44 protein-coding genes and 1 riboswitch are annotated in these 50,892 nt (G+C 66.6%); of the genes, 24 read left to right on the forward strand and 20 right to left on the reverse strand.

The window, feature by feature from the left end; all coding sequences use genetic code 11:
- Positions 1-88 precede the first annotated feature (88 nt).
- The 3 genes from V9K93_RS20005 to pdxH all read right to left on the reverse strand — a co-directional run bounded on the left by V9K93_RS20005 (position 89) and on the right by pdxH (position 1,680).
- The gene (locus V9K93_RS20005; protein ID WP_295379770.1) at positions 89-550 is read right to left on the reverse strand and encodes a DoxX family protein; all 462 of its coding nucleotides are present in this window, start codon (positions 548-550) and stop codon (positions 89-91) included.
- Positions 551-711: 161 nt separating this feature from the next.
- A complete protein-coding gene (locus V9K93_RS20010) occupies positions 712-1,071 on the reverse strand; it encodes a YqfO family protein (RefSeq protein WP_046985078.1) in 360 nt (119 codons plus the stop codon).
- 9 nt (positions 1,072-1,080) lie between these two features.
- Positions 1,081-1,680, reverse strand: a complete 600-nt coding sequence (gene pdxH / locus V9K93_RS20015) for a pyridoxamine 5'-phosphate oxidase (RefSeq protein WP_046985077.1) — start codon at positions 1,678-1,680, stop codon at positions 1,081-1,083.
- Positions 1,681-1,720: 40 nt separating this feature from the next.
- Here pdxH and V9K93_RS20020 point away from each other — a divergent pair, with 40 nt between their 5' ends.
- Positions 1,721-2,548, forward strand: a complete 828-nt coding sequence (locus V9K93_RS20020; protein WP_046985076.1) for a kinase — start codon at positions 1,721-1,723, stop codon at positions 2,546-2,548.
- 6 nt (positions 2,549-2,554) lie between these two features.
- Here V9K93_RS20020 and V9K93_RS20025 read toward each other — a convergent pair whose 3' ends face one another.
- Positions 2,555-2,758, reverse strand: a complete 204-nt coding sequence (locus tag V9K93_RS20025) for a dodecin family protein (protein ID WP_012511846.1) — start codon at positions 2,756-2,758, stop codon at positions 2,555-2,557.
- A 99-nt stretch (positions 2,759-2,857) separates the two neighbouring features.
- Here V9K93_RS20025 and V9K93_RS20030 point away from each other — a divergent pair, with 99 nt between their 5' ends.
- From V9K93_RS20030 to mdtD, 5 genes are all read left to right on the forward strand, one after another.
- Entirely contained in the window at positions 2,858-3,400 is a 543-nt protein-coding gene (locus V9K93_RS20030; protein ID WP_046985075.1) for a shikimate kinase, read from the forward strand.
- Positions 3,397-4,509 (forward strand): 3-dehydroquinate synthase, encoded by a 1,113-nt coding sequence (gene aroB / locus V9K93_RS20035; protein ID WP_337303105.1) that lies wholly within the window; start codon positions 3,397-3,399, stop codon positions 4,507-4,509. Before V9K93_RS20030 ends, aroB begins: the two co-directional genes overlap by 4 nt.
- A gap of 121 nt (positions 4,510-4,630) precedes the next feature.
- Complete coding sequence (locus tag V9K93_RS20040) at positions 4,631-4,870, forward strand: WGR domain-containing protein (protein WP_046985073.1); 240 nt, start codon at positions 4,631-4,633, stop codon at positions 4,868-4,870.
- Positions 4,871-4,896: 26 nt separating this feature from the next.
- On the forward strand, positions 4,897-5,979 hold the full coding sequence (hemE, locus tag V9K93_RS20045) for a uroporphyrinogen decarboxylase (RefSeq protein WP_337303106.1): 1,083 nt from the start codon (positions 4,897-4,899) through the stop codon (positions 5,977-5,979).
- Between the two features lie 92 nt (positions 5,980-6,071).
- Positions 6,072-7,481, forward strand: a complete 1,410-nt coding sequence (mdtD, locus tag V9K93_RS20050; protein ID WP_010482759.1) for a multidrug transporter subunit MdtD — start codon at positions 6,072-6,074, stop codon at positions 7,479-7,481.
- Positions 7,482-7,884: 403 nt separating this feature from the next.
- On the opposite strand, the gene V9K93_RS20055 is transcribed toward mdtD, so the two are convergent.
- Complete coding sequence (locus V9K93_RS20055) at positions 7,885-11,412, reverse strand: hybrid sensor histidine kinase/response regulator (protein ID WP_046985070.1); 3,528 nt, start codon at positions 11,410-11,412, stop codon at positions 7,885-7,887.
- Between the two features lie 97 nt (positions 11,413-11,509).
- Complete coding sequence (locus V9K93_RS20060) at positions 11,510-15,055, reverse strand: hybrid sensor histidine kinase/response regulator (protein ID WP_136639083.1); 3,546 nt, start codon at positions 15,053-15,055, stop codon at positions 11,510-11,512.
- Between the two features lie 166 nt (positions 15,056-15,221).
- Between V9K93_RS20060 and V9K93_RS20065 the strand changes: the two genes are divergently transcribed.
- The 3 genes from V9K93_RS20065 to V9K93_RS20075 are packed head-to-tail and all read left to right on the forward strand — an operon-like array spanning position 15,222 to position 17,013.
- A complete protein-coding gene (locus V9K93_RS20065) occupies positions 15,222-15,854 on the forward strand; it encodes a YceI family protein (protein WP_046985068.1) in 633 nt (210 codons plus the stop codon).
- Between the two features lie 10 nt (positions 15,855-15,864).
- Positions 15,865-16,437, forward strand: a complete 573-nt coding sequence (locus V9K93_RS20070) for a cytochrome b (RefSeq protein WP_006384699.1) — start codon at positions 15,865-15,867, stop codon at positions 16,435-16,437.
- Positions 16,438-16,440: 3 nt separating this feature from the next.
- Complete coding sequence (locus V9K93_RS20075) at positions 16,441-17,013, forward strand: YceI family protein (protein WP_046985067.1); 573 nt, start codon at positions 16,441-16,443, stop codon at positions 17,011-17,013.
- A gap of 59 nt (positions 17,014-17,072) precedes the next feature.
- Here the strand turns inward: V9K93_RS20075 and V9K93_RS20080 are convergent, their stop codons facing one another.
- On the reverse strand, positions 17,073-17,303 hold the full coding sequence (locus tag V9K93_RS20080) for a glutaredoxin family protein (RefSeq protein WP_136639085.1): 231 nt from the start codon (positions 17,301-17,303) through the stop codon (positions 17,073-17,075).
- A 100-nt stretch (positions 17,304-17,403) separates the two neighbouring features.
- On the opposite strand from V9K93_RS20080, the gene V9K93_RS20085 reads away from it, so the two are divergent.
- Together V9K93_RS20085 and V9K93_RS20090 are read left to right on the forward strand one after the other, a co-directional pair.
- Positions 17,404-18,786, forward strand: a complete 1,383-nt coding sequence (locus V9K93_RS20085) for an L-serine ammonia-lyase (protein ID WP_046985065.1) — start codon at positions 17,404-17,406, stop codon at positions 18,784-18,786.
- A 189-nt stretch (positions 18,787-18,975) separates the two neighbouring features.
- A complete protein-coding gene (locus V9K93_RS20090) occupies positions 18,976-19,971 on the forward strand; it encodes an alpha/beta fold hydrolase (RefSeq protein WP_295379737.1) in 996 nt (331 codons plus the stop codon).
- A gap of 90 nt (positions 19,972-20,061) precedes the next feature.
- Here the strand turns inward: V9K93_RS20090 and V9K93_RS20095 are convergent, their stop codons facing one another.
- From V9K93_RS20095 to metX, 3 genes are read right to left on the reverse strand one after another with little or no spacing between them, the layout of a single operon-like run.
- A complete protein-coding gene (locus V9K93_RS20095; protein ID WP_046985063.1) occupies positions 20,062-21,129 on the reverse strand; it encodes a homoserine dehydrogenase family protein in 1,068 nt (355 codons plus the stop codon).
- The gene (locus V9K93_RS20100) at positions 21,126-22,361 is read right to left on the reverse strand and encodes an O-succinylhomoserine (thiol)-lyase (protein ID WP_337303107.1); all 1,236 of its coding nucleotides are present in this window, start codon (positions 22,359-22,361) and stop codon (positions 21,126-21,128) included. Before V9K93_RS20100 ends, V9K93_RS20095 begins: the two co-directional genes overlap by 4 nt.
- Entirely contained in the window at positions 22,358-23,389 is a 1,032-nt protein-coding gene (gene metX, locus V9K93_RS20105; RefSeq protein WP_100473625.1) for a homoserine O-succinyltransferase MetX, read from the reverse strand. Before metX ends, V9K93_RS20100 begins: the two co-directional genes overlap by 4 nt.
- 77 nt (positions 23,390-23,466) lie before the next feature.
- Positions 23,467-23,585, reverse strand: a riboswitch (SAM riboswitch).
- 149 nt (positions 23,586-23,734) lie between these two features.
- On the opposite strand from metX, the gene V9K93_RS20110 reads away from it, so the two are divergent.
- The 4 genes from V9K93_RS20110 (at position 23,735) to V9K93_RS20125 (ending at position 29,170) form a co-directional block, all read left to right on the forward strand.
- Positions 23,735-24,628 carry a M23 family metallopeptidase gene (locus V9K93_RS20110; RefSeq protein ID WP_337303108.1) on the forward strand — a complete coding sequence of 298 codons (894 nt, stop codon included), beginning with the start codon at positions 23,735-23,737 and terminating at the stop codon, positions 24,626-24,628.
- A gap of 66 nt (positions 24,629-24,694) precedes the next feature.
- Complete coding sequence (locus V9K93_RS20115) at positions 24,695-26,299, forward strand: peptide chain release factor 3 (protein ID WP_006384729.1); 1,605 nt, start codon at positions 24,695-24,697, stop codon at positions 26,297-26,299.
- Positions 26,300-26,476: 177 nt separating this feature from the next.
- The gene (trhA, locus tag V9K93_RS20120; RefSeq protein WP_032972214.1) at positions 26,477-27,115 is read left to right on the forward strand and encodes a PAQR family membrane homeostasis protein TrhA; all 639 of its coding nucleotides are present in this window, start codon (positions 26,477-26,479) and stop codon (positions 27,113-27,115) included.
- An 81-nt stretch (positions 27,116-27,196) separates the two neighbouring features.
- On the forward strand, positions 27,197-29,170 hold the full coding sequence (locus V9K93_RS20125; RefSeq protein WP_295379723.1) for an AsmA family protein: 1,974 nt from the start codon (positions 27,197-27,199) through the stop codon (positions 29,168-29,170).
- A 254-nt stretch (positions 29,171-29,424) separates the two neighbouring features.
- Here the strand turns inward: V9K93_RS20125 and V9K93_RS20130 are convergent, their stop codons facing one another.
- From V9K93_RS20130 to mtgA, 3 genes are read right to left on the reverse strand one after another with little or no spacing between them, the layout of a single operon-like run.
- The gene (locus V9K93_RS20130) at positions 29,425-29,856 is read right to left on the reverse strand and encodes a CBS domain-containing protein (RefSeq protein ID WP_046985058.1); all 432 of its coding nucleotides are present in this window, start codon (positions 29,854-29,856) and stop codon (positions 29,425-29,427) included.
- Positions 29,816-30,835 (reverse strand): glycosyltransferase family 2 protein, encoded by a 1,020-nt coding sequence (locus tag V9K93_RS20135; protein WP_046985057.1) that lies wholly within the window; start codon positions 30,833-30,835, stop codon positions 29,816-29,818. The genes V9K93_RS20130 and V9K93_RS20135 overlap by 41 nt, the downstream gene beginning before the upstream one ends.
- Before the next feature lie 56 nt (positions 30,836-30,891).
- Complete coding sequence (mtgA, locus tag V9K93_RS20140; protein ID WP_136639089.1) at positions 30,892-31,641, reverse strand: monofunctional biosynthetic peptidoglycan transglycosylase; 750 nt, start codon at positions 31,639-31,641, stop codon at positions 30,892-30,894.
- A gap of 77 nt (positions 31,642-31,718) precedes the next feature.
- Between mtgA and hslO the strand changes: the two genes are divergently transcribed.
- From hslO to V9K93_RS20155, 3 genes are all read left to right on the forward strand, one after another.
- A complete protein-coding gene (hslO, locus tag V9K93_RS20145) occupies positions 31,719-32,612 on the forward strand; it encodes an Hsp33 family molecular chaperone HslO (protein WP_136639090.1) in 894 nt (297 codons plus the stop codon).
- Between the two features lie 116 nt (positions 32,613-32,728).
- Positions 32,729-33,577 carry an XOO1806 family protein gene (locus tag V9K93_RS20150; RefSeq protein ID WP_046987070.1) on the forward strand — a complete coding sequence of 283 codons (849 nt, stop codon included), beginning with the start codon at positions 32,729-32,731 and terminating at the stop codon, positions 33,575-33,577.
- 381 nt (positions 33,578-33,958) lie between these two features.
- Positions 33,959-36,829 carry a TonB-dependent receptor plug domain-containing protein gene (locus V9K93_RS20155; protein WP_337303109.1) on the forward strand — a complete coding sequence of 957 codons (2,871 nt, stop codon included), beginning with the start codon at positions 33,959-33,961 and terminating at the stop codon, positions 36,827-36,829.
- Positions 36,830-36,970: 141 nt separating this feature from the next.
- Here the strand turns inward: V9K93_RS20155 and V9K93_RS20160 are convergent, their stop codons facing one another.
- Positions 36,971-37,573, reverse strand: a complete 603-nt coding sequence (locus V9K93_RS20160; RefSeq protein WP_046987072.1) for a TetR/AcrR family transcriptional regulator — start codon at positions 37,571-37,573, stop codon at positions 36,971-36,973.
- 141 nt (positions 37,574-37,714) lie between these two features.
- Here V9K93_RS20160 and V9K93_RS20165 point away from each other — a divergent pair, with 141 nt between their 5' ends.
- From V9K93_RS20165 to V9K93_RS20175, 3 genes are all read left to right on the forward strand, one after another.
- Positions 37,715-38,632 carry an alpha/beta fold hydrolase gene (locus V9K93_RS20165; protein WP_295379712.1) on the forward strand — a complete coding sequence of 306 codons (918 nt, stop codon included), beginning with the start codon at positions 37,715-37,717 and terminating at the stop codon, positions 38,630-38,632.
- Positions 38,629-41,106 carry an acyl-CoA dehydrogenase gene (locus V9K93_RS20170; RefSeq protein WP_136639092.1) on the forward strand — a complete coding sequence of 826 codons (2,478 nt, stop codon included), beginning with the start codon at positions 38,629-38,631 and terminating at the stop codon, positions 41,104-41,106. Before V9K93_RS20165 ends, V9K93_RS20170 begins: the two co-directional genes overlap by 4 nt.
- A gap of 76 nt (positions 41,107-41,182) precedes the next feature.
- Complete coding sequence (locus tag V9K93_RS20175) at positions 41,183-41,650, forward strand: hotdog fold domain-containing protein (protein ID WP_295379708.1); 468 nt, start codon at positions 41,183-41,185, stop codon at positions 41,648-41,650.
- Positions 41,651-42,148: 498 nt separating this feature from the next.
- Here V9K93_RS20175 and V9K93_RS20180 read toward each other — a convergent pair whose 3' ends face one another.
- The gene (locus tag V9K93_RS20180) at positions 42,149-42,499 is read right to left on the reverse strand and encodes a DUF1304 domain-containing protein (protein ID WP_253079647.1); all 351 of its coding nucleotides are present in this window, start codon (positions 42,497-42,499) and stop codon (positions 42,149-42,151) included.
- Positions 42,500-42,577: 78 nt separating this feature from the next.
- Complete coding sequence (locus V9K93_RS20185) at positions 42,578-43,906, reverse strand: NTP/NDP exchange transporter (protein WP_136639828.1); 1,329 nt, start codon at positions 43,904-43,906, stop codon at positions 42,578-42,580.
- A gap of 285 nt (positions 43,907-44,191) precedes the next feature.
- Here V9K93_RS20185 and V9K93_RS20190 point away from each other — a divergent pair, with 285 nt between their 5' ends.
- Positions 44,192-45,592: a serine hydrolase domain-containing protein gene (locus V9K93_RS20190; protein WP_136639829.1), complete on the forward strand. Its 1,401-nt coding sequence runs from the start codon at positions 44,192-44,194 to the stop codon at positions 45,590-45,592.
- 169 nt (positions 45,593-45,761) lie between these two features.
- Here V9K93_RS20190 and V9K93_RS20195 read toward each other — a convergent pair whose 3' ends face one another.
- Positions 45,762-46,520, reverse strand: a complete 759-nt coding sequence (locus tag V9K93_RS20195) for an SDR family NAD(P)-dependent oxidoreductase (protein WP_046987798.1) — start codon at positions 46,518-46,520, stop codon at positions 45,762-45,764.
- Between the two features lie 114 nt (positions 46,521-46,634).
- Here V9K93_RS20195 and V9K93_RS20200 point away from each other — a divergent pair, with 114 nt between their 5' ends.
- Positions 46,635-47,549, forward strand: a complete 915-nt coding sequence (locus V9K93_RS20200; protein ID WP_295382170.1) for a LysR family transcriptional regulator — start codon at positions 46,635-46,637, stop codon at positions 47,547-47,549.
- A gap of 62 nt (positions 47,550-47,611) precedes the next feature.
- Here the strand turns inward: V9K93_RS20200 and V9K93_RS20205 are convergent, their stop codons facing one another.
- Positions 47,612-48,151 carry a hypothetical protein gene (locus V9K93_RS20205; RefSeq protein WP_046987800.1) on the reverse strand — a complete coding sequence of 180 codons (540 nt, stop codon included), beginning with the start codon at positions 48,149-48,151 and terminating at the stop codon, positions 47,612-47,614.
- 183 nt (positions 48,152-48,334) lie between these two features.
- On the opposite strand from V9K93_RS20205, the gene V9K93_RS20210 reads away from it, so the two are divergent.
- Positions 48,335-48,922 (forward strand): hypothetical protein, encoded by a 588-nt coding sequence (locus V9K93_RS20210; RefSeq protein WP_136639830.1) that lies wholly within the window; start codon positions 48,335-48,337, stop codon positions 48,920-48,922.
- Positions 48,923-48,926: 4 nt separating this feature from the next.
- On the opposite strand, the gene gcvH is transcribed toward V9K93_RS20210, so the two are convergent.
- Positions 48,927-49,322 carry a glycine cleavage system protein GcvH gene (gene gcvH, locus V9K93_RS20215; protein ID WP_046987801.1) on the reverse strand — a complete coding sequence of 132 codons (396 nt, stop codon included), beginning with the start codon at positions 49,320-49,322 and terminating at the stop codon, positions 48,927-48,929.
- A gap of 93 nt (positions 49,323-49,415) precedes the next feature.
- Entirely contained in the window at positions 49,416-50,528 is a 1,113-nt protein-coding gene (gcvT, locus tag V9K93_RS20220; RefSeq protein ID WP_136639831.1) for a glycine cleavage system aminomethyltransferase GcvT, read from the reverse strand.
- Positions 50,529-50,892 lie beyond the last annotated feature (364 nt).

Here is a 50,892-nt window from a genome sequence, read left to right on the forward strand (position 1 = left end):
ATGCTGGTGATCCTCAACGCCCGCAAACGGGATGCGGAGGCCCAGATGGCCTCCGCCTGACAAGACAGTTGCTACAGGGTGCGTGCCGTCAGCGTGCCCAGCGCGCCTCTATCGCAAACCGGCCGCTGCCCACTGCCGCAACCCATAACAGCAGCACCCCAAGCGGCACTTCACTCAGATAGAAGAACCAGCTCAACCAATCCAGCACGCTCAATCCTGCAGGAATGCGTGCGATGCCATCGGTCAATGCAGCCACCGCGCAGATGCCCGCCAGCAGCAACGCAGAGGGGCGGCTGAGCAGCCCCAATACCAACAGGCCGCCCGCGATCCATTCGATCGCCCCGAGCACCGGCGCACTGAACACCGGGAACGGAATGCCCGCATCAACCAACGTATGCACCATGCGCTCGCGCCCCGCGTCGGTGAACACCTTGTTCCAGCCGGACACGCAGAACATCACACCGGCGACGATACGGGCGAGCAGCAGCAGGTACGCTTCCACGCCGCGGCGGGGGGGAGGTACGGCGAACAGGCAGCGCCAGGAAGGCATGGCGACTCCGGAAATCGAGGAAACTCTTCGGAGTGTGCCGGTTGCTGACCTGCTCGCAGATGAAGCTGACCAGTCCGTTCGCGACAACGAGCTTTTGTGGAGTCGAGCCATGCTCGACTGCCTTACGCGCCAGAGCAACAGCAGCCGAGCATGGCTCGGCTCTACAAGGAGCTTGCATCAGTAAGCAGCAGCTCGATTTCCTCCACCTGCACCACCGGCACCTGCCACGGGTGATGCGGCGCAATGCCCTGTTCGAAGATGCGCTGAAGCCGCTGCGGATCACGCGGCAGGCAGAATTCCAGACGCACGCTGTCGACCACTTCGGTGCGACCCGCCTCACCCCGTACGGGCGTCGCACCCACGCGTGGACGGAACTGTTCAAACCCCGGCGCCGACCACCACATACCGTGTTCGTAGTCGCCGGCCGCCAGCGCGTCCACCGCCAGGATGCCCTGCTTCACCGCGTCCAGTGCTGCCGATGGCACGAACACCACCACGCGGTACAGCGGCAGGCGTTGCATCGGGCAGCCTTACGGATACAGCAGACGCTTGCTCCAGCGCCCTTCGGCACCGGCTTCATAGCACCAGCGTTCATGCAGGCGGAACTGCGCGCCGTACCAGAACTCCATGCGGTCGGGTACCACACGCAGGCCGCTCCAACCCTCCGGGCGCGGCACGTCCTTGCCTTCGAAGCGGGCTTCGATCTCGGCCACGCGCGCGTCGAACTCTTCGCGCGTCGCCAGCGTCTTCGACTGCTGCGAGGCCCACGCGCCGATCTGGCTCATGCGCGGGCGGCTGGCGAAATAGGCATCGGCCTCGGCGTCTGCCACCTGTTCGACACGGCCTTCGATGCGCACCTGGATGCCAGCCTCGCGCAGGCTGCGCCACAGGAACAGCAGTGCGGCCTGCGGATTGGCCTGAAGTTCCTGGCCCTTGTGGCTGTCCAGATGGGTGTAGAAGACAAAGCCACGCTCGTCGAAGGCCTTCAGCAGCACGGTGCGCGCCGAGGGACGGCCCTGCGTATCAGCAGTGGCCACGGTCATCGCATTCGGCTCGACCTCGCGACTCTGTTTGGCCTCTTCGAACAGGCCGGCAAACGTGGACAGGGCTTCGGCGTACAGGTCGCTCATGATTGCGTTCTTCTCACACGGATTGGGCTATTGTGGCTGCATGGTCGCTGCTGCGTATATGCCCCAGGTGAAAGGATTCCCCGAAACATTGGCCGAACAGGCGCTGGACGATGCGCTGGCCAGCGGTGCAGCAGTTCCAGTATTGGCGATCAGCGGCCTGCAGGGGAGCGGCAAATCGACGCTGGCGGCGCAGGTGGTGGCGCGCGCGCAAGCACGTGGCCTGAACGCGGCCACGCTGTCGATCGATGATGTCTACCTGACCCGCGCGCAGCGCCAGCGGCTGGCCCGCCAGGTGCATCCGCTGCTGATCACCCGCGGGCCGCCCGGCACCCACGACCTGCCGCTGGCCCACGCCGTGCTGGACGCGGTGGCCGCACGCCAGCCCTTTGCGATGCCACGATTCGACAAGCTGGCCGACGAGCGCCTGCCTGAGGCTCAGTGGCCGCAGCTGCAGCAGCCATTGGACCTGCTGGTGTTCGAAGGCTGGTTCCTCGGCACACCAGCGCAGGATGACAACGCACTGGACAGCCCGTTGAACGCGCTGGAACGCGAGGCCGACGCCGATGGCCGTTGGCGCCGCTGGTGCAATCAGGCACTAGCCCGCGACTACCCGGCGTTGTGGCAGCGCTGCAACCGCCTGTGGTTCCTGCAGCCGCCGGATTTTTCGGTGGTGCCGCGCTGGCGCTGGCAGCAGGAGCAGAACCTGCAGGCGGCGCAGCCGGGCCGGCATGGCATGAGCCGGCCGCAGCTGGAGCGCTTCGTACAGTATTACGAGCGGGTCAGCCGGCAGGCACTGCATGCCCTGCCCGGCCTGGCCGACCACGTGGTGGTGCTGGACGGCCAGCGCCAGGTGCAGGCGGTGCGCTGAGGGCGCCTATTCCACCAGGAACGTCACCCGCAGATTGACCCGCCATTCGGTGATTTCGCCGTTGCCATCGGTCACCACCTTGGTTTCGTTGATCCAGGCGCCCTGGATGCCCTTGACCGTCCCGGACACCTTCTTCAAGCCACTGCGCACGGCATCCTCCACGCTCTTGGGCGAGGACGCATTGATTTCGATGACCTTGGCGACCGTCATGGCTGCTACTCCGTCAGGCGCGGGAAACCCCGCAGGGACCCCCACCGTGACGTGAAGAACGTAAAGGCCAAGGCACGGAGGTGTTAGGATCAGAGGGGCATGAACCCTGCTCCGAACCTGATCCTGATCGGCCCGATGGGCGCCGGTAAAACCTGCATCGGCCGCCGCCTGGCCGAGCGCTTCACGCTGGACTTCGTCGATGTCGACCAGGCCATCGTCGATGCCGCCGGCGCCAGCATCCCGACCATTTTCGAGCACTCGGGCGAAACCGGCTTCCGCAGCCATGAGCGCGAGGCGCTTGCGCGCGTACTGGAAGGCCGTGGCCAGCTGGTCTCCACCGGTGGCGGCGCCGTACTGGATCCGGGCAACCGTGCGCTGATCGCCCAGCGCGGATTCGTGGTCTATCTGCGGGTCAGCGTGGCCGAACAGCTGGAGCGCCTGGCCCGCGACAAGGGCCGGCCGCTGCTGCAGCGCCCTGACCGCGAGCAGGTGCTGCACGATCTGGCCGCACATCGCGACCCACTGTACCGTGAGCTGGCCGACCTCACCCTCGATACCGACCCGTATACCGCTGCCGACGCGACCGCCCACCTGGTGGTCAAGCTGGCTACGCAATGGCAGCGCCAGGACCTGACCGCATGACTTCCCCCGCCCTGCTGCAGGTCGCCGTTGGCGGCGACCGCCCCTACTCCATCACCATCGGCGCCGGTGCCCAGGCCGACGGCGCTGCGCTGGCCTCGCACGTTCGCGGCCGCCACGTGCTGCTGCTCAGCGACAGCCAAGTGGCCCCGCGCTACCTGGCCGCCGTGAAGCAGGCGCTGCTGGCCGCACGCCCCGACCTGATCGTCGGCGAGCACGTGCTGGCCGCCGGCGAAGCCTCCAAGACCCTGGCCGAATTCGGCCGCGCGATCGAAGCGCTGGCCGCACTCGGCGCCACCCGCGATGCCTGCGTGTTCGCCCTCGGCGGCGGCGTGGTCGGTGACCTCGCCGGTTTCGCCGCCGCCTGCTGGATGCGCGGCGTGGACTGCGTGCAATTGCCGACCACCCTGCTGGCGATGGTCGATTCGTCGGTGGGCGGCAAGACCGCGGTCGACATCCCGGCCGGCAAGAACCTGGTCGGCGCGTTCCATCCGCCGCGCGCGGTGATCGCCGATACCCGCGTGCTGGCCACCCTGCCGCCGCGCGAACTGCGCGCTGGCCTGGCCGAAGTGGTGAAGTACGGTGCACTGGGCGACGCGGTGTTCTTCGAATGGCTGCAGCAGCATGCCGATGCGCTGCTGGCCAGCGAAGACGCAGTGCTGGCCGAAGCCATCGCGCGCAGCTGCCGGCACAAGGCCGCCATCGTCGAACGCGATCCGTTCGAGAAGGGCGAGCGTGCCCTGCTCAACCTGGGCCATACCTTCGGCCATGCCATCGAGACCGAACAGGGCTATTCGGCCCCGGGCCGCGATGCGTTGAACCACGGCGAAGCGGTGGCGGTGGGCATGGTGCTGGCGGCAAAGCTGTCCACCGACCTGGGTCTGGCCGACGATGCCGACCGTGCGCGCCTGCAGGCGCTGCTGGAACGCCTCGGCCTGCCGGTGGCGATCCCGGCCGGACTGGACCCGCAGGCCCTGCTCGGCCGCATGCGGCTGGACAAGAAGAACGTGGCCGGCCGCCTGCGCCTGGTGCTGTGGCGTGGCATGGGCCGTGCCGAAGTGGTGCCGGACGTGGATGAGGCCGCGGTGCTGAAGGTGCTGGGCGCGGCCTGACCATCCCCTGGTCCGGTAGTGCTGGCCGCTGGCCGGCTGCTGCGCTCATGAAGTTGCCGGCCAGCGGCCGGCACTACCGCGTTGCGGCCGGGGTCACCCGGGCCCCGCTACAATCGGTGCCATGCACGTTTACCTGCAACATCCCGACGCCGGTGCCCAGGCACCACGCTTCCTGCGCCTGAGCCTGCAGACGGACCTGTTCGGCGGCTGGGAGCTGCTGCGCGAGAGCGGTCGCGTCGGTGGTCGCTCGCAGCTGCGGCGTGAGCTGTTCCTGCAGGCCGACGAAGCCCGCCATGCCTTCGAGAAGGCCCGCGATGCCGAACTGCATCGCGGCTTCCAGATTCTTCCGCACGGCGACTGACGCCGCTGCCAACTTTCGCCCAAGGAATGCTCATCGTGACCAGCCCTCTCCGCAACGATCGCCTGCTGCGCGCCCTGCGCCGCGAACCGGTGGACTGCACCCCCGTCTGGCTGATGCGCCAGGCCGGCCGCTACCTGCCGGAGTACCGCGCGACCCGGGCCAAGGCCGGCAGCTTCCTGGCCATGGCCAAGAACCCGGAGATCGCCTGCGAAGTGACCCTGCAGCCGCTGCGCCGCTTCCCGCTGGACGCTGCGATCCTGTTCTCGGACATCCTCACCATTCCCGATGCGATGGGCCTGGAGCTGTACTTCGTCGAAGGCGAAGGCCCGAAGTTCCGCCACCCGGTGCGTGATGAAGCGGCCATCGCCAAGCTGGCCGTGCCGGACATGGAACATGACCTGGGTTACGTGATGGACGCGGTGCGCCTGATCCGCCGCGAGCTGGATGGCCAGGTGCCGCTGATCGGTTTCTCCGGCAGCCCCTGGACGCTGGCCTGCTACATGGTGGAAGGCGGCGGCAGCAAGGACTTCGCGCGCATCAAGGCGATGGCACTGAACCATCCGCAGGCGCTGCACCGTCTGCTGGAAGTCACCACCGAGGCGGTCATCGCCTACCTCGGCGCGCAGCGCGCAGCCGGTGCGCAGGCGCTGCAGGTGTTCGACACCTGGGGTGGCGTGCTGTCGCCGTCGATGTACCGCGAGTTCTCGCTGCGCTACCTGCAGCGCATCGCCGAGGGCCTGGAGCGTGGCGAAGGCAGCGAGCGCACGCCGCTGATCCTGTTCGGCAAGGGCACCGGCCTGCACTTGGAGGCGCTGTCACGGACCGGTGCCGATGCGCTGGGCCTCGACTGGACGCTGGACCTGGACGAGGCGATGCGCCGCACCGGTGGTCGCGTTGCCCTGCAGGGCAATCTCGACCCGACCACGCTGTATGCCTCGCCGGATGCAATCGCCGCCGCCGCCGCGCGCGTGCTCGACACCTATGCCGCCGGCAATGGCGGCTCGCGCGAGGGACATGTATTCAACCTCGGCCACGGCATGTCGCCGGACATGGACCCGGCGCACGTGCAGGTGCTGGTCGACACGGTGCACGCGCACAGCCAGCGCTGAGCATCCGGCATGCCGTCACGGCGCGACCTTGATCGCGCCGTGACCCGCAGTGCGCGATCATGGCATCCCCCACGTCGCACCGGCCACACCCCATGTCCACATCGCCATCGACCTACAACCGCCAGCGCCCCCTGCTCTGGCTGGTTTCGCTGGCGATCTTCATGCAGATGCTGGACTCGACCATCGTCAACACGGCCTTGCCGGCGATGGCGGCCAGCCTGGGCGAAAGCCCGCTGCAGATGCAGTCGGTGGTGTTCAGCTACGCGCTGGCGGTAGCCACCTTCATTCCCGCTTCCGGATGGATCGCCGACCGCTACGGCACCCGACGCACCTTCCTGGTGGCGATCATCCTGTTCACCCTCGGCTCGCTGGCCTGCGCGCTGGCCCAGCACCTGCACCAGCTGGTCGGTGCGCGCGTGCTGCAGGGTATCGGCGGTGCGATGCTGCTACCGGTCGGCCGCCTGGCAGTGATGCGTTCGGTACCACGCGAGGATTTCCTGCGCGCGATGAGCTTCATCGCCATCCCGGCCCTGGTCGGCCCGTTGATCGGCCCCACGTTGGGTGGCTGGCTGGTCGAGATCGCATCGTGGCACTGGGTGTTCCTGATCAACCTGCCGATTGGCGTGATCGGTTTCATCGCCGCGATGAAGATCATGCCCGACCACTACGCCAGCCATCGCACCCGTTTCGACCTGCGCGGCTACATCATGCTGGCCTTTGCGATGGTGGTGCTGTCGCTGGCGCTGGATGGCATCTCCGGGCTCGGTACGCCACACGCGCTGGTGATGCTGATGACCGTGGCCGGCCTGGCGGCGCTGGTGGGTTACTGGCTGCACGCCGCCAACTCCACTGCACCGTTGTTCTCGCTGGCACTGTTCCGCGTACCCAGCTACCGCATCGGCATCCTTGGCAACCTGTTCTCGCGCATCGGCAGCAGCGCCATGCCGATGCTGATCCCGTTGCTGCTGCAGGTCGGCCTGGGCTTGGGCCCAATGAACGCCGGCCTGATGATGGTTCCGGTGGCGGCCGCCGGCATGGTGTCCAAGAAGCTGGCGGTGAAGCTGGTCGAGCGCTACGGCTACCGCCGCGTGCTGATGGTCAACACCGTGCTGGTGGGCCTGGCGATGGCCAGCTTCATCCTGATGACGCCCGGCCAGCATCTGGCCTGGCGCCTGCTGCAGCTGGCGTTCTTCGGTGCGGTCAATTCGCTGCAGTTCACTGTGATGAACACCGTGACCCTGCGTGATCTGGACCGCGAGTTCGCCAGCTCCGGCAACAGCCTGCTATCGATGGTGATGATGCTCGCAGCCGGTTTCGGTGCCGCCGCCGCCGGCAGCCTGCTGGCGGCGTTCGGCAACCACCTTGACAGCAACAGCGCCACCGCCGCGCTGCACGCCACCTTCCTGTGCGTGGGTGCGATCACCCTGACCTCGACGATGATCTTCTGGCAGCTGCCCGACACCAAGCCCGAACCGCGGCAGGTCGAGCACGTCGCGGAGTGAGGGGTTCGGCAGGGCCTGCGGCCCTGCACCCGCAGAGGCCGAAGCAACAGCAACAGCAACAGCGAGCATTCCGTGGGTTGGCGGGATGGTGTGGGCTTGCAGGACACGCCGTAAACCCATCCATGGGGGCTCGATGGCGCCATCCATGGCGCCAACGGTCCTGCAAGCCCACACCGCCCCACCTCTGACAGGTTCACGCGGCTGCGGGTAACGGCGGCTGTTGGAACACGCGGTTGTTGGTAGGTGTCGACCTTGGTCGACACATCTGTCAGATATCGAATTCCAGATTGGGGTCGGAGCCTGTTGCGCAGCAACCGGATCCACACCGCCATCCCACGGAATGCAGGCTTTTGACGTTGACGTTGATTCTGCAGGTGCAGGGCTGCAAGCCCTGCAATAAACCCTACCTGCCCATGACCCGGGCGATCGCTTCCACCAGCAGTTCGCCGGTCACCGGCTTGCGCAGGAAGCCACCGATGCCGGCCGCTTCCACCTGCTGCTGCAGATCCGGGTCGGTACGCGCGGTCACCGCCAGCAGCGGCAGCATGTAGCCCTGGTTGCGCAGGTGCTGGGCCAGCTCGAAGCCACTCAGGCCCGGCAGGTCAAGGTCCAGCAGGCCGACGTCGAAGTCACCGGCACTGATCTCGCGCAACGCCGCCAGCGCGTGGCCGGCATGTACCACGTCATGCCCACGCGCGCTCAACAGTCCGCGCACCACGTCAGCCACGGTGGCGTCGTCCTCCACCAGCAGCACCCGCAACGGTGGCATGTTCGCCGCCTCCTCACGGTGCGCTTCGCCAGCGGCTTCGGCGCCGGCGTCGACCACCAGCGGCAACGGCAAGGTCACGCCGAAACAGGTGCCCCGCCCCAGCTGACTCTCAACCTGGATCCGGCCCTGCATGGCCTGCGCCAGCTCGCGGCAGATCGCCAGGCCCAGGCCGCTGCCGCCGTACTGCGCGGCGGTGCGCGCACCGTCTGCCTGCTCGAAGCGGCGGAACAGGCGTTGCTGTTGTTCCTGGCTGATGCCCGGACCGGTATCGCGCACCTCGAAGTGCAGCGCGCGCAGTTCGCCATCACTGCGCGCGTGCAGGGTGATGGTCCCGCGGCTGGTGAACTTCACCGCGTTCGACAGCAGGTTGAGCAGGATCTGGCGTACCCGCATCGCATCACCGGTCGCCTGCAGCCCCGGCGGCAACTGGTTGTCCAGGGTGAAACGCAGGCCCTTCTGCGCGGCCAGCGGTCCCATCAACGCGGCCAGGTCCTGCAGCAGGCGACTCAACGCGAACGGCTTGGACTGCAGTTCCAGCCTGCCCGATTCGATCCGCGCCAGGTCCAAGGCGTCATTGACCAGATGCAGCAGGTGTTCGCCGGCATGGCGGATCGACTGCGTATAGCCGCGCTGCTGCGGATCCAGCGGCGAGGCCAGCAGCAGTTCGCTCATGCCCAGCACACCGGTCATCGGCGTGCGGATCTCATGGCCGAGGTTGGCCAGGAAACGGGTCTTGGCGGCGGAGGCCTGTTCGGCCAGCTCCTGCTTGTGCAGCGCCAGCTGGTAGGCATGGCGACGCTGCAGGCGGCGGCGATACAGCCAGGCGAACCAGCTGGTCAGCAGCAGTGCGATCGACGCCAGCACCAGCAACCCGGACAGGCTGCGCCACCATGGCGGCTGCACGCGGAATTCGAGGCTCTGCACGCGCGACCAGACATGGTCGGCCGAGCGCGCCTGCACTTCCAGGCGATAGCTGCCCGGCGGCAGCCGCGAGAACAGGCGCTCACCGGCCGGCCCCACTTCAACCCAGTCCGGGTCGTAGCCGGCCAGCCGGTAGCGATAGGTGTTGGAGGCCGAATCCGCAAACGACAGCAGGCGCGCGACGATGCGCAGGTCACGGTCGCCATCGGCAATCTGCAACGGCGTGTCATGGGTCAGGTCCAGCACCTGCTCGTTGCGGCGCACCTCGACACGCTCGATCACCAGCGGTGCACGCCGCACCGACGGTCGCACCTGTTCCGGGTCGAACACCACCACGCCGGCCGGCGTGCCCGCCACCAGGTGCCCGTCGCCCGAGGTCGTCAGTGTGTGCTCGCGGAACTCCTGGCTGGGCAGGCCGTCATGCACGCCATACAGACGCACGCTCTGGCCGTCGGCACCCACCCGCACCAGCCCGCGTGCGCTGGTCGCCCAGGCCACGCCCTGCGCGTCGACCACCAGGCCAGAGGCAGAGATTGCCGGATAGCCCTGCTCGGCACCGATCACGGCCTGCCGTTCCAGGCGCCCCTGGCTCCAGCGGTAACGCGACAGGCGCCCGTCTTCGGACAGCCAGACCTGGCCATCGCGGCCCACGTGCAGTGCGTGGATCGCCGTGGCAGGTGCACCGGGCACCGGCTGGAATCGTTCGCTCTCCGGCAACCACTGCAGCAGGCCACGGCTGCTGGCCAGCCAGATGTGGTCCTGCGGGCCACATTCCACGTCAAGGTTGAGCTGGCCCTGCTGCAATCCACGCTGGCCATTGTCCAGCTGCCGGCGCAGGCGCCCATCCAGATCACGCTGCTGCAGGCCGGCCGGCAGCATCAGCCAGAGGCTGTCGCCATCGCAGGTCATCATCGATTCGATGACCCCTTCCATGGTCGCGTCGGCGCCAGCGTCACGGCCCCACCGGCGCAGGTCGCGACGCTTGGGGTCGTAGCGCATCAGCGCGTCGGTCGAGCCGATCCAGACCTGGCCACGCCGGTCCTCGCGCACCGAGGTCAGCCAGTACATGCCATTGACCCAGGTCCGGTGCTGCTCGATCCTGCCGGTCTTCGGGTCGAAACGGTCCAGCGCGCCGTGGCTGCCCACCGTCCAGATACCGCCATTGCTGGAGGGACTGGTCCCGAGCACGAAAGCATTGCGCAGCGAACTGGCATCGTCCTCGAGCCGCGACAGCACCGAGAACTGCCACCAGCGCGGCAGCAGGTGCCACAGGCCTGCATTGGTGCTGGCCAGCCAGATGCCGCCTTCGCGGTCCTCGTAGGCGCCGGTCCAGTTCGGTCGTACCGGGCCGCGCGCAACCGCGCTGTACAGCGGAACGGTCTGGTACTGGCCATCCACGGCCCGGCCCAGGCCACTGCGGGTATCCAGCCAATGCCCGCCCTGCTCGTCGCGCAACATCATGCCGAGCACCTGCTCGCCCTGCGGCAGCTTCCACGGCAACGTTTCGAAACGACCATCGGGACGACGCACGGTGGCGCCGGCCATCGTGCTGATCCACAGGCTGCCGTCAGGTTCGCTGGTCAGGCCATTGATCAGCAGGCTGGGAATCACGTCGGCGCCGATGCGCTCGAAATCGGTGCCGGTCCAGCGCGCCACGCCATGCTTGGTGCCGACCCACAGGCTGCCATCGGCCAGCGTGACCAGGTACGGCACCGACGCAGCAGGCAGGCTGCGCGGATTGTTCGCCTCCGGCAGGAAGCGCTGCAGGCGGTCCTGGCTGTCCAGGCGGTACAGGCCGCCTTCGTGGGTACCGAACCAGATCGAACCGTCCGGCGTGGTTGCCAGGCTCCAGATGGTGTTGGTGCCCATCAGCGGCTGGCTGCTGCGGTCGTAGAAATGCAGTTGCCGGCGGTCGGCCGACATCCGCACCAGGCCGGCGTTCTCGGTACCGATCCAGAGTTGGTTGCGTGCGTCCACCAGCACCGTCCAGATGCGGTTGTCGCGCAGCCCGTCTTCCGAGCGCCAGATCCGGTAGTTGCGGCCGTCGTAGCGGGCCAGGCCGTCATTGGTGGCGATCCACAGGTAGCCGTAGCGGTCCTCGGCCATGCGGTTGACCGTATTGGACGGCAGGCCATCGAACACCGTCACCTGGCGCGGGCTCGGCGGTACCGGCTGCGCCGCAGCTGGCGACAGGCAGCACAGGAGGACCAGCAGCAGCATCGCCGCCCGCAGATACACCACCGATTGCCTCCTCACGCTGCTTCTGATGGATTCCCGCGCTGCGGGCGTCGGCATGGTAAACCGAAAGTCACGTCGTTAACGTCTGGCACCGACGCTTTCAATGGGCAACTTGTCGTTTTGCGCGAGCCTGGGCAATCGCGGTCACCAGCAGGTCGCCGGTGACCGGCTTGCGCAGGAAACCATCGAAACCGGCCGCCAGCACCTGGCTTTCGGCGTAGGCGTCGGAGCGTGCGGTTACCGCCACCAGCGGTAGTTCATAGCCCATGGTGCGCAGCTGGCGGGCGATCGCGGTTCCATCCAGGGCAGGCAGGTCGAGGTCGAGCAGGCCGACATCGAAGCCATCGGTAGCGATCTCGGACAAGGCTCCCAGCCCGTGCAGCACATGCACCACCTCGTGGCCACGGCCACGCAGCAGGCCAGCGATGACCTCGGCCACGGTGGCATCGTCTTCGACCAGCAGGATGCGCAAGGGCGGCAGTACCGGCAGCGCCGGGGAGTCGCCCTGCGCGTTGGCCGCCTGCCGGGTCCACGGCAACGGCAGGCGCACCTGGAAGCGCGCGCCCTTGCCTGGCTGGCTGTCCACTTCGATGCGCCCGCCCATCGCCACCGCCAGTTCCTGGCAGATCGCCAGGCCCAGGCCGCTGCCACCATAGCGCGACGCCGTGCGCGGCCCCTCTGCCTGCTCGAAGCGATGGAACAAGCGCTCCTGCTGCTCGGCATTGATACCCGGACCACTGTCATGCACCTCGAAGCAGAGGCCAGCACCGTTGTCATCCAGCCGCACGGCCAGTCCAACATGGCCACGTTCGGTGAACTTGATCGCATTGCCCAGCAGGTTGAGCAGGATCTGGCGCACGCGCATCTCATCACCGCTGACGCTGATCGGCCCGGGCGGATCGTCGCCCCGCTGGAAGGCCAGCTGACGCTGCCGCGCCATCGGCTGCATCAGCGCCTGCACCTGGTCGAGCAGGCCGCCCAGGTCGAACGGACGCAGGTCCAGCTCCAGCCGCCCAGCCTCGATGCGGGCCAGGTCCAGTGCATCGTTGACCAGCCGCAACAGGTGGCTGCCCGCCTGCTGGATCGAGCCGGCGTAACTGCGCTGTACCGGATCCAGCGGCGTGGCCAGCAGCAGCTCGCTCATGCCCAGCACGCCTGTCATCGGCGTGCGCACTTCGTGGCCCAGCGTGGCCAGGAAACGGCTCTTGGCCTGCGACGCCTGCTCGGCCAGCTGCTGCTTGTGCACGGTCAGCTGCCACTGCTGGCGGCGACGCAGGCGCGCCCGGATCGACCACACCAGGGTCACCAGCAGCAACGAACCAAGCAGGATATAGCCGAAGATCGCCATGCCGCTGCGCCACCACGGCGGCAGCACCTTCACCTGCAGTCGCTGTGATGGTGTCCATGCGCCGCTGGCGGTCGCCGCCTGCACTTCGATGACATAGCTGCCGGTGGGCAACCGCGAGAGCGTGCGCTGGCCATCGCCGCCCTGCTCGACCCAGTTCTGGTCGTACCCTCGCACCCGGAAGCGATAGCGATTGCCCTGCGGGTTGGCGTAGGACAGCAGCCGCGCGTCGATCTGCAGATCACGATCATCCGGCCCCAGCAGCAGGGTGCCGGTGTTCGGCAGCGGCTGCCAGCCGCGGGCGTCATCACGGCGCACACGTACCTCGGCAATCACCAACGACGAAGGCGGCAACACCGCGTCAACCGAGTTCACATCGAATGCGACCAGCCCGGTCTGGCTCACCGCCAGCACACGACCATCGGCATTCACCGCCGGTGGCCGGCTGGTGAACTCGGCATCGGACAGGCCATCGCGTTCGTTGAACTGCTGCAGTCGCCGCGCCTTGGGATCCCAGCGCAGCAGCCCACGCGGCGTGGTCGCCCACAGGCGACCGTCATCGGCCAGCGCCAGCCCGCCCATGCTGACCGCGGGCACACCGGCACCACCATCAACGCGCTGGATCAGGCGCAGGCTCATGCCATCCCACTGGTAGCGCTCGAGCGCGCCCTGCCGGGCCAGCCACAGCTGTTGCGGATCAATCCACACCAAGTCGTAGATGAGCCCACGCGAGACACCCGGCACTGCTTCGAATCGTCCCGCGTGCTCACGCCAGATGCCCATGTCGCCCATCACCCAGGCCTGGCCACGGGCATCGAAACGGATCTGCTCGATCGGTGAATCGGCGGTGCCGCGGATGTCATCCAGCGGGAAACTGCGCAGCAGCCGGCCATCGGCGCTGCGCTGCTGCAGGCCCAGGTTCATCACCGACAGCCAGACCGTGCCATCCGGTGCCTGCCGCATCAGATCGATGCGCTGGCGCAGGTCGGCGCCGCCGTCGATGCGCCAGTCGTGAAGCGCACGGCTGGCCGGATCGTACACGCTGATGCGGCCTGCACGGCCCAGCCACAGGCGCCCGTCCGGCCGCGGCAGCACCGACCACACCGCCCCGCTGCCGATCTCGCGATCGCTGGCCAGCAGGCGCAGCGTGCCCTGCGCATCCAATTGGTACACACCATGCGCCGAGCCGACGTAGTAGTTCCTGCCGTCGCTGGCGGCGCTCAGCAGATACTGGCTGTCCAGCGGTTTGCCATCGAGCTGGTTCCAGATCGAGAAGCGACGCCAGTCCGGCGGCAGGTAGGCCAGGCCCTGGGTCAACAGCGCCACCCACAGTCCCCCTTCATGGTCCTGCAGCAGATCAAGCACACCGCTTTGCGCAGTCAGGAAGCCGCTGCCACGGTCCCCCTCGAGCCGGCGCAGCGTACTGGCATCGCCACGCAGCAGGCCATCGGACGTACCGGCCCAGTAACCGCCCTGGCGATCGGCCAGCACCAGTGCCGAACGCAGGCTGGCGCTGTCGGCCCAGCGCGGACGACTGACCCGGTCCTGCGCATCGATGCGGTACAGGCCCTCGTTCTGGCTGCCGACCCAGATCGAGCCGTCAGGATCCTGGCTCAGCCGCAGCACGCTCAGCGTACCCAGCTCGCGTGGGGCCACCGCCTCGAAGCTGCTACCGTTCCAGCGCGCCAGCCCCGCTTCGGTGCCGATCCACAGACGGCCCTTTGCATCGACCAGGCTGCTGAAGATGGTGTTGCTGGGCAGTCCACCGGGATGCGCCGGATCATGCTGGAAGAAGCGCAGGCTGCCGTCCTCGCCGAAACGGCAGACACCATGGCCGCTGGTGCCGATCCAGAGGGCGTCCTCGGCATAGGCCAGGGTCCAGAACTGGCTCATGCACGGACCATTGACCGTGTCGAAGGTCTTGAAGCGCTCGCGATCGGCATCCAGGCGTGCTACGCCCTTGCCGTTGATACCCACCCATACGCGATCCAGCGGATCGACCAGCAGGGTCTCGATCTCGTTGCCGGGCAGCGAGCCCGGCTGATCCGGATCGTGCTCCCAGACCCTCAGGCCGCCCCCGTCGTAGCGCACCAGGCCGCCGTCGGTAGCCGCCCAGATATGCCCCTGGCGATCCTCGGCCAGGGCCAGCACCATGCGCGACGGCAAGCCTTCGGCGGCACCAAAGCGGCGCAGGCGCGGTGTTTCCGCCATGTCCAAGGTAGCGGCTGCCACGGCAAACGCCATCAGCAGCAGCCCCATACCCGCGATGCCTTGGCACCACAGGCGCCAGCCGCTCGTCATCCTGAACCCCCTGTCCTGTCCCGATTGTCACACAGGGGCAGGTCCATCGCTGCAACAGCCTGTTTCCAGAGGCAATACCACCACGAACTGTTGCAGCCGTGCACGCAACGTTGGCAGGGGGCTATGCGTATGATCGCAGCGTCCCCCCTTCCGGAACCCGCCATCGATGCGTCCCTGCCTGGCCCTGCTGCCGATGATGCTCGCCACAGCGCCCGCTTGGGCGGACGCAGACACCTATCGCCTCGACCCAGTACATACGCGGGTGCTGTTCGCCATCGACCATGCCGGCTACTCGCAGGCGATGGGGACGGTCTCCGGCAGTGAGGGCCGCCTGCAGTTCGATCCCGACAACTGGCGCGAGGCTACGCTCGACGTCGAAGTCCCCGTGTCGCGATTGGACCTTGGCGATGCCAAGTGGAACCAGGCCACGCTGGCCCGCAGCCTGCTCGATGGCGAGCGCTTCCCGAGCGCGCGCTTCGTCTCCACCCGGGTTGAACCGATCGATGCCAGGCGTGCCCACGTGATCGGCACCCTGACCCTGCGCGGGGTCAGCCAGGAGGTCACGCTGGACGTGACCCTCAACGCCATCAAGCGCTACCCGCTACCCCCGTTCCGACGCACCGCCGGTTTTTCCGCCAGCACCACACTGAGCCGGCGTGCGTTCGGCATCACCGCCTGGCCGGGCGTCATCGGTGATGCAGTACAGCTGAGGATCGAGGCTGAAGCCACCCTCGACCGCAGCGACGCCCCGGGAACTCCCGCTCCCGTTCCGCACTCCGATCCCAAGACGGCCCGCTAGAGGACCCTTCATGACCGCCAAGAACACCCCCGCCGCCTGGGGGAGTGTCAGCCAGATCCTGCATTGGTTGATCGCATTGCTGATCCTCGCCCTGGGCGTGGTCGGCCTGACGATGGGCGAACTGCCCAAGACCCCCAAGTATTTCTGGGTCTACACCGCGCACAAGTCGATCGGCATTACCGTGCTGGCGCTGGTGCTCTTCCGCCTCGGCTGGCGCGTGTATGCCGGTGCGCCCAAGCCGGTGCCGGGCGTGCCCAGCTGGCAGGAACGCATCGCCAGCGCCACCCACGTGCTGCTCTACGTGCTGATGTTCGCCATCCCGCTGTCGGGCTGGCTGTACGACTCGGCCAGTGGCCTGCGCCCCTTCCGCTGGTTCGGCCTGGTTGATGTGCCGAAACTCAGCGGCCCGGACCCGCAGGTCGTGGCGGTGTCCCATGCCATCCACGAATACGGCTTCTGGCTGTTGATCGCGGTGGTGCTGGCCCATGCCGGTGCTGCCTTCTACCACCACCTGTTCCAGCGCGATGCAACGTTGTCCCGCATGTTGCCGCGCGGCTGGCTCGCCTCCCCTCAGAAGGACTGATCGATGAACCTGAAACTGACCACTCCGGCCGCCGTGGCCGCCGCCCTGGCCGGCATGCTGGCCACCGCCCCGGCGCTCGCCGCCGACTACGCGCAGGCGCCTGGCACCGGCTCGATCCTGGTGTTCGCCACCAAGTACGACGGTGAGGTGTTCACCGGCAGTTTCCCGGGCTTCGCCACCAAGCTCAGCTTCGACCCGGCCAATCCGGCCGCCGGTTCGCTGGACGTGGTGATCCCGCTGGCCGGCGCCAAGAGTGGCAACAGTGATCGCGACTCGACCCTGCAGACCGCGGACTTCTTCAACGTCGGCAAGTTCGCCACTGCGCGCTACACCGCCAAGGGTTTCCGCGCGGTGGGCAACGACCAGTTCGCTGCCGACGGCACGCTGGAACTGCGCGGCGTCAGCAAGCCGGTCACCCTCACCTTCACCTGGAAGCCGGGCACCCAGCCGGTGCTGACCGGCAAGGCCACGGTCAAGCGCCTCGACTTCGGCGTTGGCGGCGGCGACTGGGCCGACACCAAGACCATTCCGGACGAAACCGCGATCAGCACGATCGTGAAGTTCGACGCGAAATGAGTAACGGCCGGGGCACCGCCCCGGCCATCATCTCCGGTAGTGCCGGCCGCTGGCCGGCACTACCGATCGACAGCCAGCCAGGCCTGAACCGTGGCCGCATCGAACGGCCAGTCCAGCTCGCGCCCGCCGCGCTCGTCGCGCAGCACAGGCACCCGCGCGCCGTAGCGCGCTTCCAGCGCCGGCTGGTCATCCAGGAACACCGATTCGAACTCCGGCGCCCTGGCCTTGGCCAGCTCGGCCAGTGCCATGTCGCACAGGTGGCAGTCGTCACGCTGGAACAGAGTCAACACCGGATGGGTCTCCTTGGCGGAAATGCTGCGCCGCAGCCATGGAAGTGCGGCGTGAACCGCTAGAATAGCGGTCTCTTCCGGTACCCGCAGTACGGCAACCATGGCTGTCAGCACGTTCGACGTTTTCAAGATCGGCATTGGCCCGAGCTCCTCGCACACCGTCGGGCCGATGAAGGCCGCCGAGCGATTCATCCACCGTTGGCTGCTCGATCCGGGCCGCCTGCACGAGGTCGCGCGCATCCGTGCCGATGTCTACGGCTCGCTGGCGCTGACCGGCCGCGGCCATGGCACCGACAAGGCGATCCTGCTGGGCCTGGAAGGGCAGCGGCCGAACCTGATCGACCCGGACATCATTCCGGCCACCCTGGAGCGCATCCGCAGCAGCAAGCGCATCCAGCTGATGGGCCAGCACGAGATCGCCTTCGACGAGAAGCGCGACCTCGGCATGAACAAGCGCCAGAAGCTGCCGTACCACACCAACGGCATGCGCTTCACCGCGTACAACGCCGAGGACGAAGTGATCGCCACCCGCGATTACTACTCCGTCGGTGGTGGCTTCGTGGTCAACCAGGACGACGCGGCCGATGACCGCATCGTGCCCGACGAAACCCCGCTGCCCTACCCGTTCAAGAGCGGCGACGAGCTGCTGGCGCAGACCGCGCGCAGTGGCCTGAGCATCGCCCAGCTGATGTTCGAGAACGAGAAGTGCTGGCGCAGCGAAGACGAGATCCGCGCCAACCTGCGCGAGATCTGGAGCGCGATGCAGTCGTGCGTGAGCCGCGGGATCCGTGAAGAAGGCGTGCTGCCGGGCGGCCTGAAGGTGGGCCGTCGTGCACCAGCGCTGTACCGCGAGCTGTCGTCGAAGCCGGAAGCGGCAATGCGCGATCCGCTGACCACGCTGGACTGGGTCAATCTGTACGCGCTGGCGGTGAACGAAGAGAACGCCGCCGGTGGCCGCGTGGTGACCGCGCCGACCAACGGTGCGGCCGGCGTGCTGCCCGCCGTGCTGCATTACTTCGACCGTTTCTGCCCGGGTGCGAACGAGCAGCGCGTGTTCGACTTCCTGCTTACCTCGGCGGCGATCGGCATCCTGTACAAGGAAAACGCCTCGATCTCCGGCGCCGAAGTGGGCTGCCAGGGCGAAGTGGGCGTGGCCTGTTCGATGGCAGCGGGCGGTCTGGTTGCCGCACTGGGTGGCAACCCCAGCCAGATCGAGAACGCCGCGGAAATCGGCATGGAACACAACCTGGGCCTGACCTGCGACCCGATCGGTGGACTGGTGCAGATCCCCTGCATCGAGCGCAACGCGATGGGTGCGGTGAAGGCGATCAATGCCTCGCGCATGGCGATGCGTGGCGACGGCAAGCACAAGGTGTCGCTGGACAAGGTGATCAAGACCATGCGCGATACCGGCCGCGACATGCAGGACAAGTACAAGGAAACCAGCCGCGGTGGCCTGGCGGTGAACGTCATCGAGTGCTGAACGCCCGGGGTAGAGTCGACCGTTGGTCGACTATCGCGCGCAGCGCGGGCTTTTCGCTGGTTGTCGGGAAGGCAGTCGACTAACAGTCGACTCTACCCGGTCGCCTATACCCGGTCGAATCTGCCCCGCCGGACGACACCGTCACCGCGTTCCGGTTAGGCTCGGGGCTCCCTCGCCCCGGATTGCCCCATGCGCGTAACCGCCGCCGCACTGCTTGCCTGCCTGCCGCTATCCGTCGCTGCCGCACCGACCTATGGTCCGCGGCTGGAGGGCTTCGACTACGGCTATCCAGTCAAGACGTTCGCACTGGAATCACAGCGGCAGCCCGTGGAGATGGCCTATCTGGATGTCCTGCCCAAGCGCCGCGCCATCGGCGTGGTGGTACTGCTGCACGGCAAGAATTTCTGCGCAGCCACCTGGCAGCAGACCATCGCGCCGCTGCTGAACGCCGGTTACCGGGTCATCGCGCCCGACCAGGTGGGCTTCTGCAAATCCAGCAAGCCCGAGCGCTACCAGTACTCGTTCGCGCAGCTGGCGGCCAACACCCATGCGCTGCTGCAGCAGTTGCAACTGGAGGGCATGCCGGTGCATCTGGTCGGCCATTCGATGGGCGGCATGCTGGCGGTGCGCTATGCGCTGATGTACCCGCAGGACCTGCGCAGTCTGTCACTGGTCAACCCGATCGGACTGGAAGACTGGAAGGCGCTGGGCGTGCCATGGCGCAGCCTGGATACGTGGTACGCAGGCGAACTGAAAACCAGCTACGACAGTATCCGCCGCTACCAGCTGGACGTGTACTACGACGGCCAATGGAAGCCGGCCTATGAAACCTGGGCGAGGATGCAGTCGGGCATGTACGAAGGCCCGGGCAGGCAGGCCGTCGCGTGGAGCCAGGCCCTGGCCTCGGACATGGTGTTCAACCAGCCGGTGGTCTACGAGCTGAAGAACCTGCAGGTGCCGACCACGCTGTTCATCGGCCAGAAGGACCGCACGGCGATCGGCCGTGACCTGGCGCCGCCGGAACTGAAGGCGACGCTGGGCAACTATCCGGTGCTGGGCAAGAGGGCGGCCGAGGCGATTCCGGGCGCGACGCTGGTCGAGTTCTCCGAGCTTGGGCATTCACCGCAGGTGCAGGACCCGAAGCAGTTCAATGCGGCGTTGTTGAATGCGTTGAAGTCGCGTTGAGATTGCGGGTCCGCCGGGCATGGCCCGGCGCTACCTGCGAGCGGGGTTGGTAGCGCCGGGCCATGCCCGGCGAGCGCAGCAGCAGGGACGTCAACCCACGATCCGCAGCACGTCATCCAGCAGCGCGGCCGCGGTGACTTCCGCGCCCGCGCCCGGTCCCTGGATCAACAACGGCTGGCGCTGATAGCGATCGCTGTGGATCGCTACCCGGTTGTCGGTGCCCGCGCCCTGTGCCAGCGGATGATCGGCCGGCAGCTCGCGCAGGCCCACCTGGGCACCATTGCCGTCAACCCGGCCGACAAACCGCAGCACGCGTCCGTTGTCGCGTGCCTGCTGCCAGCGCGCCTGCAGCGGCGCATCCAGCTGTTCCAGCGCAGCCACGGCATCCTCCAGCGGCAGCGCTGCCAGTGTTTCGGGTACCAGCGAATCCACCTGCACCTGCGAAGCATCCAGCGCCAGCCCGCTGCTGCGGGCCAGGATCAGCAGCTTGCGGCGCACATCCTCGCCGGACAGATCCAGGCGTGGGTCGGGTTCGGTGTAGCCCGCCGCCAGCGCTTCGCGCACCGCCGCCGAGAACGGCGCTTGGCCGTCATAGCGATGGAACAGCCAAGCCAGCGAACCGGACAGCACGCCCTCGATGGCATGGATGTGGTCACCACCGGCCACCAGCGCGCGCAGGCTGCTGAGCAACGGCAGGCCCGCGCCCACCGTGGCGCTGTCGCCGTAGCGCGCACCGCTGTCGGCACAGCTATCGGCAATGGCCTGTGCGCGTGCCAGCTGCGCGCCACGGCCCAGCTTGTTGGCAGTCACCACGTGCACACCGCGCGCCAACCACTGCACGTGGCGCGCGGCGACGTCTTCACTGGCGGTGGCATCGACCACCACGTCGCCACGCTCCAGCCCTTCGGCACTGGCCCATGGCGGCGAGCTCTGGCCATCACGCGGCGCACGCCGCGCCAGTTCCAGCGGCAGCGCCAGATCACGGTCGATCGCCAGCGCGGTGCGCGAATTGGCCAGCCACTGCACGCTGGGCAGCTCAAGCCCGCGCGCCTGCAATGCCTGGTAGCGCTGCACGAAGGCCGAACCAACCGTGCCAGTGCCGAGCAGCGCCAGGCGCCCCGCGCCCAGCGCAGGAATGTCAGCGGCGAGTGCGCTCATGCATCCACCACCTGTTTGCGGCGTGCAGCCGCATCAATCACCGCTTCGGCGCGCCGCAGTGCTGCGCCGAGATCCGCCAGCAGATCACGCTCGGCCTCGATGCCGACCGACAGGCGCAGCAGGCCTTCGCTGATGCCGGCGGCCGCGCGCGCTTCGGCGGTCATCGCTGCATGGGTCATCGTCGCCGGATGCGCGATCAGGCTTTCGACGCCACCCAGCGATTCGGCCAGGGTGAAGCAACGCAGGCCATCGACGAACGCGCGCACAGCGGCATGCGGATCGTCACCGGCACAGTCTGCCAGTTCGAACGACAGCATCGCGCCGAAACCACTCTGCTGGCGCGCGGCAATGGCATGGCCCGGATGATCTGCCAGGCCCGGGTAGTAGACCGCGCCGACCGCCGGATGCTGATCCAGCAGGGCCACGATCGAGGCGGTGTTCTCCTGGTGCACGCGCAGGCGCGCATCCAGCGTGCGCAGGCCGCGCAAGGTCAGGAAGGCGTCGAACGGCGAACCGGTCAGGCCCAGCGCATTGCCCCACCACACCAGCTGCTCATGCAGTGCCGGATCACGCGCGATCACCGCACCGCCGACCACGTCACTGTGGCCGTTGATGTACTTGGTGGTCGAATGCAGCACCAGGTCCGCGCCGAACGACAGCGGTTGTTGCAGCGCCGGCGACAGGAAGGTGTTGTCGACCACTACCAGCGCACCAGCCTTGCGTGCCGCCTCGATGACGAAGCGCAGGTCGGTGATGCGCAGCAGCGGGTTGGACGGCGTTTCCACCAGCACCAGCTTCGGCTGGGTGGCCAACGCCTGCGCCAGCGCGCGCGGATCGGTCAGGTCAGCGGTGACCAGTTCGAAGTGGCCCTTCTTCGCCAGCGCATTGAACAGGCGCCAGCTGCCACCGTACGCATCGTGCGGCACCACCAGGGTATCGCCCGGCTGCAGCAGCGCGTTCAACACCAGGTTGATCGCGCCCATGCCGGTGGCAGTGATGACGCCACCGGCGCCGCCCTCCAGTTCCGCAAGCGCTTCACCCAGCAGGTCGCGGGTCGGGTTGCCACTGCGCGTGTAGTCGTACTGGCGCTTGTTGCCGAAACCTTCAAAGCTGAAATTCGATGACAGCACGATCGGCGGCGTGACCGCGCCATGCGCAGTATCCCGATCGATGCCCGCACGGACGGCGGCAGTGGTGCGACTACAGGACGGCTCGTTTGCGTGCAGGCTCATGCGGACTCTCCAGAAGTGCGGAAGGCGGTGGCGAGGATCGCGTCGATGCGATCGGTTTCTTTGAGGAAGGCGTCGTGGCCATAGGGCGAGCGCAATACGCGCAGGCTGCCGCGTGGGCCCAGTCCTTCGACCAGGCCGACCAGGTCGGCAAGCGGCACCAGGCGGTCGCCCTCCACGGCCACCACCACGGTCGGCGGCAGAATCGCGGTGGGGTCGACGCGATGCAGGTCGATCGATTCGGACAGGCGCAGGTAGGCGGTCACCGGCGTGCGCGCGACGTACTGCGCACCAGCGGCATCGAGATAGTCCTCGGCGGCAACACGCACGCGGCCATTGATCACTTCCGGTGCTGCGTCGAAGCGCTCGCCGAATTCTTCCGGCGTGCGGTAGCTGAGCATGGCGAACTGCCGCGCCAAGGCCAGGCCGTGGTCTTCACCGCACTGCAGCTGGCCAAGGGCAACCGCACGACGCTGCAGTGCGCGCCAGGCGGCGGCATAGGGATGCGGGCGATGTGCGCCGCTGGCCAGCACCAGTTGGCGCACACGGGCACGATGACGGATCGCGAACTGCTGGCCGACCAGCGCGCCATAGGAATAGCCGACGAACGCCTTCAGCGCACGGATGCCGAGATGGTCCAGCAGCAGCGCCAGTGCATCAGCCTGGTCGGCGGTATCGATCGGCACGTCCAGCGCGCCGTCGGCACCGATGAAATCGAAGGCCAGTACACGCAGCTGCTGCGGATCCAGCGCGCGCCCGCTGCCGACCAGATCTTCGGCCCAGCCCTTCTCGCTGAACTGTGCATTGGACGCCACGTGGCGATGGGCGGAAATGCCGCCTGCCAGCACCACCACCGGCGCGTTGGCCGGGCCGACCCACTCGTAGCGCAGGCGCACCGGGCTGGGGCCGGCGTGACGCATCGACAGCACCGCGGCGAACTCACCGCGCTCGGCATGCACACGGTCTTCGACCGGCACGCTGACGGGGACAAAGGGTTCGGGGCGAATGGCGGTACTGGCGGCGAAGCTCATGGCGGGATCCGGTTGGGGAATCGGCCATCGAGCCTTCGCGGGGCCCGCGTTCGAGATGCACGTGCGGTGCATGGTTCGAACCATCTTCCGGTGGACGCCACGGTCCCCGCAGGATTTGGCACCTACGCAGTCGCTTGCGCGCCTGCGGGCTGCCCCGGCTTCAAAGGGCCTGTCCCTCTGCCGGTCTCGATGGTGGAGCTACGATGCCAGCCTCTTTCGGGGCTGTCAATCCCTTCATGCGGATAGAGCGATAAATGTTTTCAGCCCAGCTGTGCGAAGGCGGTCGCGGTCGTCCCGTTCAGGATCGGCTACAGTCCCGGCGGTCCCTACCCGCTGGAACCGCTGATGCCGCGCCTGCCCCTGACCTGCCTGTTGTTGTCCCTGCTGGCGAGCGCGACGGTAAGCGCCGGCGACTGGCGCCAGGGTTGGGGACTGGTGCCCAAGCCCGCCCCGGTCGCTCCGCCCCCCCGTGGCGAGACCGCCCAGAGCGGCGCGCCGATGGCCCAGCTGCGCCTGCAGCCGATCGGCCAGCAGTGGCAAGCCCGGATCGACAACGCCCTGGCCGGGCCACTACAGGTCGAGCTGCGCGCCGCGCCCGGACACCCTGTCGAGGGCCTGCCGGTACAGTCGCTTATCCAGGGCGACAGCAGCCTGGTGGTCGGCCACCTGCCCGCGCCGGTCAACGGCCGCATACTGGACCTGCGCCTGCAGTCGGTGCCGGGAAACCCGGCCGCACAGGCCGAGGACGTGGCCTATCGCCTGCCCTTCGATGACGCCCGCCCGCGCGTGGACCAGGCACCACAGGGCCGTTTCAGCCACGATGACGAGGAAAACCGCGACGCGGTCGACTTCGCACTGCCCGAGGCAACATTGGTGCTGGCCGCGCGCGAGGGCACGGTGATGCAGATCCAGGACGGCTTCCAGGGCAACGGCCAGGACCGCGAACGCAATGGTGCGCGCGCAAACTTCATCCGCGTGCTGCACAGCGACGGCAGCATGGCCCTTTACGGCCACCTGCAGGCCGGTGGCATGCGTGTGCGTCGCGGCCAGGCGGTGCAGGCCGGGCAACCGATCGGCCTGTCGGGCAACAGCGGCTACAGCAGCGCCCCGCACCTGCACTTCGTGGTGCAGGTCAACCGCGGCATGGGCCTGCGCTCGGTGCCGGCGCGGATCTTCGCCGAGCAGGGCCAGCTGCAGTTCGCCCGCGAGGGCGAGGCCGACGGCGGCACCGGGCGCTGACCGGCCCCGGCCGGTATAATCGGGCGCTTATCTCTTTGAAAAGCGCCCCGGGCGGGCGCCACTGCCATGTCCGAAGTCGCCAACGAAGCGTCGCGTCGCCGCACCTTCGCCATCATTTCCCACCCTGACGCCGGCAAGACCACGCTGACCGAAAAGCTGCTGCTGTTCGGAGGCGCGATCCAGATGGCCGGTTCGGTCAAGGGCCGCAAGGCCGCCCGCCATGCCACCTCCGACTGGATGGCACTGGAAAAGGAGCGCGGCATCTCCGTCACCTCCTCGGTGATGCAGTTCCCGTACGAAGGCAAGATCGTCAATCTGCTTGACACCCCCGGCCACGCCGACTTCGGCGAGGATACCTACCGCGTGCTGACTGCGGTGGACTCGGCGCTGATGGTGATCGACGTGGCCAAGGGCGTGGAAGAGCGCACCATCAAGCTGATGGAAGTGTGCCGCCTGCGCGACACCCCGATCATGACCTTCATCAACAAGCTCGACCGCGAGGGCAAGGACCCGATCGAGCTGCTGGATGAAGTGGAGACCGTACTCGGCATCCAGTGCGCACCGGTGACCTGGCCGATCGGCATGGGCCAGCGCCTGAAGGGCGTGGTGCACCTGCTGACCGGCGAGGTGCATCTGTACGAACCGGGCCGCAACTTCACCCGCCAGGACTCCACCATCTTCCCGTCCATCGATGCGCCCGGCCTGGCCGAGAAGATCGGTGCACAGATGCTGGCCGAGCTGCGCGACGAGCTTGACCTGGTGCAGGGCGCCAGCCATCCGTTCGACCTCGACGCTTACCGTGCCGGCAAGCAGACCCCGGTGTTTTTCGGCTCGGGCGTGAACAACTTCGGCGTGCAGCCGCTGCTGGACTTCTTCGTCGAGCATGCACCACCGCCGCAGGCGCGCACCACCACCGGCCGGGTGATCGCCCCGGAAGAGAACAAGCTGACCGGCTTCGTGTTCAAGATCCAGGCCAACATGGACCCGCAGCACCGTGACCGCGTGGCGTTCATGCGCATCTGCTCGGGCCGTTTCAGCGCCGGCATGAAGACCTTCCACGTGCGCACCGGCAAGGACATGAAGCTGGCCAACGCGCTGACCTTCATGGCCAGCGACCGCGAGATCGCCGCCGAGGCGTGGCCGGGCGATGTGATCGGCATCCACAACCACGGCACCATCTCGATCGGCGACACCTTCACCGAAGGCGAAGCGGTCACCTTCACCGGCATCCCCAACTTCGCCCCGGAACTGTTCCGCCGCGCCCGCCTGCGTGATCCGCTCAAGCTCAAGCAGCTGCAGAAGGGCCTGGCCCAGCTGTCCGAGGAAGGCGCGACCCAGTTCTTCCGCCCGTTGACCAGCAACGACCTGATCCTGGGTGCGGTGGGTGTGCTGCAGTTCGACGTGGCCGCCTACCGCCTGAAGGACGAATATGGCGTGGAAGCCACCTTCGAGCAGGTCAGCGTCAGCACCGCACGCTGGGTCCACTGCAGCAACGAAAAGAAGCTGGAAGAGTTCCGCGAGAAGAACGCGTTGAACCTGGCACTGGATGCAGCCGGCCATCTGGTCTACCTGGCACCAACCCGGGTCAACCTGCAGCTGGCCCAGGAGCGCTCGCCCGACGTGCGCTTCTCGGCCACCCGTGAAGCGGCGCATACCGTTTCGGTAGGCTGAGCCGTGGGGTCGGATCCCTTTCCGCCAGGAAAGGGCTCTGACCCCGGCAGTCGCGGGCGGTTCATCCACGCAACACAGGGATTCACCGACCATACGGTGACGGGCGTGCACGCGCCGGCCATCGCGGCGATGATAGGGGGACGCGGGTCCCCCTCCCCGCGACCGATGCCCATGCCCATGTCCACGACGTCCATTGCTTCGATCCGTGAAGAAATCGCCAGCGCCTTGACCCACGGGTTGGGCGCGGTATTCGCCCTGGCTGCCAGTGCGGTGTTGATCACCCTGGCCGCGATCTACGGTGACGGCTGGCAGCTGGCCAGTGCGATCGTGTTCGGTATCGCCCTGTTGCTGCTGTATACCGCCTCCACGCTGTACCACGCCATCCAGCATCCGGTCGCCAAGGGCCGCCTGAAGGTCTTCGACCATTGCGCGATCTACGTGCTGATCGCCGGCACCTATACACCATTCACCCTGATCGGCCTGCGCGGCCCCTGGGGCTGGGGCCTGTTCACCGCGATCTGGGCGCTGGCGCTGGGCGGCGTGGTTTTCAAACTGTTCTACACCGGCCGTTTCAAGGTGCTTTCGACCGTGATCTACATCGCCATGGGCTGGTTGGTGGTGGTGGCGATCAAGCCGATGTGGGCCTCCATCGATGGCGGCACCCTGGCCTGGCTGTTCGGTGGCGGCCTGTCGTACACGCTGGGCACGTATTTCTACCACCGCGAGTCGATCCCCTATTCGCACGCGATCTGGCACCTGTTCGTGATCGGCGGCAGCGTCTGCCACTTCGTCGCAGTCACCATGCAGGTGCTGTAAGCGCACACGCGCGCGGCTTGTGCACACCACGCACATGGACGCTTCGCGCCCCCTCCACGATCAGGGGGCAACCATGGCAGCGTGAATGCTGCCCCCTCCCCTGCCGCGCCACGCGCATCCCGCTGGCGTTTCCGCCGCCCAGGCCCGCGCGGCCAGCGCTGGTTGGCCGTGCTGGTCTTCGTGCTGGCCGCGATCCTGCTGCTGATCGCGCTGTGGGACTGGAACTGGTTCAAGGGCCCGGTCGAGCGCGCCGTGCAGGCGCGCACCGGCCGTGTGCTGCACATCGGCCACCTGGATGTCGACCTCGGCCGCACCAGCACGATCCGCGCCGATGCGATCACCTTCGCCAATGCAAGCTGGTCGAAGCAGCCGGAGATGGCCACGGCCGACCGCATCGAGATCGATGTGCGGGTGTGGCCCCTGCTGCGCGGCAGCGTGCAACTGCCCGAGGTGCGCCTGACCCGGCCGGATGTACTGCTGGAAACCGCCCCGCGCAAGGATGAACCAGGCAACTGGGATTTCCTCGGGGACCGCTCCGGCGGGACCAGCCCGCAGCTCAAGCGCCTGCGCATCGATGACGGGCGCCTGCAGTTCCTCGACGCTCTGGGCCGCACCGACATCCGTGTGGATGTGCGCAGCGGCCAGCCGAAGCAGGCCGACGCCGCACCACCGCTGCTGGTGCAGGGCAAGGGTCGCTGGCGGGGCAATCCATTCACCCTGCGTGGCGGTACCGAGTCGCCACTGCAGCTGACCGACAGCGATCATCCGTTCCGCATCCACCTCGATGGCCGCGCCGGCGCCACCCATGCGGTGGCCACCGGTACGCTGACCAATCCCTTCCAGCTGCGCGTATTCGACCTGCAGTTTGCGCTCAGCGGCGAGGATCTGGCTGATCTCTATCCACTGCTGGGTATCGCCATTCCACCGTCGCCACCGTATGCACTGGACGGTCGCCTCAAGCGCGATCACAACGTCTGGCGCTATGAGCAGTTCATCGGCAAGGTCGGCGACAGCGACCTCGGCGGCAACCTGCAGTTCGAGGTGGGCGGCGCACGGCCGCGGCTGACTGCCACACTGGAATCCAAGCGCCTGGACTTCGACGACCTGGCCGGTTTCGTCGGTGCGCCACCGAAGACCGGCGGCGGTGAAACCGCGAACGCGCAGCAGAAGGCCGAGGCCGCACGCGTTGCGGCCAGCGCGCGGGTGCTGCCGGATACTCCGTACAACCTGGGCAAGCTGCGCGCGATGGATGCCGACGTCCGCTGGAAGGCCCACCGCATCAATGCACCGTCACTGCCGCTGGATGACATGGATGCGCACCTGTTGCTGGATGATGGCGTGCTGCGGCTGGACCCGCTGAACTTTGGCGTGGCCGGCGGCGATATCCGCAGCACCATCCGCATGGACGCACGCCAGCCGCAGATCGCCACCGCGCTGAAGGCCAGCGTGCGCGGCGTACAGCTGGGCCAGCTGTTCCCTGATGCCAAGCTGGCCGAGCAGGCCAAGGGCGGCATCGGCGGTAACGTGGACCTGAGCGGCCACGGCAATTCGATCGCTGCAATGCTGGGTAGCAGCAGCGGCAAGGTCGGGCTGGCGATGGGGCGCGGCCATGTCGGCAACCTGGTGATGGAACTGGCCGGCCTGGACATCACCGAGTCGCTGAAGTTCCTGGTGACCGGCGACAAGCAGATCCCGCTGCGCTGCGCCTTCGCCGACTTCGGCGTACGCAACGGACTGATGACCAGCCAGGCGCTGGCGGTGGACACCACCGACACCATTCTCATCGGCGAAGGCACAGTCAGCCTGCGCGACGAGAGCCTGGACCTGCTGTTGAAGCCGCGCCCGAAGGACAAGAGCATCCTGGTGCTGCGCTCGCCGCTGCACATCAGTGGCACGTTCAAGGACCCGTCATTCCGCCCGGACTTCAAGGCGTTGGGGATTCGTGGCGCGGTGGCCCTGGCGCTGGGCAGCATCGCGCCGCCAGCGGCGTTGCTGGCGACCATCGAACTGGGGCCGGGGAAGGACGCCGACTGCGGGGGGCAGTATGCGAAGTAGAAGCGTTGTTCGCGGCGCCTCGTTTTTCCGCGCGTAGAGCCGGAGCAAGGCGACAGGCAGGACAAGCCGTAAATACGTCCCTGTAGGCTCGGTCGGCGCATCCATGCGCCGATCGAGCCCCCATGAATGGGTTTACGGCGTGTCCTGCCCAGCCGCACCCTCCGCCTTCAGATGTATCAGGAAGGCGCTGCTCTCAGCCCTGGCTTTGGCCTCAAAAAGCGGGCCGGCGGGCCGCAGGCCCGCCAGCAAACAACTCATCCCGCCACGATGTACTGCTGCAGCTGATCCAGCTCCCGCCGCTGCGCATCGATCACCGACTTCACCAGGTCGCCGATGGAGATCACCCCCAGTACCTGCGCACCCTCCACCACCGGCAGGTGGCGGATGCGGTAATCGGTCACCAGTTGCAGGCAGTGCTCCACCTGCTCGCCCGGTGACACCGTCACCACCTTGGCCGTCATGATCTCAGCCACCGCTGTATCGCGCGACGAACGATCGCGCAGCACGATCTTGCGCGCGTAATCGCGCTCGGACAGGATGCCGACCAGCCGCGGCCCGTCCATCACCAGCACCGCACCGATGCCCTTCTCCGCCATCAACCGGATCGCATCGATCACCGCCGCATCGGGCGTGACCGCATGTACTTCAGGAGACTTGCCGTCCAACAGTTGCCGTACCGTCGTCATCCGCCTGCCCTCCGAGGGTGGGTTGCAGGGCCGAGTCTGCCACGGCGGATGCTAGCCAGGCGTCAACCAGGTACAACGGCCGCTGCTTGGACTCCTCGTACAGCCGCCCCAGGTACTCCCCGATCAGTCCGAGTGCGATCAGCTGCACGCCGCCCAGGAACAGGATCACCGCCATCATCGTCGGCCAGCCGGCAACCCGGTCGCCGTACAGGGCCGCCTTGGCAATCACCCAGACGCCGAACACGAAGGCCACCGCCGCCGTCACCAGGCCCATATAGGTTGCCGCCCGCAGCGGAACGGTCGAGAACCCGGTGATGCCCTCCAGCGCGAAATTCCACAGCCGCCACAGGCTGAACTTGCTGGATCCGGCCACGCGCGCATGGCGGTGATAGGGCACGGCGATCCGCTTGAATCCGACCCAGCTGAAAAGGCCTTTCATGAAGCGATGGCGCTCACGCATTTCGCGTAGTGCGCTCAGCGCGCGCGCCGAGAGCAGGCGGAAATCACCGGTATCGGCGGGGATCGGTGTGCGCGAGAGGCGGCCGATCACCCGGTAGAACATCGCAGCTGTGGCGCGTTTGATCCAGTTCTCGCCATCACGCACCAAGCGTGTGCCATAGATGTTGTCGTAGCCTTCGCGCCAGCGCTCAACAAACTGCGGCACCAGTTCCGGCGGATCCTGTCCATCAGCATCGAGAATCATCGCCGCACCTTCGCGCACCAGGTCCAGGCCCGCAGTCAGTGCCGCTTCCTTGCCGAAGTTGCGCGACAGCTTCAACGCCGACACGCGCCCATCGGCCTGTGCCAAGCCCGCGATCACCTCCCAGGTGCCATCGTGGCTGCCATCGTCCACGTACAGGATGTGGCCGTCGATGTCGGGCATTGCGTCCAGCACCGCACACAAGCGCGGATGCAGGCAAGGCAGGGCCTGGGCTTCGTTGTAGGCGGCGATGACGAAAGTAAGGCGTTCACGTGTCATGCCTGGATTGTACGTTGGCAGCAGGCGCCCGGCCTGCCAATCCGCCCGTGGGCGCCTCAATCCTCCGAAAGGTATGACGCTCCACCCAACTGCCGCGCCTGGCGCTGGATCCACGCCGCGCGCCGCTGCACATACGGCCCCGGCGCCGCTGCGTTGTAGCGTCGCGGCGCCGGCAGTACCGCTGCCAACCGCGCACTCTCGGCGGGGCTCAGCCGCGCTGCATCCTTGCCCCAGAATTTCTGCGCTGCCGCCTGCGCGCCGTACACGCCATCACCGAACTCGGCGATGTTGGCGTACATCTCCAGGATCCGCTCCTTCGGCCAGAGCGCCTCGATCAGCACCGTGTACCAGACCTCCAGGCCCTTGCGGATCCAGCTGCGGCCCTGCCACAGGAACAGGTTCTTGGCCACCTGCTGGCTGATCGTACTGGCACCGCGCAGGCGCCCGCCCTTGGCATTGTGGTCACGGGCCTTCTCGATGGCCTGCAGATCGAAGCCACTGTGCTCGGGGAAGCGCTGGTCCTCGGCCGCCACCAGCGAAATCGGCAGGCTCGGCGCCATCTGCTCCATATCCCGCCATTGGTAGTGCAGGCGATAGGACCAGTCACCCTCGCCCAGCGCCTCGCCATAGCGCCACAGCATGACCGTGGACAGTGGCGGGTCGATGAAGCGCAGCACCAGCACCTGCAGGCAACTGAAGGCAGCCAGCAGCACCGGCAGCCACAGCAGGCGCTTCCAGTGCCAGCGACGACGGCGTGGCGGAACCGCAACCGCTTCTACCTTGTGCTGCTCTCCCGCTGCCCCCATTACTGGTGCATCCTTCTTCTGTCTGGTTGTCGGCACATTATCCGGCAACCGCCCCTGTTTACGCGCGATGTGAGCCGATGACCGCCAACCCCGATTCCCTGATCCGCTTCCTGCTGCCCGACGCCGGCGTCCGCGGCGTCCATGTGCGCCTGCAGGCGACCTGGCAGGAGATCCTGTCCCACGCCCAGTACCCGGATACCGCCGCCGAGCTGCTCGGCGAGGCCTGCGTGGCCTCGGCACTGTTCACCGGCCACACCAAGATCGATGGCCGCCTGTCGATCCAGCTGCGTAGCAGCACTGCGCTGCGCACCCTGTTCGCCGAATGCACGGCGGCCGGCACCCTGCGTGGCATCGCCCAGCTCAGCGAGGGCGCCGACGCGCCGCGCGACCTGTCCAGCCTCGGCGATGACGCCCTGCTCGCCATCACCATTGAAAACCCGGGACTGGACCCGCGCGAGCCGCAGCGCTACCAGAGCCTGGTCGGGCTGACCGCGCCGGAACTGGACGAGGCCTTCGAGGACTACTTCCGCCAGTCCGAACAGCTGCCAACCCGCCTGCTGCTGGTCGCCGACCGCGACGGCGCCGCCGGCCTGCTGCTGCAGAAGCTGCCCGGTGACGAGGGCGACGAGGATGGCTGGGCACGCGCCAGCGCCCTGTTCGAGACCCTGGGCAAGGCCGAACTGCTGGCCACCCCGGCCGAGCAGCTGCTGCACCGGCTGTTCCACGAGGAGCAGCCGGCGCTGCTGGGCGAAAAGACGCTGTCCTTCGCCTGTTCCTGCTCCCGTGACCGGGTGGCCTCGATGCTGCAGTCGCTGGGCGAGGACGAGGCCCGTGCTGCCGCCGAAGCCAGTGGCGCGGTCGAGGTCCGTTGCGAATTCTGCGGGCGGGAGTATCACTTTCCGTTGACGGAGTTCGGCATACTGTTCCACGGTGCCGAGGGGACTGTACCGGCGCCTGAACGGCTTCAGTAAACGGCTTGTCTTGCATCTGGGGGGATCAAGGCTTGTTAAGAATTCATAAACACCCTAGGATCAAGTTCCCGTATTCGCGGGAACTTCCGTTGTCCGTCCCTGTCTGAACTGGTCCGATGCGTACCTTCCTGCGTCTACCGCTGGCCCTGCTGATCGCCCTTGGCGCGATCACGGGCGTGCATGCGCAGAGCAAGGACACCCGCACCGTTCTACCGGTGTGGAACAAGGGCAGCGGCAAGGTCGAGGCCCTGCTGTACCTTGAACCGACCGGCGAACAGGCCGCCGGCGCGCGCTGGCACTTCGGCCGCAACTCGCTGGATGCCGCCTTCGGGCTGTCGTCCGGCGACTCGCTGGGCCTGCTCTGCAGCAACAGCAGCGGAACCAGCATGAGCGGTCTCGCCAGCCACTGCATGCTGGCCAGCCTCGGCGATGACGATGACCTCAACAGCCGTCGCTTCACCGGCACCGCAGCGCTGAACCGTGGCAACAGCCGACTGGGCATAACCGCCGGCACCGGCCGTGAAACCCTGCCCGCCTGGCTGTCAGGACCGAACAAGACGCCTTCGCTGCGCGCCGAGCAGAACGACCTGACTGTATTCGCGCAGAAGAACATCGGCCGCGAGGGGTTCGTCTCCATCGCCGGTACCTACGCCAAGGCGCGGCTGGTGCCATTGGCCGATGCCTCACCGGCCCTCGTCGACCGCTGGGACAGCAAAAGCCTGAGCATCGGCGCCGGCTATGGCAACTTTACCGGCAGCATCATCGGCCGCGTCATCGACGTACCGGGCAAGCCCGGAAAGTGGGAAGGCCTGGGTATCGGCCTGACCTGGCGCACCCCGTGGTCTGGCCAGCTCACCGTCGGCGCCGAGAATGTGATCAGCCGCGGCAAGAATCCGTTCTCGCCCCGCAACGAGAGCAACGACGACGGCACCGTGCCGTACGTGCGTTACGAACAGGATCTCTGATCCCGCTACGCGGATACCGCAGTGACTTTCTCCCGGGCGCCGAAAGGCGCCCGTTGTATGTGCGCGCCTGGAATCTTCTGAAGGAAATTCCGCCGCGGCAGAGATACTGCGGAAAACATATTGATACGTATCGACACATATCAAAAGAGAATTTTTTCGTCATTCTGCGTTAACAAACGAGGCACCTCGTCATCCCATACAACGTAAACGTTTGATTTTTCTTGAAACAGTGAATTTTTACCAAAATCACAGGTTTGATTAACACAGCTTTAATTCTTGGCGAACGCCCGCTACTATCGGCTCAGCCTCGCGATTTGGGAGCGCTTTTCGCTCCCCCGCCGGGCATTAACCCAGCCAAGATTTCTTGGAGAGAGAGAGCCAATGAAACTCAAGTCCAGCCAGCTGCGTGACGCAGTTGTGATCGCGCTTGTCGCCGGTGCTACCACCGCGACGGCACATGCCCAGGAAGCCACCAACCTCGACCGTATCGAGGTCACCGGTTCGCGCATCCGTCAGGTCGATACCGAAACCGCCCAGCCCGTTCTGAGCATCAGCCGTGCTTCGATCGAGAAGAGCGGCTTCAAGACGGTTGCCGACGTCCTGCAGAACATCGCAGCCGCCGGCAGCCCGGCCATCAGCCGTTCCGAGCCGCTGTCCTCCGGTGAAGCCGTCGGTGGCTTCTACATCGACCTGCGCAATCTCGGTGCCGAGCGCACCCTGGTGCTGGTCGACGGCAAGCGCCTCGGCGCCAGCGTCAGCGGCCTGCAGGACGTCTCGCAGATCCCGTCGGCCATCGTCGAGCGTATCGACGTGCTGAAGGATGGCGCTTCGTCGATCTACGGCTCCGACGCGATCGCCAGCGTGATCAACATCATCACCCGCAAGAACTTCGAAGGCCTGGAGGCCAATGCCTACGTCGGCCAGTACGGCGAAGGTGACGGCCAGAAGACCAGCTACGACTTCGTGGCCGGCTTCACCGGTGACCGTGGCTCGGTCACCATCGGTGCCGAGTACGCCGAAGAAAAGGAAGTCTGGGCCAGGGATCGCTGGTTCAGCCGTTACTCGCGCACCACCTTCCACCCGGAACAGAACTGGAGCCCGGTCAGCCAGTGGGGCACGATCATCGATCCGGACACCGATGACTGGCTCACCCTGAACCGCGGTGGCGACTACCGCGACGTCAACCAGTATCACGACCAGGACTTCGCCGGCATCACCGGTGATACCAGCAACTCGAACGAGCAGATGCACCTGCTGACGCCGACCAAGCGGCGTTCGGTATTTGCCAATGTCCAGTACGACCTCACCGACAACGTCCGTTTCGTCTCCGACCTGCTGTACACGCGTCGTGAAGCGCAGGCCCAGGTCGCCGGCTATCCGCTGCAGTCTTCTGCCTATTCGCGGCAGGGCGCAAAGTGGGACGCTGACAGCTACTACAACCCGTTCGGCAAGGACATGGGCTTCATGCGCCGTGGCTGGGAAGTGCCGCGCCTGTCGACCAACAAGCTGACCACCTTCCGATTCACCGGAGCACTGCAGGGCAGCTTCCAGTTCAATGACAAGTACTTCGACTGGGAAGCTGGCTACATCTACCAGAACTCGGAGAACCTGCAGACCCAGACCGGTAACTACAACGTGCTGGCGGTCAACGCAGCTACCGGTCCGTCGTTCTTCAACCCGGCCACCGGTCGCGTCGAGTGCGGCAGTGCAGCTGGGCTGGTGGATGGTTCGAACCCGATCTACGGTTCCGGTGCCGGCGGCTGTATCCCGTGGAATCCGGCCATTCCGGCGGGCCGTACCGGCGACGGTGGCCTGAGCGGCAACCCGGACCTGCAGCAGTTCCTGTTCCCGACCACCAAGAACACTGGTGAAGTCACCACCAAGACTTACTACGCGAACATCGCCGGCAGCCTGTTCACCCTGCCCGCTGGCGACCTGGGCTTCGCGCTGGGCTACGAGTACCGTGAAGACAAGGGCTCCTACAATCCTGACGCCCTGTCGCAGACCGGTTACTCCACCGATCTGGCCGCAGGTCCGACCGGTGGCGGCTACAACGTCAACGAAGTGTATCTGGAGCTGAATGTTCCGATCCTGGCTGACCTGCCGGGTGCCAAGGAACTGAGCTTCAACGCGGCCACGCGTTATTCCAAGTACAACACCTTCGGCAACACCACCAACAACAAGTTCGGTCTGAAGTGGAAGCCGATCGACCAGCTGCTGGTGCGTGCAACCTACGCTGAAGGCTTCCGCGCGCCGACCATCGACAATCTGTACGGTGGCAGTTCGCAGACCTTCGCGTACTTCACCGATCCGTGCGACACGTCGTTCGGCTCGACCGGCGATCCGGCCGTCGCCGCTCGCTGCGCCGCCGCCATCGGCCCGACCGCCAGCACCTTCCGTCAGCTGCGCCAGGGCTATGTGCCTGCCAGCGGACCGGATGAGCAGACGCCGGACCCGTTCAATGCGGTCTCCAATCCGGACCTGACCCCGGAGAAGTCCAAGACCGTCGGCCTGGTGTGGAGCCCGACCTTCGCCCAGGGCCTGAACCTGAGCCTGGACTGGTGGAACATCAAGATCACCAACACCATCGTCACCGACAGCCCGGATGACCAGCTGAACGACTGCTACGTGCTCGGCATTGCTGAACGCTGCAACTCGTTCTCCCGCGATCCGAACCGCCACAACGTGGTCAACCTGACCTATGCACCGCGCAACGCTGGTTACCAGGAAACCGAAGGCTTCGACTTCGACGTGGCCTACCGCTTCGAGACCAGCAGCTGGGGTACCTTCAACGCCAACCTGCAGAACAGCTACGTCAGCAAGAACGTGCTGAAGACCACCAATGCGCAGGAAGTGCCGGTGTCGATCCTCAACGGCTTCGGCAGCAACTTCCGCCTGCGTTCGAACCTGGTGCTGGGCTGGGAGCGTGGTGACTGGGGCGTCACCTGGGGCACCCGCTACTTCTCGGGTGTCAAGGAGCGCTGCTACTACAGCACTGAGTGCACCCTGCCGGACTTCGGCTCGCCGGATCCGGTGCGCGACCGCGCAATGAACGAGCGTGGCTCGACCATGTTCCACGATGTCCAGGTGTCCTGGAACGCCCCGTGGAATGCGACCATCGCGGTCGGCGCACGCAACGTGTTCGACCATTACGGCCCGCAGATGTACTCGGCGCCGAACTCGCAGTACTCGTACTACGGCGGCTACGACATCGGTCGCTTCATGTACATGCAGTACAAGCAGAAGTTCTGATCGATCCACTGATCAGCTGATGCAGCAACGGCCCCGCAAGGGGCCGTTGTTCTTTGTGCCACCGGGCAAGTGGCTGACCGGCGCCCAACAAAAAAGGCCGCAGCAGGGCTGCGACCTTCCAGCAACCTCATCGCAGGGCGCTTATCCGTTCGGAATCAACGTGTCGATCAGGTGTTCGACATACGCCTCGAAATCCTCACGGGCCTGCTTGGGCTGCTGCAGCTGCAGCGACAGCTGCAGGAAGCCGACGTAGGCGGCATAGGCCAGGCGCGCACGATGGCGTGCATCGGTCGAACTGAGCCCTGCCTGACGGAAGGAAGCGATCAGGTAATCCAGGCGACGCTGCGAGACGCGGTCGATCACCGGGCGCACCATCGGGTGGTCCAGCGCCTTCAGCAGTTCGCTGTAGATGATGTGCGGCTGCACTTCATGGGCGACCATCTGGAAGAGCTGGCGCAGGCGCACGCGCGGATCCGGCACGTCTTCGAGGCTGCCGAATACCTGTTCCTGTTCGAACAGTTCCCAGCGCTCCAACGCCGCCTGCAGCAACGCATCGCGCGATGGGAAATGCCAGTAGAAACTGCCCTTGGTCACGCCCAGGCGCCGCGCCAACGGTTCCACCGCGACGGCACCCACGCCTTGTTCAGCAATCAGATCGAGGGCCGCCTGGGCCCAGTCTTCGGCACTCAGGCGGCTGTTGCGGCCGGCGCGCGGTTCGCCGGCAGAAGCGTCAGGTTGATTCATGGGCTGATTTAACCATACGCCGGGGTTCGTTGCAGTACGCGATTGCAGCCGGAACCGTCACAGCGGCGTCCAGATCGCCTCCCGCACCGCACCATACGATGCAGTATTGACTTCCTTCCGAAGCAATCCATACTAGCAAGTATGGTTATGTCCCCGACTCCCGCTGCGTTCCATGACCTGCGCCTGGAAGCGGCCCATGGCACCCGTCTGGCCGCCACCGCCAGTGACCACGGTCGTCGTGGCCGCGTGCTGTTCGCGCATGGCTTCGGCCAGACCCGGCACGCCTGGAATGCGACCGCCGGCGCCCTGTCCGCAGCGGGCCTGCAGACCCTGGCCTACGATGCCCGCGGCCATGGCGATTCGGACTGGAATGCCGCCGACCTGCCCTATCACGGCGAACAGTTCGCAGATGATCTGATCGTGCTGGCCGGCGAGCAACCGCGCCCGCCGGTGCTGGTCGCGGCATCGATGGGCGGCCTGTTCGGCCTGCTGGCCGAGTCGCGCTGGCCGGGCCTGTTCTCGGCGATGGTGCTTGTCGACATCACCCCGCGCTGGGATACCGCCGGGGTCGAACGCATCCTGGCCTTCATGACCGCCCATCCCGATGGCTTCGCCTCGCTGGCCCAAGCCGCCGACGTGATCTCGGCCTACATGCCGCACCGCCCGCGCAAATCCGAACAGTCGCTGCGCGCGCTGCTGCGCGAGGACGACCACGGCCGCTGGCGCTGGCACTGGGACCCGCGGCTGGTAGCCGAACTGGCCCGCGACAGCGAACAGCACCAGGACGCGCTGGCTGAAGCCGCACGCCAGGTGAAGTGCCCGCTGCTGCTGGTCAGCGGTGGCCGCAGCGACCTGGTCACGCCACAGACCGTGGCCGAATTCCTGGCGTTGGCGCCGCACGCGCGCCATGTACAGCTGCCGCAGGCCACACATATGGTTGCCGGCGACGACAACAACGCCTTTACCGCTACTGTGTTGGACTATCTGGACGTGTTGCCCGCAGCGGATGCTGCGGCTTCGTCCGCCACAAACGAGCACGTCACCGGAGCACGCTCATGAGCATCGTTCTTCCCTTCCTCGCCCTGCTGCTGGCAGGCGCGTTCGTCGCCTACCACCGCATGCGGCTGGTTACCTGGACGCTGATCAGCGTGGCCCTGCTGGCCGCCTGCTGGTTCATTCCCTACGTCAACCAGACCGCCACGATCGTCGCGGCCGCTGTGTTGGCCGTCATCGCCGTGCCGCTGCTGCTGCCGTTCATCCGCAAGCCGCTGCTGACCGGCCCGATGATGAAGGTGTTCCGCAAGGTGCTGCCGCCGCTGTCGCAGACCGAGCGCATTGCGCTGGAAACCGGCTCGGTCGGTTTCGAAGGCGAGCTGTTCACCGGTGACCCGGACTGGAACATCCTGCTCAACTACCCGAAGCCGCAGCTGACCGCCGAAGAACAGGCCTTCCTCGATGGTCCGGTGGAAGAGCTGTGCAAGATGGTCAACGACTGGGAAATCACCCACGTCCACGCGGACCTGCCGCCGGAACTGTGGGCCTTCATCAAGAAGAACAAGTTCTTCGGCATGATCATCCCGAAGGAGTATGGCGGCTTGGGCTTCTCCGCGCTGGCTCACCACAAGGTGATCCAGAAGCTCGCCTCGGTGTCTTCGGTGGTCAGCTCCACGGTCGGCGTGCCCAACTCGCTGGGCCCGGGTGAACTGCTGGTGCATTACGGCACCCAGGAACAGAAGGACCAGTACCTGCCGCGCCTGGCCGATGGCCGCGAAGTGCCCTGCTTCGGCCTGACCGGTCCGTTCGCCGGCTCCGACGCCACCTCGATTCCCGACTACGGCATCGTCTGCAAGGGCGAGTGGAACGGCGAGCAGGTGCTCGGCGTCAAGCTGACCTTCGACAAGCGCTACATCACGCTGGCCCCGGTTGCCTCGCTGATCGGCCTGGCCTTCCGCATGTACGATCCGGACGGCCTGATCGGTGAAACCCGCGACATCGGCATCACCCTGGGCCTGCTGCCGCGCGAGACCGCCGGCGTTGAAATCGGCCGTCGCCACTTCCCGCTGAATTCGACCTTCCAGAACGGCCCCATCCGCGGCAAGGACGTGTTCATTCCGCTGACCCAGCTGATCGGTGGCGCTGCCATGGCCGGCAAGGGTTGGAACATGCTCAACGAGTGCCTGGCCGTGGGCCGCTCGATCACCCTGCCCTCCACCGCCAGCGGCGGTGCCAAGGCCGGTGCCGCGGTGACCGGTGCCTACGCTCGCATCCGCAAGCAGTTCGGCCTGTCGGTCGGCCGCTTCGAGGGCGTGGAAGAAGCGCTGGCCCGCATCGGCGGCAAAGCCTACAAGATCAGCGCGCTGTCGCAGGCCACGGCGGCAGCGGTGGACCGCGGCGACGTGCCGTCGGTGCCGTCGGCGATCGCCAAGTACCACTGCACCAACATGAGCCGCGAAGTGATCTCGGACATGATGGACGTCATCGGCGGCAAGGGCATCATCCTGGGGCCGCGCAACTTCGCCGGCCGCAGCTGGCAGGCCGCGCCGATCGCGATCACCGTGGAAGGCGCCAACATCATGACCCGCAGCCTGCTGATCTTCGGCCAGGGTGCGATCCTCTGCCACCCGTGGGTGCTGAAGGAAATGAAGGCCGCGCAGGATCCGGACACCCGTGCCGGCCTGCAGGACTTCGACCGCAGCCTGTTCGGCCACATCCGCTACGGCATCTCCAATGCCGTGCGTTCGTTCTGGTTCGGCCTGACCGGCGCGCGCTTCGGTGCCGCTCCGGGTGACGCCTACACCCGCCGCTACTTCCGCAAGCTGGACCGTTACTCGGCCAACCTGGCGCTGATGGCCGACATCTCGATGATGACCCTCGGTGGCAAGCTGAAGTTCAAGGAATCGCTGTCCGGCCGCCTGGGCGACGTGCTGAGCCACGTCTACATGACCAGCGCCATGCTCAAGCGCTACCACGACGAAGGCGCACCGCAGGCCGACCAGCCGCTGCTGGCCTGGGCCTTCCATGACAGCGTGCACAAGATCGAGGAATCGCTGTCGGCCGCCCTGCGCAACTTCCCGATCCGTCCGATCGGTTGGCTGATGTGGGCGCTGATCTTCCCGCTGGGCCGTCGTGCCGAGGCCCCGGGTGACCGCCTGAGCCGCCGCGTCGCCGCCCTGCTGATGGCCCCGAACGAAGCGCGTGATCGTCTGGCCAGCGGCGTGTTCCTGACCCCGTGCGAGAACAACCCGGGTGGCCGCATCAACAGCTACCTGAGCAAGGCGATCATGGCCGAGCCGGTGGAGCGCAAGTTCCTGAAGGCGCTGAAGAGCAAGGGCATCGAAGCGCTGGACTTCAACAGCCAGCTGGACGAAGCCGTGGCCGAAGGCGTGATCACCCAGGACGAGCGCAGCCTGCTGGAAGAGCTGCGTACGCTGACCTTGGACACCATCACAGTGGACGACTTTGACACCCACGAACTGCGCGCGGCCAGCTACTACGACCGCCAGCACAAGGACCCGCACTCGCAGGCGGCCTGATCGCCCGCGACATGTGTTGCCTTCGACGGCGGGCTTCGGCCCGCCGTTGTTTCATCTGCCGACCGGAATTCCAACCATGTCCACGCCCCTGCTGTCCCTCTACCAGCGTCTGCAGCGATGGCCTGCCGGCAACTGGCTGTTCTCGCGTGCGGTGTGCTTCAAGGCACCCTACTTCGCCAGCATCGCCCCGCGCATCACCCGCCTTGAGCACGGCCGCTGCGAAGGCACGCTGCCCGACCGCCGCAAGGTGCGCAACCACATCGGCACGGTGCACGCGATCGCGATGTGCAACCTGGCCGAACTGACCGCCGGGCTGATGGTCGATGCGTCGTTGCCGAAGGGCATGCGCTGGATTCCGAAGGGGATGCAGGTGCAGTACCTGGCCAAGGCCCGTGGCACGCTGCAGGCGGTGGCGCTGCCGGCGCAGCCGATTGTCGTTGCGGCCGAGGGCTATGCGCTGCCGGTGACGGTGAGCGTGCGCGACCACGCGGGAACGGAGGTGTTCAGCGCGGTGATCGACATGTGGCTGTCGCCGGCGAAGTAAGGTTCCCGCGAACGGCGCAGCCCCTCGTGGGTGGACGGCGAAAGCGGTTTATCGGTTGGGCCGGAGGGGTGGGTCCATGCGGGGACGCCGCAAGTACGTCCCTGTAGGCTTAGCCGCGCCATCCATGGCGCGGATACCCCGCCCGGCCCCACCCCTCCGGCCTCGGACGGATCTCTGCGGCGTCCCCCACGGAAGAGAAAAAGAAGAGCAAAAGCAAAAGCGACCCATCGGCCGCTTTTTTTCATGCACGCAGAACCCACAAGCGCAGCGACCCGCTGTTGCTCTTGATCTTCTTTTTTCTTCTCCGTGGGCTGGCCGCGCACGGAAACTGTCAGGGGTCGGGCGGGTTGGGTTCGCGGGGGTGTCCGCGGCATGGATGCCGCGGCCAAGCCCCCAGGGATGGGTTCACGGCGTCCCCCGCGAACCCAACCCGCCCGGCCAACCCCATGACAAGCTCTACGCGACCACCCCACGAGGGGCTGCGCCGTTGGCAGGAAACTACGCCACCGCGCGAAACACCAACGCCAGAATCGCCGGCAGCGCCTGGATCATGAAAATACGGCGGTTCACGCTGTAGGCGCCATAGCACCCCGCTACCACCACACAGGCCAGCGAGAACGTCACCAGCACCGGCTGGTCGATCAACAGCCCCACCACGATGCCTGCAGCCAGGAAGCCGTTGTAGAGGCCCTGGTTGGCCGCCAGCACGCGCGTGGTCTCTGCCTTCTCGGGCGTGTTGCGGAACGTCTTCAGGCCCAGTGGGCGCGTCCACAGGAACATCTCCAGCACCAGGAAATAGACGTGCAGCAGGGCGACCAGCAGGGTCAAGGCAAGTGCGATCCAGTACATGGGCGTTTCCTTGGATAAATGGATGGGGTGATGGGGTCAGAGCCCTCTCCGTGGGAGAGGGATCCGACCCCGCGCGGCTCAGCGGTCGCGCGGCAGCTTCTTTTCTTCGCGCAGCACGCCGAATGCGGCAGCGGTCATGCACGCGGCAACCACCACGCCGCCGATGAACACCACGTGCGAACCAAACAGGGACAGGCCCTTGTGCACCCAGGTGAAGCTCAGGTCCGCGCCGCGGTAGACCACCGTATCGATGGCCGCGCCGGCCTTGTAGCGCCACTGGCGGTCGACGCGGGTATAGATGGTTTCGCGTGCCGGCTTGGCCAATGCGAACTCACTGGCGCGGGTCATCACCTGCACCACGGCCACCATCAGCGGCATCGGCGAGGCAGCCAGCACCGAGAAGCCGATCAGGATCGCGAAGCCCGGGATCAACAGCGCCGGAGCAATGCCGTGGCGTGACAGCAACCAACGGGTCAGGCCGAGCTGCATCAGCAGTGCCAGCGCGTTCACCGCTAGGTCAATGCGCGAGAAGAAGGCAGTGGCAGCGCCTGCATCGTTGAACGCCGCACGCACGATAGTGGCCTGCTGGTTGTACAGCAGGGTGCCCACGCCAACGCCGAACACCACCATGACCGCCAGCCAGCGCAGCAGCGGCTCACGCACGATCAGCTTCAGGCCATCCAGCACGCTGCCACCCATCGGCTGCTCGCCCGACACCAGCTGCTGCTCACGCTCGCGCAGCACAGCCCAGTGCCGCAACCGCCAGATGCAGAACATGCAGACGGTCAAAAAACCGGCCGAAACCAGCATCAGATTGGCGATGCCCACGCGCTGCACCAGTGCGCTGGTGATGATGGGGCCGAGGAAGGCACCGATGGTGCCAGCCGCACCGATGTAGCCGTAGTAGGCACGCGCCTGCACGTTGGAGAACACATCGGCCATGAAGCTCCAGAACACCGCCACCGCGAACAGGTTGAACACCATCACCCAGAGGAAGAAGGCCATGCCCCGCCCCGGCACGTTGCTATCGAACAGTGCGTAGAAGCCCAGCAGGGTGGCGATGAAGAACCCATACACCGCCGGCAGGAACACCCGGCGCGGGAAGCGGCTGACCAGCCAGCCGTAGGCCGGCTGCAGCACCAGCATGATCACGAACACGCAGGAGAACAGGAACTGCAGGACGAAGTCCTTCAGCGCGATGCCATGGCTGGCGAACCAGGCGATCAGCATCGGCGGGAACACGGTCTCCAGGTCGGCCGAAGCGGCCATCGCCTCACGCACCGGGCGCAGCACGTAGTAGCCGCTCAGCAGGCAGAAGAAGTACAGGAACGACCACCACAGCGCCGGCGACTCACGCAGTGCCGCCGTCAACCCACGCAACGGCCCCTTGCCCTGCACCGCGCTCACGCGGCGTCCCTCGCCAGAAGACGGCGGTTGGACAGCGGCATGGCAGGCTCCGGGGCGATGAAGCGCGTACGTTAGCCAATGCACTGCAACATCGCCAGCAGCAGCCCCGCAGAAGGCTGAAACGCAGTGTCACGGCCCCACCCGGACGACACGTTCCGATACACGCTTCCGGAGCGTCAAAATTCCAACTTTTTCAACGAGATGCGCATTCATCTTCGCTTTGTTTGTGCACAAGGGAAAAGCGGCGCTAGAATCGCCATCAGCAGTCGCGCACGGGTCTCCACGATGAAAAAGAACAGCCTGCGTCGTCCGATCCGTTCGGCGGCCACCGGTTTGCTGGGCATGTTGATGCCCGTTGCCTTGTCCACCACTGCGCAGACCCCGCCGCCATTGCCGCCGATGCCGGCCAACATCGAATCCGCTGCCGGCGCTGCTGTCGCCCACACGCAGCCGGCGGCCTACCGTACCGGCCTGGTGCCGCAGGTGCAGCTGCCGGCGGCCGGCTTCAACGTGGCCAACATCGAATCGATGGCGCAGCAGCTGACCTATGGTGAGCGCGTACCGGGCATGGCCGTGGCCATCGTGCAGGGTGGCCGTGTGCTCAGCGCGCGCGGCTATGGCGTCACCGACGTCAACAACCCGCTGCCGGTCGATGCGCATACCGTGTTCCGCCTGGCGTCGCTGTCCAAGGCCTTCGCCGGCACCATGGCCGGCCTGCTGGTCAACGATGGCACCCTGCGCTGGGACAGCAAGGTCACCGACTACGTGCCGGGCTTCCGCCTGAACTCGCCGGAAGCAACCGACCGCCTGACCGTGGCCGACGTACTCAGCCACCGCGTCGGCCTGCCGTACAACGCCTACGACCGCGACATCGAAGGCAATGCCGAGTACTACTCGCTGACCCAGAAACTGGCCAACACCAGCCTGAAGTGCCTGCCGGGCGACTGCTACGCCTACCAGAACGTGGCCTTCAGCCTGATCGGTGACGTGGTCTATGCCGCCTCGGGCAGCTTCTACGAGCAGTCGGTCGAGCGCCGCATCTTCAAGCCGCTGGGCATGAACGATGCCAGCCTCGGCCTGGCCGGCATCCAGGCCAGCTCACGCTGGGCGCGCCCGCACGTGCGCAGCCGTAATGGCTGGGTGTCGCTGACGCCGAAGCCGACCTATTACCGCGTCGCCCCGGCCGCCGGCGTCAACGCCAGCGCCAGCGACATGGCGCAATGGCTGCTGGCCCACACCGGCCACCGTCCGGACGTGCTGCCGGCGCCGCTGCTGGCCACCCTGCATTCCAGCCTGATCAACACCCCGGGCGAGATGCGTTCGGGCTGGCGCCGCGAGCGCCTGCACTCGGCCGGCTACGCACTGGGCTGGCGCACCTTCGACTATGCCGGTCACGACGTGGTGTTCCATGCCGGCGCCGTGCAGGGCTACCGCGGCCTGGTCGCGCTGGTGCCGGAACGCGACCTTGGCATCGCCATCATGTGGAACGGCGAAAGCGGCCTGCCCAGCGGCCTGCTGCCGACCGTGCTCGACGCCGCCCTCGGCCTGCCGACCCAGCGCTGGCTGGACGTGGACACCGACTTCGGCAGCGACAACCTGATGGCCGAAGGCGCGAGCCCTGCGCAGCAGGACAAGCGCAAGGGCAAGGGTGCTTCCAGCAACCGTGCCGTCGCCTCGCCGCGCTGATCTGGCGGGCTCGACGGTGAGTACGAAGGGCGGCCCGCGGGTCGCCCTTTTTGTTGGCTGTCGTGGAGTCGAGCCTTGCTCGACTGTCCGTGCAAAGCAGTCGAGCACGGCTCGACTCTACAAATGCGTGAAGCAGCCGAGCAGGGCTCGGCTCTACAGTTCCGGAGGGCTAATGCGCGAAGTAGTGCATTCCGCCGTCCACCGGAATCACGGCACCGGTGATGTAGCCGGCCAGCGGCGAGGCCAGGAACGCCACCAGCGGCGCCACTTCCTCCGGTTCGCCGAAGCGCCCGATCGGGATGTTGCGGGCGATGAATTCGCGCCGGCTTTCCTCGGTGGGATGCAGGCGGTCCCGGATCTGCGCGCTATTGATCCGTCCCGGCGCGATTGCATTGACCGTGATGCCCTGTGTGGCCAGCGCCGACGACAGCCCCTTGCTCCACAGATGCAGCGCTGCCTTTGCTGCCGTGGCGGCGTTCACGGCACGCGGCTCCATCGAACCACTGAAGTTGATCACTCGTCCCCACCCCTGCGCCTGCATCGCCGGCAGCAATGCCTGGGTCAGCCGTCGCGCCGCAGAGAAATTCAGTGCGATCGCCTCCTCCCAGACATCGTCGCCCGCATCCACCGTGGCCGGCCGCCCTCCTCCAGCCGCGTTGACCAGGATGTCCACCCGCTGCAGCGCTGCCAGCGAGGCATCGGCGATGCGGCGCACATCATCGGCATCGGTGACATCACCGAGCACGATGACCGGCGCGGGCGCGCCACCGCTTTCGATTTCCGCCGCCAGGGCCTGCAGCGGCTCCGCGCGCCGTGCACTGATCACAACACGCACACCCTGCGCCGCCAGCAACCTGGCAACACCGGCACCGATGCCACTGCCCGCACCGGTGACCAGCGCGGTGCGTCCCTCGAGGTTCAAATCCATGGTGTTCTCCTGTGAGCATGGCCGGGACATCCGGCCCGTGCAGCGCATGCTCTTTGATCACCCCTGATTGATAAACTCCGCGCAGGTTTCAGCATTCAACACCCGGGGTGTCAGATGAACCTGCTGGAGAGCATGCGGGTCTACGTGCTGATCGTGGACAAGGGCAGCCTCAGCGCTGCGGCAGCGGCGATGGATATTTCCGCGACGATGGCCGGCAAGCACCTGCGCTCGCTCGAGGCCCGGCTCGGCATGCAGCTGCTCAGCCGCACCACCCGGCGCCAGCACCTGACCCCCTTCGGCGAGGACTACTACGCGCGATGCAAGGAGATCCTGCGCCTGGTGGACGAGACCGATGCGCAGGCCCAGCACCAGCAGCTGGCACCCGCAGGAACGCTGCGCATCAGCGCTCCGGTAATCTTCGGCACCCATGCACTGGTGCCGGCGCTGGCCGAGTACATGGCCCGCTACCCGGACGTCCGTGTCGAGGCGACGCTGACCGACCGCGTGGTCGACCTGGCCGAGGAAGGCTTCGAAGCAGCGCTGCGCATCGGCACCCTGGCCGGCAGCAGCGAACTGATAGCACGGGCGCTCGCCCCGTATCGCTTGATGATGTGCGCCTCGCCGGCCTACCTCGCGCGCCACGGCACCCCGGACACGTTGCCAGCGCTCGCCTCGCATCAATGCCTGTCCTTCGAACCCAGCGCGCTCGCGCAGTGGCTGCAGGCCGGCGCTGGCGAGCTCGACCACGCGCCCGATGGCAGGCTGCAGATCAACAACGGCGAAGCACTGCGTTCGGCCGCACTGCATGGGCTGGGCATCGTGCTGCAATCGACCCTGCTGCTGGCCGCAGATGTCGACGCCGGGCGCCTGGTGCAGCTGTTCCCCGAGCACGGTCAGGCCGGTCGGCCGATGCACGTGGTCTACGCCCACGACCGCTACCGCTCAACCCGCCTGCGCAGCTTCCTCGACTTCCTGGTCGAGCGTTTCCCGCCCTTGCCGACCACGTTCGCAACCGACATCCGAGCATAAAAAAACCCCCTCCCTGCTGGGCAACAGGGAAGGGGTTTCAGGATGCGGCTATCGGGAAGTACTTAGATCAGCGGCGCCGGGGTTGCCGGCAGAGCGACCGGAGCAGCCTTCTTCTTGCGGGCGGCCGGCTTGCGCTTGGCAACCTTCTTCGCTGCCTTCTTCGGGGCAGCCTTCTTGGTGGCCTTCTTCGCGGTCTTCTTCACTGCCTTCTTGGCGGTCTTCTTTACCGCCTTCTTTGCAGTCTTCTTTACTGCCTTCTTGGCGACCTTCTTGGCCGGCTTGCGGGCAGTAGCCTTCTTGGCAGTCTTCTTGGCAGTCTTCTTGGTGGCCTTTTTGGCTACCTTCTTGACGGCCTTCTTCGCGGTCTTCTTGACGGCCTTCTTGGCAGTGGACTTCTTGGCTACCTTCTTTGCCGCCTTCTTCACTGCCTTCTTCGCAGTGGTCTTCTTGGCGACCTTCTTCGCAGCCTTCTTCACTGCCTTCTTGGCGGTCGCCTTCTTCGCGACCTTCTTCACTGCCTTCTTGGCAGCGGCCTTCTTAGCGACCTTCTTCACCGCTTTCTTGGCGGCGGGCTTTTTCTTCGCAGCTTTCTTGGTTGCCATGGGATGGCTCCTCGTCAGTGATAGGGAGTTGAAACGCCCAGGTGGATCAAACCCGCGGATGCTGCGTGCGGGGACCGCCGGCGCGTCAGGCGCGCCGTTACGGATGCGGCAATGCCCGCCTCGATCGGCGGAGCGGGCATCGGAACGGGAGGTACCTTGCATTTCTCCGGGGGAAGCGGGGCCATGTCCACCGTCATCAGGGTCGCGGTGGTCTTGAAGGGGCTGCTTCGCATCGGACGATTGATTCTGCGCACTCGGTTGGGCAGGCAAGGTCTGCTGAGGCGAAACCTAATCACGGTTTTTTTTACTGTCAACAACCCCCGCGAAAAATTTTCACATCCGCGCCGTCCGCGGCGGCGTCTGCACGGTCGCCACGTCGCGCCTGCAGCGACCGCCGAAGCGCCGCGCACGCACGTTGTCTGCAACAACGCAGACGCAATCGTTGAACAAAAAGCACTTGAAATAAGCACTCTACGCAGAAGCGTGCATGTCCGTCGCCACAGCATGCATGCATTGCAAACAACCATCACCGCTGCCGCCAACGCCAGCACAACGGCGCCGCAACGGGGCATCAAAAGTTTTCACATCCGGACACGCCAACGCGGGGTGGAAACGCGGATTTGCGCAAAACTGCGCATGCCCTTCCGTGCCGTTCGTCTGCCCGCTGATGCCATGCCGAGGGTCGGCAACGAACCCGTCGTCATGAGTCGGGCACCATCGCCAAAACAAAAACGGCCACCCGAAGGTGGCCGTGTCCGAACCCGGAAGTGACGACTCAGTGGTCTTCGTCTTCCAGGGCTTCGGCGTACGCGTCCGGATCCAGCAGCTCGTTGAGCTCATCGGCGTTGGACAGTTCGACCACGTACATCCAGCCGTCGCCGTAGGCATCTTCGTTGATGGTTTCCGGCTTGTCCGACAGCGCCGAGTTGACCTCGACGATGGTGCCGCTGACCGGGCTGTAGACGTCGGAGGCGGCCTTCACCGACTCGACGACCGCGATCTGCTCGTTGGCCTTGGCGGTCGCGCCGACTTCGGGCAGCTCGACGTAGACCAGGTCACCCAGCAGGCCCTGGGCGTGGTCGGAAATACCGACGGTCACGCGGCCATTGCCTTCGACACGGGCCCACTCATGGGACTTGAGGAACTTGAGGTCGCCGGGGATCTCGCTCATGGGACTGCTCCAGAGATATGCAGGGGTGGAAAAAACGGGGCTAGTGTAACCAACCGGCCGCCACTGCTGTCAGTGACGACCGGCATGTTTGGATCAGGCGTCGCCAAGCACGCCGGGCTGGGCCTGGCCTTCGCGCACGAACGGGAACTTGACCACGCGCACCGGCACCTGCCGGCCGCGGATGTCGACGGTGACCTCGCCCACTTCACCGGCCGGCACGCGCGCGAAGGCGATGCCCTTGGCCAGGGTCGGCGAGAAGGTGCCGGACAGGATCTCGCCCTGGCCACCGGCGGTGGTCACCGCCTGACCATGACGCAGCACACCCTTCTCGTCCATCACCAGGCCGATCATCTGGCGTGCGGTGCCAGCGGCCTTCTGCGCTTCCAGCACGTCGCGGCCGATGAAGTCGCGACCTTCGTCCAGCGACACGGTCCAGGCCAGCGCCGCTTCGTACGGGCTGATCGCTTCGTCCATGTCCTGGCCATACAGGTTCATGCCGGCTTCCAGGCGCAGGGTGTCGCGCGCACCGAGTCCGGCCGGCTTCACGCCCGCCGCCAGCAGGCGGTTCCAGAACGCGACCACGGCATCCTGCGGCAGCAGGATCTCGAAACCATCTTCACCGGTGTAGCCGGTGCGGGCGACGAACAGCTCGACGCCATCGTCGGACTGCGCCTGCAGCGCAGCAAAGCGGCCAAGCTTGGTCAGCGCTGCACGGTCGGCTTCGCGGGCCAGGCCGATGACGATGTCGCGCGCCTGCGGGCCCTGCACGGCAAGGATGGCCAGGTCCGGACGCTGCTCGACGCTGACGCCGAACGGCGCGGCCTGCTCACGCAGCCAGGCCAGGTCCTTCTCACGGGTGGATGCGTTGACGACCATGCGGAAGAAGTCATCGCCCAGGTAGTAGACGATCAGATCATCGATGACGCCGCCGCGCGGATTCAGCATGCACGAGTACAGGGCCTTGCCGGTCACCTTCAACTTGTCCACGGAATTGGCCAGCAGGCGGCGCAGGAACGGCTTGACCTGGTCACCGCGCAGGTCGACCACGGTCATGTGGCTGACGTCGAACACACCGGACTCGCGACGCACCAGGTGGTGTTCGTCCAGCTGCGAGCCGTAGTGGATGGGCATGTCCCAACCCCCGAAATCGACCATCTTGGCGCCAAGGGCGCGGTGGGTATCGTTGAGCAGCGTCTTCTGGGTCATGACCGGGTCCGGCAGCAGAGGAAACAAGAATCCCCATTATCCCAGATCGGTCGCCCGCAGGTCGCGCCGCAGCGCAGCGGGGTGTTTGGCCGGCCTGCGGCCGGCGCCGCTTTCTACAGCTAGAGCGCAAAGCCTGAGTTCATCGGCTCTGGATTGACTCGGCCTGGGCGGGTCGGAGCGAGTGCTTTTGCTCTTTGCTCTTTTTCTTTTTCCGTGGGCTGGACGCGCACGGAAACTGTCGGGGGGGGGGGGGGGGGGGGGGGGGGGGGGGGGGGGGGGGGGGGGGGGGGGGGGGCGGCCCGGCCCGCGCGGGGGGGGGGGGGGGGGGGGGGGCGGCCCGGCGCCCCCCCCCCCCCCCCCCACC

It is taken from the genome of Stenotrophomonas sp. CCNWLW162 (assembly GCF_037203745.1).
Classification (GTDB): domain Bacteria; phylum Pseudomonadota; class Gammaproteobacteria; order Xanthomonadales; family Xanthomonadaceae; genus Stenotrophomonas; species Stenotrophomonas maltophilia_AQ.

Bases quoted from the DNA above. Each gene is read 5' to 3' on its own strand.
- V9K93_RS20005 (WP_295379770.1), bottom strand. From the start codon at position 550: ATGCCTTCCTGGCGCTGCCTGTTCGCCGTACCTCCCCCCCGCCGCGGC.
- V9K93_RS20010 (WP_046985078.1), bottom strand. From the start codon at position 1,071: ATGCAACGCCTGCCGCTGTACCGCGTGGTGGTGTTCGTGCCATCGGCA.
- pdxH (WP_046985077.1), bottom strand. From the start codon at position 1,680: ATGAGCGACCTGTACGCCGAAGCCCTGTCCACGTTTGCCGGCCTGTTC.
- V9K93_RS20020 (WP_046985076.1), top strand. From the start codon at position 1,721: ATGGTCGCTGCTGCGTATATGCCCCAGGTGAAAGGATTCCCCGAAACA.
- V9K93_RS20025 (WP_012511846.1), bottom strand. From the start codon at position 2,758: ATGACGGTCGCCAAGGTCATCGAAATCAATGCGTCCTCGCCCAAGAGC.
- V9K93_RS20030 (WP_046985075.1), top strand. From the start codon at position 2,858: ATGAACCCTGCTCCGAACCTGATCCTGATCGGCCCGATGGGCGCCGGT.
- aroB (WP_337303105.1), top strand. From the start codon at position 3,397: ATGACTTCCCCCGCCCTGCTGCAGGTCGCCGTTGGCGGCGACCGCCCC.
- V9K93_RS20040 (WP_046985073.1), top strand. From the start codon at position 4,631: ATGCACGTTTACCTGCAACATCCCGACGCCGGTGCCCAGGCACCACGC.
- hemE (WP_337303106.1), top strand. From the start codon at position 4,897: ATGCTCATCGTGACCAGCCCTCTCCGCAACGATCGCCTGCTGCGCGCC.
- mdtD (WP_010482759.1), top strand. From the start codon at position 6,072: ATGTCCACATCGCCATCGACCTACAACCGCCAGCGCCCCCTGCTCTGG.
- V9K93_RS20060 (WP_136639083.1), bottom strand. From the start codon at position 15,055: ATGACGAGCGGCTGGCGCCTGTGGTGCCAAGGCATCGCGGGTATGGGG.
- V9K93_RS20065 (WP_046985068.1), top strand. From the start codon at position 15,222: ATGCGTCCCTGCCTGGCCCTGCTGCCGATGATGCTCGCCACAGCGCCC.
- V9K93_RS20070 (WP_006384699.1), top strand. From the start codon at position 15,865: ATGACCGCCAAGAACACCCCCGCCGCCTGGGGGAGTGTCAGCCAGATC.
- V9K93_RS20075 (WP_046985067.1), top strand. From the start codon at position 16,441: ATGAACCTGAAACTGACCACTCCGGCCGCCGTGGCCGCCGCCCTGGCC.
- V9K93_RS20085 (WP_046985065.1), top strand. From the start codon at position 17,404: ATGGCTGTCAGCACGTTCGACGTTTTCAAGATCGGCATTGGCCCGAGC.
- V9K93_RS20090 (WP_295379737.1), top strand. From the start codon at position 18,976: ATGCGCGTAACCGCCGCCGCACTGCTTGCCTGCCTGCCGCTATCCGTC.
- V9K93_RS20095 (WP_046985063.1), bottom strand. From the start codon at position 21,129: ATGAGCGCACTCGCCGCTGACATTCCTGCGCTGGGCGCGGGGCGCCTG.
- V9K93_RS20100 (WP_337303107.1), bottom strand. From the start codon at position 22,361: ATGAGCCTGCACGCAAACGAGCCGTCCTGTAGTCGCACCACTGCCGCC.
- metX (WP_100473625.1), bottom strand. From the start codon at position 23,389: ATGAGCTTCGCCGCCAGTACCGCCATTCGCCCCGAACCCTTTGTCCCC.
- V9K93_RS20110 (WP_337303108.1), top strand. From the start codon at position 23,735: ATGCCGCGCCTGCCCCTGACCTGCCTGTTGTTGTCCCTGCTGGCGAGC.
- V9K93_RS20115 (WP_006384729.1), top strand. From the start codon at position 24,695: ATGTCCGAAGTCGCCAACGAAGCGTCGCGTCGCCGCACCTTCGCCATC.
- trhA (WP_032972214.1), top strand. From the start codon at position 26,477: ATGTCCACGACGTCCATTGCTTCGATCCGTGAAGAAATCGCCAGCGCC.
- V9K93_RS20130 (WP_046985058.1), bottom strand. From the start codon at position 29,856: ATGACGACGGTACGGCAACTGTTGGACGGCAAGTCTCCTGAAGTACAT.
- V9K93_RS20135 (WP_046985057.1), bottom strand. From the start codon at position 30,835: ATGACACGTGAACGCCTTACTTTCGTCATCGCCGCCTACAACGAAGCC.
- mtgA (WP_136639089.1), bottom strand. From the start codon at position 31,641: ATGGGGGCAGCGGGAGAGCAGCACAAGGTAGAAGCGGTTGCGGTTCCG.
- hslO (WP_136639090.1), top strand. From the start codon at position 31,719: ATGACCGCCAACCCCGATTCCCTGATCCGCTTCCTGCTGCCCGACGCC.
- V9K93_RS20150 (WP_046987070.1), top strand. From the start codon at position 32,729: ATGCGTACCTTCCTGCGTCTACCGCTGGCCCTGCTGATCGCCCTTGGC.
- V9K93_RS20155 (WP_337303109.1), top strand. From the start codon at position 33,959: ATGAAACTCAAGTCCAGCCAGCTGCGTGACGCAGTTGTGATCGCGCTT.
- V9K93_RS20160 (WP_046987072.1), bottom strand. From the start codon at position 37,573: ATGAATCAACCTGACGCTTCTGCCGGCGAACCGCGCGCCGGCCGCAAC.
- V9K93_RS20165 (WP_295379712.1), top strand. From the start codon at position 37,715: ATGGTTATGTCCCCGACTCCCGCTGCGTTCCATGACCTGCGCCTGGAA.
- V9K93_RS20170 (WP_136639092.1), top strand. From the start codon at position 38,629: ATGAGCATCGTTCTTCCCTTCCTCGCCCTGCTGCTGGCAGGCGCGTTC.
- V9K93_RS20175 (WP_295379708.1), top strand. From the start codon at position 41,183: ATGTCCACGCCCCTGCTGTCCCTCTACCAGCGTCTGCAGCGATGGCCT.
- V9K93_RS20180 (WP_253079647.1), bottom strand. From the start codon at position 42,499: ATGTACTGGATCGCACTTGCCTTGACCCTGCTGGTCGCCCTGCTGCAC.
- V9K93_RS20190 (WP_136639829.1), top strand. From the start codon at position 44,192: ATGAAAAAGAACAGCCTGCGTCGTCCGATCCGTTCGGCGGCCACCGGT.
- V9K93_RS20195 (WP_046987798.1), bottom strand. From the start codon at position 46,520: ATGGATTTGAACCTCGAGGGACGCACCGCGCTGGTCACCGGTGCGGGC.
- V9K93_RS20200 (WP_295382170.1), top strand. From the start codon at position 46,635: ATGAACCTGCTGGAGAGCATGCGGGTCTACGTGCTGATCGTGGACAAG.
- V9K93_RS20205 (WP_046987800.1), bottom strand. From the start codon at position 48,151: ATGGCAACCAAGAAAGCTGCGAAGAAAAAGCCCGCCGCCAAGAAAGCG.
- V9K93_RS20210 (WP_136639830.1), top strand. From the start codon at position 48,335: ATGTCCACCGTCATCAGGGTCGCGGTGGTCTTGAAGGGGCTGCTTCGC.
- gcvH (WP_046987801.1), bottom strand. From the start codon at position 49,322: ATGAGCGAGATCCCCGGCGACCTCAAGTTCCTCAAGTCCCATGAGTGG.
- gcvT (WP_136639831.1), bottom strand. From the start codon at position 50,528: ATGACCCAGAAGACGCTGCTCAACGATACCCACCGCGCCCTTGGCGCC.